Here is a 57,671-nt window from a genome sequence, read left to right on the forward strand (position 1 = left end):
ATTATTTGGCATCACTTCTCACCTCCTTTCCAGGAGGAATAATAAAATTCTAGTTTATATTATGTCATTCTTACAAAATCTGTGACTGCATTTTTACTCTTCGCTATCAACTTTTTTAAATTTACTTTTGCGCTTGATACCATATTTTAACTATTGATGCTTCTGAGGTATCTACATTTCTAACCGCCATTCGTGTGAACTTTGCAAAACAGTAAGGAACAATAGCAGTCATTCCGCCAGGCTCGATAATTACATTTCCATTATCATCTATAAAATCTGCCCTATTAGGACTAATTTGTAATTTTGCAGTAACAGGATGAGGGCCTGCATTCTTGATAAAATAAGTTATGGTTTTCATCAATGAAGTGTTCATTGTAGATGAATAAGCATACATATCACCTACCCTAATCTCTTCCACAGCTTCAACAAATTCAGTAGGTACTGCTTTACATTCACATCCACACTTGCATTTCATCACATATTTTACTTCTACCATAGGCATAAATGTTTTGCCGGAATCAATCAATACTTTTGCAAAAGTTGCATCCTTTATTTCATCATTTTTTAAAATCAAGCCATAATTTATTAGTTCATGATTATACCACTTCTTAACAATTTCGGTTATATCAAATGTATACTGACCTGCTTTGTTGATGTTTATACTTCCGCTGGATAATTCCGAACTAAATAAAGGTTGATTGCTCCATGTAACTGTATCCACCGCCCATGGTTCTGTTATAACATAGCATGTTACTTCATTAGGTTGTCCTGCCCCTACCGCAGTTACATACATCTTGAAACTTGCTTCTATTATTATGGCATCTTCCGGTATAGCAGTAATAGGAAATTTTATTAATATTCTATATATATGACTTAAATCGTACCTTCCCAAACATGCAGCCGAAACATTATGGTAATTTTTTGAAGGATTATTCCGATTAATATATACAATCTGTATCTGAGGTCTAATAATAATTGATTCCATATGCAACCCCCTTTCATCCCATACTAGGAATAGCTCTCCAGCCTTATAAAAATTAAATGACCTTTGCTCAAATTGAAAATCGCCTTTACTTATACTATGTAATATTCATATAAAAAGTGAAAAGCGAAGCAATCATCTGCTTCGCTTTTTTATTCACTTATCTTCCTATAAACATCTGCACATAAATTTTTCCATATTTCGGACTATCAGCAATTCCAATTCCTATATAGTTATAATTCGGATTAAGTATGTTTTTCCTATGTCCTTCAGAGTTCATCCAGGCATTATGCGCTCTTTCCGCTGAAGTATTTCCTGCCAGGTTCTCTCCGGCATACTTATAGCTTACACCAAACTGCTTGAGCATATCAAAAGGAGAACCATAAGTAGGTGAGGTATGTGAGAAGTAGTTCTTTTCAACCATATCTTTTGCTTTAAGATTTGCTACTTCCATTACCTTCATATCTACCTTGAGCGGCTGTGCCCCTACTTTCGCCCTTTCGGCATTGGCAAGGTCAAGTATTTTTTGTGCTTCTGCACTTATCTGTCCATCCGGTTGTTCTGGAGCAGGTGCAGGCGTTGGTGCCGGATTTTGTGGAGCTGGCTTTGGTGCCGGCTGACTGTTCGGTGGATAATAAGGCTTTACATATTTTCCCGAAACAACACCAACAGTGTCATTGTTCATGTGTATAATATACCAATCTCCTAGTTTACCAATACAGTCTACAATTTGGCCCTTATAAACAACACCTACTTTAGTGAAGTATGTTGCCGGACCTGACCTTACATTAAGACCTGCTGCAGTAGTAACTTGCAATTGAGCTGGTATATTCGTACGGCTAAAGGGTGTTTTTGCAGCCGCCGCAACAATAGAAGACGAACTGCTAACAAATACTGTGCACAGTACTGTTAAAATAATTAAAAATGATAATGTTTTCTTCATTCCATAACACTCCTTAACATATATTGTTAACTCATAGTTAGTTTAAGCAGAATTTAACTTTTTATTATTGTTAAATTATAGCAACCTGTGGTTGAGATTAAACAATTTTCAAGTTTGCCACGGCAACTATAATATAAAATGCACAAAAAAAGAAGCCCTCTTCTGGCTTCATTATCAATGATTATTATAAAAATTTAATATTCTTTCGTTAATTAATACGCTTTGCCCCAGTATACCATGTGTTTTGCTGGTTTGCCGCAACATACGCAGTTGTCAGAAATTTGCTCTTGTTCAAATGGAATACAACGGGCTGTTGCCCCTGTTTCCTCCTTAATCTTATCTTCACATGCTCTATCTTCACACCACATCGCTTTAATAAAACCGGATTTTTGTGCTAAAACATTCTTGAATTCCTCTAAATTCTTTACGGTATAAGTCTTTTCATCTCTCATTTTTCTTGCCTTTTCCAATAAATCTATTTGCATTTGTTCTAACAATTGTGCAACTTTTTCTTCAATTTCATCTAGAGAAACAAAAATCTTTTCTCTTGTATCTCTTCGGACCAATACAGCTTGATTGTTTTCAATATCCTTTGGTCCAATTTCCAAACGAACCGGTATCCCTTTCATTTCATATTCACTAAATTTCCATCCCGGCATCTTATCACTATCATCAATTTTAACCCTTGCTACTTTTGCCAACTTTTCTTTCAGTTGGGAAGCTTTTTCTTTAACACCTTCTTTGTGTAGTGCAATAGGAATAATAACCAATTGTACAGGTGCAACAACTGGAGGCAGTACAAGACCATTATCGTCTCCATGTACCATAATCATCGCCCCTATCAAACGTGTAGTCATACCCCAGGATGTTTGATGAACGTATTGTAATTGATTGTTTTGGTCTGTATATTGAATTCCAAAAGCTTTTGCAAATCCATCTCCAAAATTATGCGATGTTCCAGTCTGCAGCGCCTTTCCGTCATGCATTAAACTTTCAATAGTATAGGTAGCTTTCGCTCCAGCGAATTTTTCCTTTTCCGTTTTTTGACCTTTTATCACGGGAATAGCTAGTGCTTTTTCACAAAAATCTGCATATACATTAAGCATTTTAATGGTTTCTTCCTGGGCTTCCTGTGCAGTAGCATGGGCAGTATGGCCTTCTTGCCATAAAAATTCTAATGTACGCAAGAAAGGACGTGTAGTCTTCTCCCAACGAACAACAGAACACCATTGGTTGTATAGCTTAGGAAGGTCCCTATAGGAGTGAATAATGTTCGCATAATGCTCACAAAATAGTGTTTCCGAAGTAGGACGTACACAGAGCTTTTCGGTTAGTTCTTCTGCTCCTCCGTGAGTTACCCATGCAACCTCAGGAGCAAATCCCTCTACATGGTCTTTTTCTTTTTGCAGCAAACTTTCTGGAATAAACATAGGCATGTACACGTTCTCATGTCCTGTTTCTTTAAACCGCGCATCTAGGATTTTCTGAATATTTTCCCAAATTGCATATCCATACGGACGAATAATCATACAGCCTCTGACACTGGAATAGTCAACTAAATCTGCTTTTTTTACAATGTCAGTATACCATTGTGCAAAATCTTCATCCATGGATGTAATTGCTTCAACAAATTTTTTATCTTTTACCATATTTTCATCCCTTTTACTCCCTTGTCTTACACATCAATAATAAAACATAATTATCGGACTGTCAAGGACCAAACTCCCCACTCTTCACTATTACACATACTGCATGTGCAGCTATGCCTTCACCGGTCCCGATAAAACCCAATCCTTCTGTAGTGGTTGCTTTCACATTTACTTGTTCTATATTAATTCCCAGAATATTGGCAATATTTTGTCTCATTGTTTGTATATATGGTGCCAGTTTAGGCCGTTGGGCAATGACAGTGGCATCTATATTATTTACATAATATTCTTTTTCCTCCAGAATTCTCTTTGCTTCTTTTAATAAAAGCATGCTGGATATTCCTTTATATTTATTATCTGTATCCGGAAAATGCTTGCCGATATCTCCCAGAGCTGCAGCACCTAATAATGCATCCAGTATAGCATGAATTAAAACATCTGCGTCCGAATGTCCTAACAGCCCTTTTTCATAGGGGATATCTACACCGCCCAGTATTAATTTTCGACCTTCTACCAATCTATGTACATCATATCCATGTCCGATCCTCATTTCATCAAACCACCTTATTCTATAGAACGCACTAAATACTTTATATGCTATTTATATATTTATTTGACTGCCTTTAACCGTGCCAAATCAGTCCAATTGCTTGCGGTGATAACTTCAACATTAGATACATCTTTCCTGAGATTTTTTACTTCTTTGCTAATCTCCGCCATTTCCATCATCATTTGTTCATGTTCGGCCTTGTTTACCTGTGTCGAATGTTCCAATGCTCTTAAGATTCTTGTATTCTCTTCTTGTTGCACTTTTATAGCGCTAATTTCCGATTTCATAGAACTAATTTCTGTTTTCATAGAACTAATTTCTGTTTTCATAGAACTAATTTCTGTTTTCACAGAACCAATTTCCGTTTTCACAGAATCAATTTCCGTCTTCACAGAATCAATTTCCGTCTTCATAGTTCTAATTTCTGTCTCGATGCCTCCAAGCCTCTCATTCATTTTATTGAGCATTGCTAATATTTTTTCTTCCATAAATATCACCCCTATCAAGTTTTTTATATATAAATATTACTAAGTAAGTTACAGACCATTAATTACTATATAGAACTATATAAATAGCACTAAGTATGTTACATTATTGTTATTTTGTTCACGGTTCACGGTTCTCAGTTCTCAGTTCACAGAAATTAGCCAAGAAAATACCGTGAACCGTGAACTGTGAACTAAAATAGACAATGTAAAGTACTTAGTAATACTTATATAGCTATATTTTATTATACCTTTACTTATTACTTAGTTCAATCGAATTTTTATGATTTTTCCATCTTATTATTCATATTCATCTTCTTCTAACTCTCTGCCACTTATAATCGCTTCCGCCAAGAAAATATCTTCCGGAGTAGTAATTTTTATATTTTCATAACTTCCTTCCACCATTTTCACTTGATAGCCCATCTGCTCCACAAGCATGCAGTCGTCTGTTGCACTAATTCCCTCTTCAATGGCTTTTTGATGAGCTCTTTTCAATATTTCCACCTTGAAAACCTGAGGTGTCTGTACTGCCCAGAGCTTACTTCTATCTAAAGTATTTACAATATTGTTATTATCATCTACCAGCTTAATAGTATCTTTAACTCTTACGCCAACCGCTGCTGCATTATATTGTACAGCAGCTTCAATAGCTTCCTCAATATGCTTAGGCAAAATTAAAGGTCTTGCGCCATCATGGATAGCTACGATAGTTGCTTCATTACTTATTTCTTTCAATCCATTGTAGACGGAATCCTGTCTTTCCTTCCCGCCAACAACAATCTTCTTTACCTTTACCAACTCAGACATATCAATTATTTCTTTACAGGCCATGATATCTTCCTGCCGGGTGACAACAACTATTTCATCTATCAGCTCACAGTCTTCAAAAGCCTGCAAAGTATAGGCAAGGACCGGTCTATCGATAATGTTTATAAATTGTTTGTTTTTAGAAGCATTCATTCGCGACCCTTTTCCTGCAGCCACAATGATAGCAGAACAATATTCTTTATTCTTATTCATTTTGTGCTCTTTAAAAAAATTTTTAAATATGTCCAGCAAATAATATTCCCCCCACTTAAGAATTGACAATTGACAAAAGCCAACCCGGGGTTGGCTCAGTTGAAATAAAAACGATAATATTACATATTTAATAATTGCACTATTAGTTACAAAGACTAGAAATAATTAATTCTTCAATTCTTAATTAAATTTACACTGCTCTTTCAATCTCATATTTAGGTTTCGCAAATATCATTCTGCCTGCTGGAGTCTGCAATATACTTGTCACAAGCACACCAACCGACTCTCCTATATGCCTTTTGCCGCCATCTACCACGATCATGGTTCCATCATCCAGATACGCTACTCCCTGACCATTTTCCTTTCCATCCTTCACAACAAGTACGGTCATTTCCTCACCAGGTAAAACAACAGGTTTTACGGCATTTGCAAGTTCATTTATATTTAATACCGGTACTCCCTGGAAACTGGCTACTTTATTAAGATTATAATCATTGGTGATCACTTTTCCATTCATTAATTCAGCTAATTTGAGCAATTTACTGTCTACTTCATGAATAGTGTCAAAATCCTTATCTAAGATTTCAACCGGAATATCCAATTCTTTTTGAATGATATTAAGAATATCTAATCCTCTTCTACCTCTATTGCGCTTAAGGGCATCTGAAGAATCAGCTATATGTTGTAACTCCCTTAGCACAAACGCCGGAATAACTAAAGGTCCCTCGACGAACCCTGTCCTGCAAATATCTGCTATCCTTCCATCAATGATAACACTCGTATCCAGAATTTTAGGCTGAATAGAGGGATTGGAACGCTTTATAATGCCTTTCTTTAGGAAGAATACACTATCACTTAACTCATCCTTCTTTTTTAATGCGATGCTTATCCCCAGATATCCTAACATGACATTGGCAGTTATGGCTAGAACAGTTCCTATAATAGGTATAGACAAAATAGGCAATGATATTAAATTTGCAATAATTAAACCAATTATGAGTCCTAGTGCACCAGATAATATTTCATGAGAAGTCCTATTTTGAAGTGTCCTTTCAATATGTAATAAAATATCCCGCAAGAAAGACATAAATTTTGCTCCACTTATGTAGAATAGTGTAGCTCCCATTAAACCTCCACCAACATACAGCACTATGGTCGAAACAACATAGGAATTAGGGCTAATCTGTGATTTCTGAAAAAACAGAAAAATCAGGCTTATACCAATAGCACCTCCAACCATTGATAATACCCCTTTGACCACCCTATTTACCATTAAATATCCACCTCCTCATTGGCATATATACCATTATATCAAATAATTGTAAAAAATAAACATATTTTTTTACAATTATATCTCATTAAACATGCCTTCTATCATACTTTCAATTTCACTTTGTTTCATCCCTTTGGCCAGTACCAACTCACTGATGAGAATTTGCTTTGCACTGTTCAACATTTTTCTTTCACCGGTGGAAAGGCCTTTCTCCTTATCCCTGTACATCAAATTCTTAACAACGTCTGCAACTTCATATATATTTCCACTCTTAATTTTAACCATATTTTCCCTATATCGCTTATTCCAGTTGCTGCACATGTCAGTTTTACCGCTTTTAAAAATTTGAATAACCCCTTCTGCTTCTTGCTGGTTAATAATTTCCCTTATCCCTATCTCTTTAATATTTGTCATAGGAATCATGACCTTCATATCTCCGATAGGCATCTTCATAACATAGTATTTTTGTCTCTTCCCCAGGATCTCTTTTTCTTCAATAGATTCAATCACACCGGCACCATGCATTGGATAAACGATTTTATCACCGATGTTATACATTTGGATGTTCCCTCCTTGCAAAAAACTATGCAATTTATTCCACATTTTTATTTTTGACATATACATATATAAGTATACTATAAATAAAGAATACTGTCAAAAAATTATTATTTTAACATCTAACTTATCTTTATGTCAACACTTTTCATGAAATTTTATAATCGTAGCATCATAGAATTAACATTTTAAAACTTATCAAGCGCTGCTTTTTTCTACTCTGCTCACTTCTTTAAAAATAAATTTTATTTATTTAAAACAGAGTATATTTTTTTGGAAAATTAGTGTAATTATTACCAATCCGTTGACAAATCACTTTATCTAAAAGTATAATTATAATGAGTATTATGAACAGTAACATGAACCGGTGCAAGGAGGGAAAATGATGGTAAAAGATATACTAAGTGATGAATTTCAATACACAGTACTAGAGTTGTTGGTGAGAAATAAAAGCATTCTTGATTCTTTAACCAAATATCAGGATTCGAACGCAAGAGTAAATCGGGCAATTGTTAAGGCCGTAACCCAATGTGGTTGTATAAAGATCAATGCCGATAAACAAATTTTCCCTGAAGATGGCAACTTTGATGAGATTCGTGATAGCATGTCCACCCATTTAGAAGGTGCTTTATGCGATAATTGTAGAGATACTATAGAAAAAGAAATGGGCCGTAACTTGTTCTATCTCGCTTCATTATGTAATATATTGGATTTGAATATGTATGATATATTAATTAAAGAATTGGATAGGATAAAAATGCTCGGGAAATATAATTTGAGATAAAGATTGAGATTAACCACATATGAGCAAAGCTTACAAATAATGATAAAATAGTTCTTAGTTCATGGTTCATAGTTCGTAGAATGAATGTTTTTACCATGAACTAAGAACTACGAACCATGAACTATTTTTATATTCTTCGGTTATCCATTAACAACTGATCCTGTATTCTTCTTAATGATTCTTTGATTGTTCTGGCCCTTATTTCTCCTATACCCTCCACATCGTCCAGTTCTCCTATAGAAGCTCTTAAAATGCCTTGAAAATTCTCAAACCTGGAAACCAAATTTGAAACAACTGACATGGGTACTCTAGGCACTTTGCTAAGCATTCTATACCCTCTTGGAAATACACTGGCATCTAATATACTCATGCCCCCATAATAACCCAATGAACGGCATAAAAATGTGAGGTCCAGCAGGTCCTCTTGAGAAGAAAGCCGAACCTGTTTTAACACATCATCAGCAGTCTTTCCTTCCAGGGGTACAAAATAATCTTGAATCACCAGTACCTCATCCTCTTCAGTATGGTTTACCAATTCCTCAAGCTGCATGCTCACTAACCGCCCCTCATTACCTAATTCACAGATATATTTGTCTATTTCAAACGCAATCCGCATTACCATTTCTGCTCTCTGAATAGCTATTATAACATCATAGAGAGTTACCATATCTTCAAATTCGAGCACGCTTAAATTAGTCATCGCGCTGTCCAATACCACCTTGTATTTTTCTAAAGCTTGTAAAGCTTGGTTTGCCCTTGTTAAAATTCTGCCTGTATCATTTAGTATATACCTATTTTGCCCTTTATAGAGTGTAATAATATTTCGACGTTGGGATATTGATATTACCAATTCTCCAGTTTGTCTGGCTACTCTGTCAGCCGTCCTGTGGCGGGTACCAGTCTCCATAGTAGAGATAGAAGGATCTGGAATAAGCTGGGTATTTGCAAATAAAATCTTTTTGGCATCACGGCTCAAAATAATGGCGCCGTCCATTTTTGCCAATTCATATAAATAGGTCGGTGCATAATCCTTATTTATAGTGAAGCCCCCATCAACCAAGTTCATAACCTGTGCTGAATCACCTACAACAATCAGTGCACCCGTTTTTGCTCTTAAAATGCTTTCCAATCCCTCCCTTAAGGGCGTTCCGGGAGCAACCACCTTAAGTACATCTATTAACTCATTCCCTTTGACTCGTTCCTCGCGCATGTGTTACCTCCATTTATCAGCTATTGCTTGCTGCTATTTCCAGTGCTTCACTCACACTCTTTACTCCAATGATCTTCAAATCGCCTGTTTGCTTTAGATTTTTTGCATTTTCCAATGGTACTATACACTGATTAAATCCTAACTTATATGCCTCGTTTACCCGTTTGTCTATATAGCTTATTGCCCTAATCTCACCTGTAAGTCCAACTTCTCCCATTAACAAGGTTTGAGGTGAAACTTGAAAATTCTTAAAACTGGAGGCAATTGCGGTAATGACTCCTAAGTCAGCTGCCGGTTCATCAATTCTTATGCCCCCAACTACATTTACATAGGCATCATGATTCTGTAAATGCAATCCAACCCGTTTCTCCAGTACAGCCATTAGCAATGTTATCCTGTTATTGTCAATCCCCGTAGACATTCTTCGCGGAATTCCAAAGCTGGTGGGAGAAATAAGTGCCTGTACCTCTGCCAGTACAGGGCGTGTACCTTCCAGAGTACAGATAACGCATGAACCGGAAACATTAACAGGCCTGCCGGATAATAACATGAGCGAAGGATTATCAACTTCTACCAACCCTCTGTCTTGCATCTCAAATACCCCTATTTCATTGGTTGAACCAAATCTATTTTTAACTGCCCTTAAGATTCTGTAAGATTGATGCCTTTCCCCTTCAAAATATAGGACACAATCCACCATATGCTCTAAAACCCTGGGCCCGGCAAGTGTTCCTTCTTTTGTTACATGCCCTACAAGAAATATCGCAATATTATTCTCTTTTGCAATTCTCATCAAGCTGATAGTAACTTCACGTACCTGACTGATACTTCCGGGTGCCGATGTCAACTCGGGTTTAAATATGGTCTGTATGGAATCAACTATTATTATATCAGGCTTTAAATCCTGCATACTCTGCTGGATAGCTTCCAGGTTAGTTTCAGACATAAGTAAAAGGTTTGGGGTTGATATACCTAAACGGTCTGCCCTTATTTTTATCTGCTTGACCGATTCTTCGCCTGATGCATACAATATTTTTGCTTTCTGTCCTACCATTTCGCAAACTTGCAGCAGCAAGGTTGATTTACCTATTCCCGGGTCCCCTCCCACTAATACGAGCGATCCTCTTACAATTCCTCCACCTAGAACTCTGTCTAATTCTTTTATCCCTGTAGAAATCCGCTCTTCTTGCGTAATTTCTACCTCATTCAAATGTACTGGACTCGTTTTCAATCCACTAATAGTAATTGTTTTATTGGGAGCGGATTGAATTTCTTCCACCAATGTATTCCATTCACCACAAGCCGGGCACTTGCCCAACCACTTTGGAGATTCATATCCGCATTCCTGACAAATGAATATCGTCTTTGTTTTAGCCATTTTCCTCACACCTTTTTCTATATAAATGGTACTTAATACATCTATCATAGTTTTCCTTTTTCGGCAAGTTCTAAATATACCAACACATACATTGCATGGGACCAGGTAAGCGGAATTACCCAGGCAGGTTCTCCCGTGTCTTTATTGACCTGTTCCGGGAGTAATCCCAGGTATGTTTTATGCTTTACAGCCCATTTTAGATATTCCTTTGCTTTATGGTAATTTTCCACCTTAATATGGTAAAGGGCCAGCCATAAAGTAGTCAATATCCATGGATTTCCCCCCATATATCCATCTGTCTCATAACGCCGTATTCCACCCGCCCCATGGGAAGTGAGGTGTTCTTCAACAGCTCTGGCTGTGCTGCTAACCCTTTCATCTTGGTATTCAAACACCTCAAAGGGTACAGCAACTCCTAAAAGGCTAACATCTACCATAATATCCAATGCAGACACCCATTTTTTATATCCCTTCGGATTTAGAACAATTTCTGTTTTACCGCCATGCCCTTCAAAGCCCCAGCCCTCAACACTGGAGTTCACACCTCTATAAAACCTGTTCTGTTCCTTATTCCATAGTATTTCTTCCATAGATTTTTTTATATTCAGTGCAGCTTCTTTCCACCTTGCACTGTTGAAATCCTGTTTGTTCAAAATTTTATCTATCTCCACTGCTGCCATCAAACCTGCATATACAGCCGCTGAAGAATAGGTATGCTGCCCTATCCTTTCTTCCCATAAATCATAGGTTGCCTTAGGGAGATTATTCTCTTTGTTAATAAAACCGGCTAAAAAATCTGCACCTTTTTTTACAGAATACCATACCCACTGGAGAAATGTTTTATCTTTAACAATATAATAATGCTGTAACATTCCCCATAAAATTGTTCCTGTTTCATCTATTTGCAGTCCCCATGAAGGAGCAAGATTTCCATCTAAAAAGTATCTTTGATACCATGAACCATTTTCTCCCTGGGCATTTACTGCCCATTGATAAAATTTCTCCACAAGGTTGGTATATCCCGCACGGTCTAAGGCTGAAGTGATAAAGGCCGCATCTCTCGCCCAACAATAAGCATATCTTCCACAGCGGGTAAAATGTTCATCTACTTCCGGTGCAGCTAACAACCCTCCACTCATTTCATCACTCATTAATTTGAACACCAGTAAGGAACGGCGGTATAATTCATCTAAGTCACTTGAACCGGTACTTACTTTTTTACCACCATCAAGATAATTTAACCAGTATCGTTTTGTATCTTCAATAAGCGAGTAAACATTCTGACTTTTTACTTTTAAAACTTTTCGGGTGCATTCTTTTAGTGTATGTGCACAACAAATATATAAACTGACTGCCTTTTTATCTGACGGTTGAAACCGTCCCAACTCCCAGGCTTGAACAGCCGAACCGCTCATTCCTATATCATCTATTCCATAAAATTCCGAACGTACTGCTGCATTATATGGATCATTTGTTATCTGATAATCTACAACTCTGCTGCTTCCAGCAATAGCAAAATAATAACTATGCCGGTAATGTATCAAACAATCCAGTTCAAAATCAAATAAGGTGCTTCTCAAATCAGTGGTGTTAGATATAAAACTGGAAAACGCCAATAGATTAATATTTTTCTCCTGTCCGCTTATATTCTCTATCTCAATATGACGGATTAAAACGTCTTCTTCAATAACAGCAAAATCAATACATGTTATCTTAAAACCTATTTCCCTGCTTAAATATAAAGTTTTTAACATATTAGTATCCTGGATATATTGCTGCTCACGTTCCCATCCATCACCCTGCAGCCATCTTGTACTATAACTGCTGCCTGGAATATATATTCCAAGTTGAAAACTTTCTATGTGCTGGGGGTAATCGATATGAGGCCAAAATAATCTAACCAGTTCACCCTTCCTGTCGATACAGCCTAGAACCCGCGAATTCCCAATTACGGCATCATTAAAATAAGTTTTCATCCCATTCCTCCTACACATTTCATTGTTGCTGACCTATAAATCCTGATATTTCTAAATGGGCGTATATTTTATATTTGAAGAATATTATGGAAAGAACGTTGTAAAAAGGCTTAGAGCCTGTTAATAATATTCTTCAAATATATTAAATGCACCCTTTCTAAACATTATTGCAATGCATTTATATTATTTTATCATACATTGTATAACTAAATTCTATAATCGCAACATATAAATTAATTTTTACATCCGTTATGTTGTTAATTTAAGAACATTTTAATATAAACAAGAAAATTAGCTTAATAAATTTGATATAGATATATATAATCAAATTATTATTTGCAAAATTTGATTTTTTTAGCCCTTGCTTTTTTTACTTAAATATTATATCATTTCATAGGATTCGCAGTAGCTTGACACAAAGAAAAATCACTCTTGCGATTATTGTATATTATTTTGTTTGTAAATGTAAGGTATTTTGGGAGGTTAAAAGATGTCTGTTTTAAACAATCATTCTTTATCATACTATTTTAGTTTTTTTGTTCAGATTTTTGTTTTTGTAATAGGCAGTTATTATTTCAGCACATCACTATTTGGCTGGATACAAAAAAAAGAAAGGACCACAGGAGATACCCAGCCTGCTAATGTGTTTGCACTTGTTATACCATCTCATAATGAAGAGAAAGTCATTGGGCATATGCTAGAAAGCCTAAAAAAATTAAATTATCCTGAAGAATTATATGATATTTTTGTAATTGCCGATAATTGTTCAGACAGTACGGCTGCTATAGCCCGCGAGAAGGGTGCCATTGTATATGAAAGGTTTAATGACGTAGAAAAAGGTAAAGGTTATGCTTTGGAATGGATGTTTAATAAAATTTTTGCAATGGAAAAAAAATATGACGCTATAGTGGTTTTTGATGCAGATAACATAGTATCCAATAACTTTTTGCTGGAAATGGATAAACAGTTTAAAAAAGGCCATAAAGCTGTTCAAGGATATATAGATAGCAAAAATCCTTTTGATTCATGGATTACTTGCTGCTATTCAATTGCGTTTTGGACAATAAACAGGCTGTTCCAGCTTGCACGGTACAATCTCAACCTGTGCTGTATGTTGTCAGGTACAGGATTTGCCATTAGTACGGATGTTCTAAAAAAACTGGGCTGGGGCGCTACATGTCTTACCGAAGATATGGAGTTTACAATGAAATTGGCATTAAACAATTATAAAGTATCCTGGGCACATAATGCAATTGTTTACGATGAAAAACCTTTAACGCTTTCCCAATCATGGTTGCAGCGTAAAAGATGGATGCAGGGACATGCAGACGTAGCCAGCCGCTACTTTAAACCTTTAGTCTTAAAAGCCATAAAAGAAGGGGACATTGTGGCATTAGACTGTGCTATTTATCTCTTGCAGCCGTTGAGAATTATTGCGGTAGGTATTATTATGTCCTTGGCATTGCTCCAGAACTTTTACCCTCATGGCAAACTGGGTGTCTTTTATATAAGATACTTATTTCCTAACGCCATAATATGGGATCTGTTTGTAATAGCTCAATTTATTTATGCACCGTTTGCAATGGCATTAGAGAAAAAATTAAACTTTAAAGTAATGTTGGGGTATTTGATTTATCCCTATTATGGTCTTACATGGATACCTATCACTATCCACGGAATACTGGACAAGAATAAGAAAGAGTGGTTCCATACCAAACATACCCGTCAAATTAGTATTAGTGAGTTAGAAAAGGCATAAAAATGGGGCAGACACACGGGTCTGCCCCTATATTATTATTTATGTCAAACTACTTCAAAACGCTGCAGAGACAAAAATTCCTGCCCTATCTTTTAACATTTCTCCCGGCAAGTCCGCAGGCGGTTTATAGTTCATAGTTCACTGCTCACAGATAGTTATCTTTTCTGTGAACCGTAAACTATGAACTAATATTCCATTAAATCAGTATCATCCCGAGCACTGCCGAACTAACAACAGCTATTATAGGATTCATTTTAAATTTCTTTGCCGCAATTAAAATAATAATAAAAATCAAAAACGCTCCAGGTTCTATTCTAATGCCTTCTAATAAGTTAACAAATTTTCCTGTCAGCATATATTTTATTCTTTCAAAAGGAAGTTTATCCTTGAAGATTGACATTTCCGCAAAAAATATGACTGCTGAGCTTATCAAACCAATGGTTACCGGCCGTATTCCCTTTAGTACCGCCTCCACCATGTAATTGTCTTTAAACTTTGCAAAAAATCTTGCGATTAATAGTACCAGAATAAATGATGGGAGTGAAACTCCCAGAGTTGCAAAAACTGAGCCCGGTATCCCTGCCGTCTTTGTCCCTATATATGTAGCTGCATTTACCGCAATAGGCCCCGGGGTCATCTGGGAAATCGCTACTATATTTGCAAATTCTCTAGCTTCTACCCAACCGTTTGCCTGTATTTCCTCTTGTATAAGAGGAATCATTGCATAACCTCCGCCAAAACTAAATAAACCTATTTTAAAAAAAATCCATAATAATTTTATATAAATCATTTGTTATCCCTCCACGCTCCGAATCTTGCCTCTTCTTCCTGCTAAATCAAGCTTTTTCAGTGGCTTCGCACGGTTCCTCCGCCGCATAAAAATCCTATACGGCAGACGAACCGTATGCTATAAATCCTACAATTCCACCAAAAACGATAATTAATATTGCATGAATATCAAAAATAACGATAGCAATAAAAGCTATTACTGCCAGTATAACTCCTAATTTATCTTTAATTGCTGCTTTTCCCAGCTTCAAGGCTGCAAGTCCGATTAATCCTACAACTCCAGCCCTTACCCCTGTGAAGGCCTTTTGAACATAAATATTATCCTGTATATTGAATAGAAGAAATGCAATAACTAATATAATAAGAAAAGACGGCAATATTACGCCTAAAGCTGCAACTATAGCACCAACCAGTCCGCCTACCTTATAACCGATAAATATTGATGTATTAATGGCAATTACGCCGGGAATAGATTGGGAAATAGCAAATACATCCACAATTTCTTTTTCTGTAACCCATTTTTGATTGTCTACTACTTCTCTCTCTATCAAAGGAAGCATTGCATAGCCTCCTCCAATGGTAAAAGCGCCAATGCGAAAGAAAATAATGAACATTTTCCAGAGTGTCTTTAAACTAGCTTTTTTCATAATAACATCAGTCCTTTGCTTTTTTAGTGAGGAGTGGGGAGTGAATAGTGAGAAGATAGCTCCGCCATAGCATCCGCCATATCCAAATTAAAATCACCTTAATATTCTAACACAAAATACAAAAAATAAAAGACCCTATCTCATGATAGAATCTTTATGCTCTTCCAATCTTGTATTTTCATCAAACGAACCGTTCTAGACCGCTGAAAAAGTGCGTCAATTCTTAATTCAAAAAACTTTTCACTATCCACTTCTCACTACAACGTATTAAAATACTTCATCAATGCAATATATATACTCCATGCAATCTTTTTCTGATATTTATCTGTTTGCAGAAGTCTCTCCTCTTCCGGGTTTGATAAAAAGCCGCATTCTACAACCACTGCCGGAATTGGAGGATCACGGAGCAAATAAATATCACTGGTTGCTGGTTTGGCTTTTCTCGTGTTTCCATTATCCAATACCTCGATGAGTTCTTTTTGGATAATTTCTCCCAGTACTTTACTCTGTTCATTGTTAGTAGCATAAAATACCTGGGCACCGTAATATTTTGACTGTTCAAATCTATTTAAGTGAATACTTATAAATACATCTGCCTGACTTTCATCTATAATTTTTTTACGGTTTTTTAGATCAGAGTTTTTCTTTGCCCTTATCGTTTCTTTATCAGAATCATGGATCGAATTATCATCTGCCCGCGTGAGTACTACCATTCCTCCGCTTTGCTCTATTAATACCTGAAGTTTCTGTGCTATTGCAAGATTAATGTCTTTTTCAAGGACCCCTGTTACTGTACCTGAAGCTCCTCCATCGGGATACCCATGGCCGGCATCAACAATGATTATCCTGTTGGATGTAGGAAGTGCTATTGTAGGAACTTCAGTTTCGGAGTAAAGATTAAAAATCATATAAGATAGAATACACATAAGGATTATGAGTAAAAGGTTTGTTCTTCGAACCATCAAGATCACAGGCATATCACCTCTATTATTAAGCTTTATATTATTACTATTCCTATTAAAGAGGGGATATGCCTATTTTGTTAACTCTTTTTATTATGATTTGTATTATTTTTATTTGCAGTCCTATTGAATAACATAGCTATTTTTTCTTGTATGCTAAAATTGTACATCCCTGCTAAATATCCTAAGAATGAAGCTAAAGGAAGCACCAATACCACTAAGGCAAATACCCATGGAAAAGTTTGACCGTAAGTTTCAAAGAAGCCTAAAAACATAGACATCCATACTCTATATATAGGATTTATAATATCGAAGTTCAAACTTCCAGATCGGGCAATAAAAAATAATACAGCAAGTATTATTGTTATAATTGAAGCTAATAATCCAAACAAAGCACCTTTCAACACATAGGGCTTTGTAGTACTATAGGGTTTACTATCTTTATGCGCTACTTGCCATACATCTGAATAGATAAGTAAGAAATAAAGCACAGAAATGATACAGCTAAAAATTAACAGCCCGTTTTCCTTTTGAATAAGCCAGCCAAACACAGGCATAAATACAAGCGTCAGTATCACAAATAATACATGGCTCCATAATAATTTGATAGATACTCTGATATACTGATTCATAAATACTCCCCTTATCCCCTTCTTTGGTCTTTTATCCATACACTTCCCTGTACACTTTTGGCTTTTTTCTTTACTTCAGCGGCAATTTCAGAAACTTGAAGCGAACTGAATAAAGTCCGGTGTTCATTGGTAACAATAGCAATAGAAATACTCATTACCGGAAATTTCATTTGATTACCTAATCGGTCCGTAGTAACGATATATCCCCGTTGTATATCCTCTTGTGTGTATAGGTCCAATATTTTTTTGTCAAAATCAGTTATAATCCCTTCTGCAATCTTTTCTGCATTTTCAGGTACAGTAACGACTACGAAATCATCTCCACCAATGTGACCTATAAAGTCTTTACCGTTAGAAAATAAATTGACATTATCCTGTAATATATCGGCAGTTAGCTTTATTGCCCTGTCTCCGCTGGCAAAACCATATACATCATTATAAGCCTTAAAGTTATCCAAATCAATATATAGTACGGCAAACAACTCCTTGCGCGCAATCCGGCTGTTGATTTCAGCCTGTATCTCAACATTGCCCCGTAGCCCTGTAAGAGGGTTTGCCCAACGGTTTCTGTCAATTCTCTTTAAAGTATTTCTTACCCTGCTAAGGAGTTCCCGTGGATTGAAAGGTTTAGTAATATAGTCATCTGCACCAAGCTCCAGGCCTTTCAATTTGTCCTCTTCATTATCTTGAGCCGTTAGGATAATAATGGGCATAAGGTTATTACTTTCATCATCTCTTAAAATTTTACAAACCTCAAAGCCGCTCATCCCGGGCATTACGACATCAAGTATTACCAAATCCGGCTTTTCTGCCCTTACTTTAAGTAATCCTTCAGCTCCTCCTGTCGCACTAGTAACATCATAACCAGCATTTTGCAGGATATCTGATATTAATTTAATCATAAATGGAGTATCATCAATAATTAGTATCTTTTTTTTAAACATAGCAACGCCTCACATTTTGGGTAGGCAATTTCTTGTAATCACTTTACTGTTATACCACTATTTCCCATTATATATTAATTATATATTAATTATATATCATATGCAATAAAAACTGAATAGAAAAATGTAAAAACATCAGGAAATTTTTAGAAAATAAAACAAAACCAAAAGTAATATATACTTCTGGTTTTATGTAAAACATTTGGAGGCGCCACCCGGATTTGAACCGGGGAATAAAGGTTTTGCAGACCTCTGCCTTACCGCTTGGCTATGGCGCCATAAACACGGCATCATTTAGTTTTGTCAATCATATATGCTACCATTCATTTTATAATTACGTCTACCGATACTTCAAAAAATAAAAGACCTCATGTGTCCTTTACTTTATTGGAGCGGGAGACGGGATTCGAACCCGCGACGTTCACCTTGGCAAGGTGACGCTCTACCTCTGAGCCACTCCCGCAAATATTTAATTAGGTAATGGTGCCTCCGGGCGGAATCGAACCACCGACACGGGGATTTTCAGTCCCCTGCTCTACCGACTGAGCTACAGAGGCATATATGGCGACCCAGAAGGGGCTCGAACCCTCGACCTCCAGCGTGACAGGCTGGCATTCTAACCAACTGAACTACTGGGCCATACTTTAATTTATGGTGGGCACAATAGGGCTCGAACCTATGACCCCCTGCTTGTAAGGCAGGTGCTCTCCCAGCTGAGCTATGCGCCCTTACCGCTTTTCACTTATCTGTCGTGTTCAGCGACAGATATTAGTATACAAAAGAATAGACTTAAAGTCAAAATAATATAAGCTCATTAAATCTAAATAATATAATTTATAATCTAAAATCTTTATTTTTCTCATTTTTACTAATCATATCATTATATATTAATATTCATTTATAGTTCACAGCTCACAGATTTACTACCTTATTGATTGCTGTAAACCATGAACTATATAAATTGCATTAAAGATTTTACATAACTGGTCAGGAATGCGACATGGGAACAGTTCCTCAGTCATCTAAGGTCCAGGGGACACACCTCGTGCCGAGGAATGTCCCCAATTAATGCATATGCGACAGACGAACCGTCCCCAAGCCGCATTCCTTCTTTGTGCTCCAATGTAAATTCTTTAATACAATACATATAAAATCCATATGTTATTTACCTCGTACTTTTCTCTAATAACGCTCCTAGTTCACTTTTATTAAAATGATAAATTTTATTGCAAAAATGACAGGTAAGTTCTGCTTCTCCCTGTTCTTCTATTATATCTTCCAGTTCTTTTTTCCCCAGACTGATGAGGGCACGTTCTATCCTTTCCCGTGAACATCCGCATTCATATCTGGTATCTATCTTTTCAGAAATATTCCATTCAAAATCTTTAAGTATTTTTCCCAATATATCTTCGGCATTCATACCTTCTGATACCATACTGGTAACAGGTGAAAGTTGTGAGATAACATTTTCCAGTTTTTCGGCAACTTTATCATCAGCCTCCGGCATTAATTGTATAATAAAACCCCCGGACGCTTTAACAGACAAATCAACATCCACCAGTACTCCTAATGCAACTGCTGAAGGAGTCTGTTCTGATCTTGCATAATACAGTGTTAAATCTTCAGCTATTTCCCCGGTTGCCAGAGGTACTTGTCCTACATAGGGTTCCTTTAGGCCTAAATCCCGTATAACACTTAGATATCCATTGCGGCCTATTGCTCCTCCAACATCTAATTTACCATTAGGTTTTAAAGGTAATTCCACATGAGGATGATGTACATAGCCTTTGACATTTGCCCTGGAATCTGCAACAGCTACAACTCCTCCCAGCGGACCGTCACCTTTGATTTGAATAGTAAGTATATCCTGTTCGCCTTTTAACATGGCACCCATCATGGCAGCGGCAGTAAGTGTTCTTCCTAATGCCGCAGTTGCAATAGGATAGGTATTGTGTATTTTTTGTGCTTCATTTACTAGATTGGTAGTAATTGCTGCAAAAGCTCTAATTGTACCATCCGTTGATAATGCTCTAACAATATGATCAGGCATGATTGTCCCTCCAGTCCCTATTCGTGCTGAGTGAGGAATGGTAAATATATCGCTAATTACTGCCCACTATCCACTCCTCACTATTTTAGTATTAAAAAATCCCCTGTACAATTATAAATTATACGGGGGATTTTTGGCTACTTTATTTTTTCATTATCGAACATATATATGATAAACTCTAACGTATTTCTAGAATAATTATACCCTAGTTACATTAGCAGCTTGAGGTCCTTTTGCTCCTTCGATAACTTCAAATTGTACATTCATTCCTTCTTCAAGGGTCTTGTAGCCCTCCATATTAATTGCTGAGAAATGTACAAATACGTCTGTTCCAGCTTCACTTTCAATAAATCCATAACCCTTCTCAGCATTAAACCATTTTACTTTACCTTTTTGCATTTAAAAAATACCTCCTAAAACTTTATGACTGTAGTTAAAAAATTCCTTTAACTACTTTCTACAGTCTACCATACAGTGATACCTTTGTCAATCACTTCGTTTGGCTATAAAGAAGACCCTTTCGCTGTTTTCCAACGGCTTATTAAAAGTAAATTGTTCATAGGCATCTAAAAATTCTAATCCAGCCTCTTTTAGACATTCCTTAATGGTAGAAATACTGTATGCTCTTTCCTGGTGAATTTCATCCACTCTGCTGTATTTTTCTCCCTCTTTTACAAAAAAAGTAAGATAAAATTCACATATTTCAGTTTTTTTGTTAAAATTATTTTCCCACACATAAAAAATTTCATTCTCATCTACAACAAATGTATTATTTCCTAAAATCTTCTTTAACTTATAATAAGAATTTGTATCAAAAATAAATAATCCCCCAGGGTTGAGATAATTTCTTACCAATTTAAACATTTTGATTAGCTCTTTTTCTTGCAAAATATAATTAACGCTATCCATCAAGCAAAGGATAACATCAACTGTACCGTACAATTCAAACTCTGTCATATCCTGATGAAGATATAAAATGTCTAAATCCATTTCTTTTGCTTTAGGCACAGCTACATTTAACATGTCCTCAGATATGTCTATGCCTATCATATCATAACCCCGCCGGGCCATTCTTGTGCAGATATTTCCTGTTCCACAGGCCAATTCCAGAACAAGATTAGGTTTCACATTATATTTTTTAAATATTGCTTCGATGTAATCCACCCACTGAGCATAGTCGACATCATACATCAGCCTGTCATATATATATGCAAATCCTGAATAACTTGTTGTCATTTGTTCTCCCCAGCATTCTCACCAGATATTCTTTCCAGCACCGTTTTATAGCCATCAGCCCCATAGTTTAGACAGCGGTTTACCCGGCTGATGGTAGCCGTACTGGCTCCGGTTTTATTTACGATATCGGTATATACATGGTGCTCTTTCAACATTTTTGCTACCTGCAGCCGCTGGGCCATTGCTTTTATTTCAGAAATAGTACATAAGTCCTCAAAAAAATTGTAACATTCTTCAATATCTTTTAAAGTAAGAATGGCTTTAAAGAGTTCATCGGTATGCTCATCTCTAATTTTTGAGTTCATTTACATCACCGCACCTTATTTCTTATAAATAATGTATTGCCTAGCTTGGCTCCGGCACACGCACCAACCAAGTCACATTTTGCCCTTAGTACAAAAAAAGTCTTATCTCCTGCCAGACTGCTTCCTTCGAGAGATTCAAAGTTCGCCTGTCCTTTCGAAATGACTATATCCGCTTCTTCAAATTGGTCTAAAAATTCTTTAGAACACCTATCGATATAAACACCCATAAAGTTGCTGCCATTGGTAATTACCTTTGCAAGTTCTATCATACCAACCTCAACCGCATCAATCATGGTAGAATCATTTAAAATAGGTCCTCCCTTTACAGCATATATAATTTCCTGGGCATACTTCTTTAACTGCAATACTAAAAGCTTATCAAATACAATCTCCCCACTATTATCACCAAGAATCAGTATTTTTTTACATGTAGCAAGCTTCTGTTTAAAATCGTCATAGTCGCACAAGTCAAATTCTTTATCGGTAATTTCCCTTAAAGCCGCATGAATATCAAAATCCGGCATAATGCCCATATCTATTACATTTCCGGCTACTGCCACCTTAAATGCTGTCAGCAGAGGATCTGTGGAATTATTAATAATGCCTTCCACCTTATCATACAAGCTGAATGCCAGCCTGTTGGATTCCTCTTTAGCCTGTCTGAACGGATCTTCCATATCCATTGCTTTATATGCTTCCAGCAATACAATAGATGAATTCTCAGCGGGTGAAGCATTGATGTCCAATGTAGGAATAATTTTAATCACCTGGTTTATCACTTCATTATATTTTTCTTTAGGATAATTTGCAGCTTTTAATGTAGATATGACCTGTTTTAAATAACAGGGTACACATTCTATTTCAACTTTCATACTTTGACCTCTTTCTATATAATCATTCACGGTCTACAGATTCCTACCCACTACGAGATATTTTATCACACTAAAGTATTAAAGTAAATATACTACTCTTTCGTCAAATTCGCAAATGCAGCCATCAAATTTTTAGTCCCGATGCTTTCAAATGCAATTTCTAATTTTACATCATTTCCTATAGGCTGCGCACCTATCACCATGCCTTTACCGAATTTCCTGTGGATTACAATGTCTCCAACATTAAAATCCAGTGATGCTTTTTCAGGTTTTGTCAGGGTATTGCCAAGGATACTGCTTTTAGGAATCGTCGGTGTTTTTGTAACCGTATTGCTTTGCTTAAATTCAGTCTCCGGTTTTCCTTCCAGCAACTCACCAGGAATTTCTTCCACAAACCTTGAAAGGCGGTTGTACATGGTGCTTCCAAATAAAGTCCTGCGAAACGCATGAGTTATATACAGCTGTTCCTGCGCCCGGGTAATGCCTACATAGCACAGTCTTCTCTCTTCCTCCAACTCACTTTCATCCATGCTTGAACGATAACCGGGGAATATGCCCTCTTCCATGCCGCACAGGAATACTACCGGAAATTCCAGTCCTTTTGCACTATGCAAGGTCATAAGTACTACTGCATCCTGCTCTTCATCATAATTGTCAATATCCGATACCAGGGACACTTCTTCCAAAAAAGCCTCCAATGTCTTTTGTTCGGAATTATTTTCAAATTCCATGGCAATGGAGATAAACTCTTTCAGGTTTTCTATCCTTGTCTGAGCCTCAATGGTTTCTTCCCGTTCCAGAGCCTCCAAATAACCTGTCTTCTCCAATACTTTATTGACTAACTGGGTAACAGTCAGCTCATCTTTTTCAGCTCTTAACGAGTTTATTAAATGTACAAAATCCATCAGCTTGGCTGATGCTCTTGTTAAAGCAGATATGCTGTCTGCATTGGAGATAGTAGCAAAAATACTTGTCTCTCTCTCATTTGCGATTTCTTCAGCATTTTCAATTGTAGTTTTACCTATTCCTCTTTTGGGTTCGTTAATAATTCGTTTAAGGCTTATATTATCCATCGGATTTTGTATAACCCTCAAATATGCAATCAAATCTTTAATTTCTTTTCTATCATAGAATCTTAAACCACCCAATACTCTATAAGGAATTGCTTCCCTTAGCAGCATATCTTCTATTACACGGGACTGGGCATTCATTCTATACAGGACTGCAAAATCAGAATATTTACGCCCCTTTTGTCCCCTCAATTTTTCAATTTCCTGTGCTATAAACAATCCTTCCTCATGCTCATTTTCTGCACCGAACAAACGAATCATATCACCGGTTTCATTTTGCGTCCAGAGGTTTTTCCCCTTACGCCCATAGTTATTTTTTATTACATGGTTGGCAGCATTTAATATATTCTTTGTAGAACGGTAATTCTGTTCCAATTTTATGGACGTGGCATCCTTGAATTCTTTTTCAAAATCCAGTATATTTCGTATGTTAGCCCCTCTAAACTTATATATGCTCTGGTCGTCATCCCCTACAACACACAAATTGCGGTGTTTTTGCGCCAGAAGACTGACCAGCATATATTGAGAGGTATTCGTATCCTGGTATTCATCCACCAGGATGTATTGAAATTTTCTCTGATAGTACTCCAGGACATCAGAATTTTCATTGAACAACATAACAGTATTCATAATGATATCGTCAAAATCCAGCGCATTGTTTTGACGGAGTTTCTTCTGGTATAAAGTATAGATAGCAGCTATCTTGCTCATCCTAAAGTCACCTTCATAAACTGCAGTAAAGGTCTTCGGGTCCATGAGCTCATCTTTTGCCTTGCTAATCTCTGCCAAAACACTTCTAGGAGGAAAGTTGTCGTCATTTAGCCTTAACTCTTTTAAACAATCCTTTACTACCGTTTGCTGGTCCGCATAATCAAAAATAACAAAACTTCTATCATAACCCAATCGTTCAATATCCCTTCTCAATATTCTTACACAGGCTGAATGAAAAGTGCTAACCCACATGTCATTTACCTGTTCCCCTACGAGGCGCTCCAGACGTTCCTTCATTTCCCTGGCCGCTTTGTTGGTAAAAGTAATGGCCAGTATACTCCAGGGAGCTACTTTTTTTTCCTGTATCAAATAGGCAATTCTATAGGTAAGTACTCTTGTTTTTCCGCTTCCTGCTCCCGCTAAAATAAGGAGAGGCCCTTCAGTACATAAAACCGCTTCTTTTTGTTTATTGTTTAAACCTTCCAGTAATTGCTGCATGTCTTCCACCCTTTCAAACTAAATGCATGTCCATTCTTTACTTTTTATATATTATCATAGATTATGGGTCAAAAAAACCTTTATCTAATGTTTTTTATGTGTCAATTTTAACAGTTAATGAATATATTATATTGAAAAACTTTATGTTTACACAAAAAATCTTTTTGTGTAGCTATCTAAATCAAAGGGAGGAATTTTTTATGTTAACCACAAAGCATACTCATTCACTCAGGTCTACTACCTCTGAATCTAATGGACACTATCATCTAATTACAGGAAGAACTTTACCTGAATACAAATTAGATAGTCACAAACACAGGATAGCAGGGGTGGTAGAAGGGGAAGAAAGATTCATTAAAGAAAAACAATAATAGCATAGAGTATATTCTCTATGCCATTATTGTTTGAATTACTTATTTATTGAATTTTTATATTCTATCTCTATCCTCAGCCTGTCAGCTTTGACCAACGTAATCTCTCAAGTTGGGCAATTGGTCCAGAGTAATTACGTACGGGTGATGAAACACCTTTTTTATATGTTCCTCATTATTCCATTCCTCATCGGTAATAAATTCACCCCACCAGGTACAGAACCAAAGCCATCCGGCCTTCTCACCCACAAGCCGATCAGGATCGGGGATTCCACCGTTCTCCGGCATGGTGATAAGTTTCCTTTCTCCTGCAAACGATACCAGCTCTTTAAACCCTTCAATATTGGGATTGTAGTCTCCTTTTTCATAGTATTTGTCAATACCGACAATATCTACGTAATCGTCTCCCGGATACCAGTCTTTTGCCAGGCCATTGCCGGTAAAAGTCCAAACCCAGATCAGATTGTTTAATTTATATTGGTTTATAAAAAGGTCATACATCAGCCAGTACAGTTCCTTGCAGGGTTCAGCTCCTTGAGCTCCCCACCAAAACCAGCCGCCGTCCGCTTCATGCAGGGGTCTCCAAAGAACAGGGACATGAGCGTCTCTGAGCCTTGCCAGTTCTCCTGCTATAATATCAAGATCATTCATCAGCGCTTGATTTTCCTTTGTTCCGAATTTTAAAGCTTTTGTCAGATCAAAGGAAGTCTCCTTCGTATAAAAACTTTTACTGCCGGGATTGCCACCTATCGGTGAATACCAATGCCAGCAAAGCGTAACAATCCCATTTTTGTTATTATACCAGTCCATGGCCCGTTCTGTAACATCATCCTTAAAGCCTTTCCATCCTTCAATATCCATTGATGAAGAATAATTAAGAAAATCCATACTCCGGATGGCCGGAAGCTTGCCGGTAAGTGCTTGAATACGGTCCAACTCGGACCTATACGGAAATTCCGCTTCATGCTGTCCCGAAAGAATGCGTTTACCGTAAATATCAATAAAATAGCTGATTAGCGCCATTGCTTCTTTTGAAGCATCGGGATTGGCAAGCTTTGTAAGATGCTTTTTTGATATAATCTTTTCCAATTGAAAAACCTCCATAAAGGTTACTTTTGAACTGCACAGTTCGAGAAAACTATTTGTTCCACAGCTGGATCCTTTCTTTTAATAATTTATTGAATTCCTGTTCTAATTTTTGAGCACCCGCAGCTTTTAATTCAGCTAAAAACGCATCATATGCTTTGTCAAAATCAGCTGGTTTTGCCAAAATGGCCTGAGGTAATCTTTTTTTCATGATATCTTCACACTTTGTAAAAATAACCTGCGCTTCCGAATCTCCCGGCAAGTTAATCTGCCATGCGGCTCCCCATGGCTTTACAGGAAATTCATTCCTGGATGGGTATAAATCCATCCACATTTCAACACCATAAGCGGTCAATACTTCTTTCTCTATGTCTGTGTATCCTTCTTTAATGGTTTCTTTGGTAGTCGGAGTATATAATTGTCCTGTCTCATCCGTTGCACCCACTCCTCTTTCAGGAAACGGATAACCATAAACTCCAACACCGGTTTCTTTTGAGAAGTTCTTTTCTCGTCTTGCTCTCTTCTGTTCCTCTGTTAACACACGTTTTCCATTAACAATATTATAGTGTACTCCTTCAATTCCCCAGTGTGTCAAAATCTGCCCTTCATCACTAGCTAGAAAATCAAAAAATTTGATTGCTCTTACAGGATCTTTAACAGTATTGGTAATGCCGATACCCCATCCTGCAGAATAACCTGGACTTTGGAATTCTTTGATTTTTATTCCTTCATTTAAAACAAGCGGATACATTCCATACATTCTCTCTTCTTTTCCGTCCTGCTTTAACGTCATTTCTGCATTCCAGTGATAATTCCAATACGCATCAGCCAATGCAAGAACTCTACCGGATGCAATTTTTGCAATATACTGGTCATATTTTTGAACAAAACTTTCCGGATCCAATAATCCAACGTTGTTCATATGATTGAGCCATCTGAAGTATTCCCGTTCTTCCGGTCTAAAGAAATGAAGAGTTGCTTCTTGAGTTTCCGGATCAACATACCAGTGTCCATCATCAGGCCCGCCGGTTGCAAATACTGCCGGATTTTCTACTCCAATAAAAAGCCGCCAATCGTCTGCAATTAATGATAAAGGTATTGTAGGTTGTCCATCAATGGTGGGATGCTTTACCATATAAGCTTTAATTGCTTCTTCAAAATCTTTTAATGTTTTCAGTTTAGGGAAACCTAATTCTTTCACAACTGCATGCTGGAGCTGAAATCCTTTTTCCGGTTCCCATTTTTCTTCATATACGCCATAGGTACCAAGGACATAAATTGATGGGTCTTCTAAACTATATCGAAGTCTTTTTAAATAATCGCCATATAGTTTTTTAATATTCGGGCCATGTTTTTCAATTAAATCATCTAACTTCAGAAATATTCCAGAGGAAATAAATTTTGTTTGACTTGTTTTCGCAAATATAAAATCCGGATATTCGCCACTGGCCAACATAACTCCTATTTTTTGTTCCGGGTCTCCAACCGGATATTCAATCTTTAATGTAACTCCGGTTTTTTCCTTGATTTTTTGTGCTACCGGACTTTCAAAATTTTCGTAGTTCTCATTTCTGTCGTAACAGAACATTGTAAATTCAATGGGCTCTAATTTTTCTTGTGTATCAGTCTTCTCTTCAGTTTGATTTTCTGCTTGCTTTGTATCATTTTGGGAGACTGCATCTTTTTTTTGACCACAGCCGGCCAACAATGAAAAACAAAGTACATAAACGAGAATAATACTTATTGTTTTTTTTACCTGCATAATATGTACCTCCTAGCTTATTTTTTTGTATATGTTTGTATAACAAGGCGGTGCCTTGCTGATACCATCATTAACTTTTAACAGCTCCTAAAGTAAGCCCCTTTACAAAATATTTTTGCAGAAACGGATAAACAAGCAGTATCGGCACTGTGGCTATAATCGTAATTGCCATTCGAATGGATTCCGGTGAAACCATATTAACCGGCTGGCTGCTATTCAACTGCCGTATTGGCTGGGATTGCCCCGCAGTTGTATTGGCAAGAATTTTCATTAGTTCATACTGCAAGGTAGATAACTCTTCTCTTGAACTGGCATATAGATAAGTATCAAACCATGAATTCCATTGACCAACAGCGACAAAAAGAGAGATGGTCGCAACTACCGGCATACATAAAGGAAAAACAATTTTTAAAAATATCTGGAAGTCGTTAGCTCCATCCAGCTTTGCTGACTCTTGCAGGCTGAAGGGGATTCCATCCATGAAGGAACGAATCACAATAATATTCCATACCGATATCAGCCCAGGCAGTATATAGACCCAAAAGTTATTAATAAGCCCTAATTTCCTTATAAGCATGAAGTCCGGTATCAATCCGCCGCCAAAATACAAGGTTAATACAAATAATAAGGTAAATAGTTGCCTGGCAATAAAATCCCGCCGGCTTAAAGCATAAGCTAACATCATTGAACACAGTACACCTAATAGAGTCCCAATGACTGTTCTTAGCACCGATACTTTAAAGGCATTAGTCAAATTAGAGTACTTAAATATTTCCTCATAGTTTCTTAAAGTAAACACCCTCGGCCACAAATAAATTCCACCTTTAACTGTATCTATGGAGTCATTTAAGGATATTGCCAGAATGTTGAGAAATGGATACAGCGTTATGACAAATACAAAGATCATAACAAGATAAATAAATACATCAAACAATCTACTGCTAATATTTCTATCTCTCATAAACCTCGTCTCCTGCCTTTACAGAATTCTTCCTTCACCGATTTTTTTGGCAAATTGGTTGGCAAACAGCAATAGTGCAATACTTACAACGGATTTAAAAATTCCAATGGCTGTACCATATGAATATCTACCCAACCTGACACCGTAATTAAGGACATAAAGGTCAAGAACTTCCGCATAATCATTTACTAACGGGTTTCCCAGTATGAATTGTTTTTCAAAACCTATATTAATCAACCAGCCAATGCTCATAATCAAAATAACTATAATGGTTGATCTTATCCCCGGTAATGTTATATGCCATATTTGCCTGAACCGTCCTGCCCCATCCACTTTGGCAGCTTCATATAATTCTGTATCTATTCCGGTAATAGCAGCCAAATAAATAATTGAATTCCAGCCCATTTCCTTCCATATTTCCGCAAAAGTCGCTATAAACCAGAATGCCTTTGGCATTGCCATAAACTGAACCGGTTGAGTAATGATTCCAAGAGCTAGCAGGATATCATTCAAAACGCCATCAACAGACAACATCTTGAGAATTAAACTACCTGCAATAACCCACGAAACAAAATGGGGCAAATAAGATACCGTTTGTATTGTTCTTTTGAATGGAATATTTCGAATTTCATTTAACAATATAGCAAATAGGATAGGTGCAGTGAACCCAAAAACCAAACCTAAAAAACTCATACTTAATGTATTTCTCATTACCAAGTAAAACTGCGGCTCCCGGAATAAATCGATAAAATGTTTAAATCCCACCCATTCCTGTTCAAAAAAAGATCTTGCCGGTTTATAATTTTGAAATGCCATTGACCATCCCCATAAAGGAACGTATTTGAATATAATGAGCCATATCAAAAATGGCACTGACATTAGAAATAAATATCTTTGTTCATATATAATTTTAAGATCCCACTTTTTTCTGTACTTGTCTGCATTTTTCCTCTGTAAAACATCCATCTGTATGTTAGGTTGCATTTTCCATCCTCCCACAATAATTTATCTACTTATACAAAACAAACAAATATGTTTAAATTTATTTATGCTTTATTGTGACTTTATTATAACAATTTCCCGGTATGGAAAAAACCCCAAAAAATATATCTTATTTCATATAAATATTGTACTTTAAAGGTATTTCACATTCTTTAAGATATTCTTTCATTATAGAATTCTCTTTTACATATTTCTTTTTATATACTCATTTTTTCAATTTCTTTTTATAAACAGAGGGAGATGTTCCTGCATATTTCCTGAATTTACTGTAAAAATAATCTGTATTTCGATACCCGACTCTTTCACTGACCTCGTATACTTTTAAATCTCCTTTAAGTAGTTCTTTGGCTTTATCAATTCTTATTCGATCCAAATAATTATTGAAGTACTCTCCAGTAAAATTTTTAAACATTCTTCCCAAATAGGCACTATTATAGCTGAACACATCTGCAAGAACCTTTAATTTTAAATCTTCATTGTAATTCCGTTCAATGTAATCTAATATTTTTTTCATAGTACTATCTGCCCTTGATTGGTCCAATTGTTCTGAAATCCTTTCAAATTCCTCAAGGATATAACGGTGCAAATCCTGAATATTCTTTTTGCTGTATATTTCAGCTGCCACTTGTTCGTAGGGTATTAAAAAATCCTTGCCCCTTTCATGTTTTATTTTTAGCTTATTGGTTATGAGCGAATATACATTCATATAATTAATTTTAATCTTTTCTTCTACTTCATGATAGCTTATAAAGTTTCCCTTCAAGTTGTCCAGTATATCTTGTATACTTTTTTTATTATTCACGTCAATTGCAATATATAGCTTTTCAATAAGTTCAACTATATGCAGTTTATTTATATTGTCCGTTTCATGCGCTTTATATCTGTTTCTTATTTCCTCATCCATGAGAATTTTTTCAGGACCATATAAAAATTTTTTATCCAATAATTCTTTAGCAGTTTCATAGGAAACTGGGATATCAATAATGTTTTTAACCTTCTTCCCAACAGCTATAGTGACATCAATATCAATCGTACTATTAAGCTTTTTCAGTAATTTAGTAAATGGGGTACTGTTTCGCTTATGATGATTATATTTAGATAAAATCCCAAAATTATTGCCTGTTTCAAATACATATCCTAAACCATATTCATCAACTATTTCAGTAATATCACTTCTTATGTTGTTTCTTACCTTATTGCCTGCAGGATGAGTACTTTGAAGATTAATTAATATGACTTCATAACTGTCCCATATTAAATCCAAATGGTAAGTTTCCATACATATAGAAATCAATTCCATGTTCAGTTCCCCTAAGACTAGGTTTTCAATAATCTTGTCCTTTGATAAGGAAACACTCTGCGTAAACATCTTCTTCGTTTTTTTGTCAGTGTTAATTTCCTCATAAACCTCTTTTACCTTTTTGGCTAATTCATCCTCATCAATGGGCTTTAATAAATAAGCATTAACTCCAAATTCAATGGCTTGTTTTGCATACTCAAATTCAGAGTATCCGGATAAGATAATAAATTTACACATGCAACTGAGGTTTTTCGACTCTTGAATCATTTTTATACCGTCCATACCGGGCATTTTTATATCAACAATAACCAAATCCGGATGTAATTCGAGAATTTTCTTCAAGCCGTCTTCACCATCCACTGCTTCCCCACAAATGTAAAATTCATATTTCCCCCAATCGATGATGGTTTTAAGCCCCTCTCTTATGGCTGGCTCATCGTCAACTAATAATACTTTTAACATACAATCCCCCGCCTTCTGACTTCTGTGGTAATATGATTTCTACTTTTGTACCTTCATTTAATGCACTTTCAATTCGAATTCCATATTGTTCTCCGTAATATAATTTAATCCTCTGGTGGACATTCGCTAGTCCAATATGCTTAGTATTCATCTCATTCCTGTTATTCATGGACCCTAATATGGATATCAATCGACTTTGCGTCATTCCTAGACCGTTATCTAAAACAGTTATGACTAAACAATTGTCTAACTCCTTAACATCAATAATAATTTCGCCATTACCTTTTTTATTTTCAAGGCCATGAACAAAAGCATTTTCTACGACTGGCTGAAGAAGTAATGGAAGTATAGTATAATTCTCAATATTGATATGAATATTAATTTGATAGGTCATTCGATCATTAAATCTAAACTTTTGGATTTCCAAGTAACTCCTAACAAGATTAATCTCATCTTCTAGGGGAACTGCTTTATTTGTAACTTCCAGATTCTTACGCATAATTATCCCAAACATTTTTACAATACGCGCAATTTCATTTTCTCCCCTGCTGTGGGCTTTCATTCTTATTGTCTCTAAAGCATTATATAAAAAATGAGGGTTAATTTGACTGGCCAGCATTTTAAATTCAATCTCTTTTTGCTTAATATCCAATTGTTTTTTTTGCAGATTTGCTTCATATACCTCATATATCAATTTTTTGATACTCCTTATCATGTGATTCAAATCTGCAGATAACTGTCCGATTTCATCTTTTCCTTCAACAGTAGAATAAGTATTAAAATCTCCCGAAACTACTTTATGCATTTCCTGACTTAATATGCGAATCCTTTTACTAATCCCGTTGGAAAAAATAATAATCAAAACCAGGGCCAGTACCAAGTTTATTGTTATAATCTGAGCACCCAGTAAAAGAATTTCATTTGCATCTTTTACAATATTTTCAACCGGAATAACGGAAACAATTTGAAAGCTGCTAATACTATTTTCCGGACAAAATGTCTTTATAATTAATTTATGTGGATGAAGGTTATAATCAATATCTAAGATCTTAGCATCCCATTCTTTCTGATCTGTTTTAATACCTAGCATATAGCCATATTTTCCTGTAAGTTCACCACTCTTTGCAGCTACAATCCTTCCATCTGTACTGATAAAGGTTTCAAAAGGCTCCTGATAAAATACAGACTGTAAATAATCCTTGTTCAATTCAATTATTAGAACCCCTAAAGATTTCCCGTCAAAATTCTTAATGACTTTTATCAAGGAGAGAAAATATTCATCTTTTATTTCATCATATGCATAATCCCAAATAAACTTGCCCTCGTCATCATAGGCTTTTTGATACCATTTCAGACTTTCTGTTTTTGACGTTACTTTCATAAACTCCCAATTTTCAAGCAATGTAATATTTTTCGAATAAATTCGTATGCTTTTGATTTGGGGATAAAAATAAAGATATTTCCGTATATCATCATAATTCCAATAAGTCTTTACAACTTCCCAGGTTGATTGATACTGGGTAGACAAAATTTCATGTACATCCTCATCTAAAGAAATCTCTGAAGCAATATTAACTGCTATTCTAAAAATTTCTTCCAATCTTATCTGTATTCTTTCAATATTGGCAGTTGTTTCCTTGATGGTTGAATTTAATGCCATTTTTCTCATTCCATAAGTCAAAATAATGCCTACAATTAAAACAGGTACAATCACAGCAATAATATAAGTTATAATCAGTTTTTTTTTGATTTTTATATTATTCAGTTTATTTATAAAAGTATTAAAAACTCTCATTTTAACAATTCCTTTCAATTTTTACAGAATACCTTTGTATTTTATTATACTATAAACAAGAATACTAAAACAAGTACGTGATAAGTGACAGGAGACGGCTTGAAATCCCTGAAAAACAAAGCACGAGGATGGCTCTAATGCTTCATAAATAAAGCTTTAGAACCATTCTCGTGTTTTTGGTGCTTTTTTGCTATTTTATCAGATCAATTGCTTCTTGAGGCACATAAGTTTTAATCCCGTTATATACGGTTACCCCGTTCATCTTAATGATTGTACCATTCAGCTCTGCAATATTTTTGTATACCGGTAATCTTAGTACGTCAGAATCCTTTGTAACGACTACCACAGGGTTGCTTACATCTGTAGTATCCCATGTTACTGTTGCACCTTTTGCCCTGAAAGCGTCTCCTGCAGACACGAAAAGTTTATTGGTAGCTTCATCTAAATTGACACCCATCATTCTTGCCATGTACTTGGCAATATCAGTGTTATCCACTACACCGGTAAGACGGTCGCCATTCGGAGAATAAATATACAATACCACATCTTCACCAGTATGGCCTCCCGTGGTCCATCCAATGTGCGCTCTCCTGCTGATCATCGGCCCGACGGTATAATTCATGCTTCCTGCCTTTGTTTCTTTGATTTTCTTAATTTCATCTTCTGTTAAATCGGTGATGCCAAAATATTCAGCCATCACTTCTTTGATATTGCTTCTATCTGCATTAAGCTTCTTTTCGATACCTTCACCGGTTAATTTTGCTTTCTTTAACGGATCTATAAACATTGACAGCGGCGCATCATCATATCCTTTTGTTGTTCCTGCATCCCCGATAGAAATTCCACCGTTTCCATGATCGGTTACAGAGATTACTACAGTATTTTTATTACTCTTTGCAAAATCCAAAGCAACCTTGACTGCCGCATCGAAAGCCAGGACATCACTGACTACCCCTACAGGATCATTGGCATGGGCTGCCCAGTCAACTTTGCTTCCTTCTACCATCAGGAAGAAACCGTTTGGATTTTTGGACAGAACTTCAATTGCTTTTTCGGTCATTTCTGCCAGGCTTGGTTCTTTTGACGGGTCACGGTCAAAGTCATAAGCCAGGGATGTAGGACTGAACATTCCCCACAACTTGTTGGCAGTAGAAGCTTTCATCGCTTCCGGCGTTGTCACGTAATCGTATCCAAGGTCTTTGATTACCTGGACCAAGTCTTCTTTATCTTTCCTGTTTGCCGCTTCAATATATTTTGAACCGGCACCTAAAACTACATCTATTCCGTTATAAACCTGCTGCTCGCTAAGTGCATCATAATTGCTCCTGGATGGATAATGGGCTGAAAAATCTGCCGGAGTAGCGTGCATAAATTCTGATGTAGCTACCAGTCCGGTGGCCCTTCCGGATAATTTTGCAGCTTCCAGGATGGTTGCAATCGGTCTTGCGCCTTCACTCTTAGGAAGTACACCAACATATTTGTTATCTGTTTTATAACCAACTGCCAAGGCAGTTCCTCCGGGAGCCGAGTCGGTAATAGCGCCGTTTGCCCAGTAGGTTCTTACCAAACCGCATGCCATTTCATCCAATGCAAGCGGTTGGCCGCCTTTATACCATCTTGCCAGTGTTGTCCCGGCAATACTCATTCCATCCGGAATTAAAATAATAACATTCTTTACGGTCGCCTGTTCTGCGATAGCTGCATTAGAAAATGAAGCTATTACACTTAATACAAGTGCCAGGCAGAGAATAGCACTTAAAATCTTTTTGAAATTCTTAGTCATCTACAAAACCCTCCTCTAAAACTTTTTCCTTTTTTATAATACAAGCCTTTTGTTAGAGGAATATTATAGATTGTTAAGAAAATATTAGTATTTTGTTAAATTTTATGAAATTAAGAAGAATTACTGCAATACTCCGACCTCCCGGTTGCCGAAATCGCAGAAAGAGTAGGCATTAACAATGTAAGCCATTTCATCAATCTGTTTAAAAACCGGGTCGATATTACACCACTGGCCTTCCGTAACAAGTGGCAGCGTCCGAAATAAACATTTAAAAAATTTTCCAAATTAAAATTTAATAACTCATGATCTTTTCCACAACATCCTAAGTTTAAAAAACTTAATAATAGAAAAACTATATTTAGAACTAAATGTTTTATTTCAACAATAATTTAAAGGAGATTACATCATGGCAGAACACTATTTGAATTATAATTTAGACCAATTTACAAATAACGAAGTAAAGCGACTGCAGGATGTCATTGCCGATGTAAAAGAAGGAGAATCTATAGTCATTACTGTAGACAATAATGACTTTCAACAAACTGATAAGCTGTATGATGCACTTGTACTGAATGGTTTTGAAGTTTCAACAAAAACAGCAAGGTATGATAGAGGCCTAAATATTATTGGAGTAAAGAAAAAAAGAGAGTAATAGTTGCAGGCTCAAGCCTGCAATTACCACTCTTTTAAATCAATAATTTTTACATTCTTATTTCCCCGGTACTCATGCAGCATAAGATAATTCCTATCTGCCGATATTGATATAACTGTCGGATACTGGGTAAAACGGGCAATTTCCCGGATATTCAGATTTCTGTCAACTTTCTTTATAATGTATGTATTTTTTGCATACCTGCTTCGCATAGGTTCACTTTCAACAAACAGCAAACTTTCATCCTTTAACCACCAATAGTCAGTTACCATTCCATTGCTGATAATATTTTCTTTTCCGGAATTCAAATTCCTTATAATTAATTGTGCAAGCGTGTTTTCATACCGGGTTAGGTTATTTGGCCGTTTGGAATATAAAATACGCTTACCGTCAGGAGAAATACTTTTTACGCTTTGTTCTACAGAATATATATCATTACTTTCTCCCGTTAAATTTATGCTCTTTTCCTGCGCATCAAGCACCCTGCTATACTGGCCGGTATCCAGGTTAAGTTCCCATATCTCACTTGTAACTCGTGAAATATCTAAATCCGGGTTCTCTGCCAGATCTTTTAATAAATTTTTCCCATCCGCAGCAACTTCTATGTATAGCCTGTCGCTTTGCGGCGACCACACAATTCCATTATTATATTTTGAGAGAATGATTCCTCCCGGATGGGAATAATATTTTACTTCACCGGTACCTACATTATAAATACCTATCTCTTTAGCCGGCAAATTAAATTCAGAATCTACCCTATTATTTAGAGCATCTTTTAATTCATCATCATCTACCTTCACCCTGTAGAAAGCAATCTTATTTCCATCAGCAGACCAGGTAGGGTAAAAAGAGTAATATCCATAATCATTAATCACTTTCACCATCCTGCCGCTACGGCAGTCAAAAACTGCAAATCTGGTCTTTTCCTCGATACCAATATCGTCCTCCGGCTTATATAAAGTAGAGATAATATACCGGCTGTCGGGTGACCACTTAACCGCACGTCCATATCTCTCGTCCGCCCAGCGGAAATATTCATCAATAACGAAGGAGTTTTCGGTCAAAAAGTCATAGACTCTTACGGTCCGCTCCTCTTCATCCTGTATTAACGCCATCCGGTTATCTTTAGATATCCAGAAGTTAACATAGGGAATATAAATACTTTTTATTTCTCCTTTTATATTTACATACCGGCGGTTTTTGTTCCAGATAATCTTGTTGGCAGAAAGATAGCCCCTCTCTTCCCTGAATGCGTTTTCGTTAAAAAGGCTTTCCGAGAGATTGTCACTGTCATATTCGAATGCCTTTACTGACCTGTTTTCATTTATAAAAATCTTTGCTGCCTCACGGACATTAGAATCTTTGGTGCTGTATACCAGCAGTGCCCCTTTATCATTTGTCCAGAAGGCTTCTTCAACCGCCTCAGGCCCGCTTACCTTTATATATCCATCTATTTTTAACAGTTCTATGTTGCCATTCCATCGGGTTTCAGGCAACCCAAACTTACTACATACCCTGTCAATGATGGCAAGGGCTTCACCATTTTTAAGGTAATCTTTAGGCCGGAAGCTTGAATCACTATAGCCGGATATCAACCCCTGGTTAAATGCCAGCCCTATTAAAGAAGCTTTATCTTTTCTTACCTGGGAATTATCGTAAAATTTATCCCGTACTTCCAAAATATTTAATTCCGATGACTGGAGGTTAAACCTTTCAACCAGTAGTTCCATAATGCTTACCACTGCATTTTCCCGGTTAATCTTTCCGTGGTCAGAATATTCTTCAGAAGTTTGCTTTCCAAAGATAATGCGAAGTATTTTTTGCCAGTTGGAAAAGGAGATAGGTCCATTAAAGTTTTCCATTTGAAGTACTTCTTTAGAAAGATCATCTATATCCTCAGCAAGGATAGCAGAGTCCTGGGTTAATGATTTTTTCACCGGAATTAACCTCTGGGAAAAATTATTTGCGTAAGGAACAGCCCAATGCTTACCCGTATTCTGTTGATATGCCTGCGCAGCAGCTATACTATTAGATATAAACAAAAATACTACAGCCAATGCTAATATCCATCGCTTGAATTTTTTCAACCTCATCCCCCCATTATTAGTTCGGAGCTCGGTGCTCGGAGAAACTCCCCCCATCCCCAAGTCGCATCCCTTCTTCCTGCTAAACCGGACTTTTTTAGTGGTTTCGGTTTTACTCCCCACTCCCCACTATCCACTCCCCACTATTTTTATACTAATAGACTCTAAAAACAAGAATTTGGTTCCAGTAATTTTAGTATATTATATTACAAGCTGACTCCTGTCATTAAAAAAAGTTTTATACCCCAGTTGTACAAAGAGAATAACGGTTAATGAGACACTTCCCAGAATTCCCAGCATAATTGCAATCTGGTATTCTGTAGCTATAATTGGTGAATTTCCACCCAGGATTTGCCCCGTCATCATTCCCGGCAGGGATATAATGCCCATTCCAACCATAGAGTTGACAGTAGGCATTATTGCAGCATCAAAGGCATGATTAATAACTTCCTTGCATGCTGCTTTTGGTGTTGCACCGAGCATTAATGCCATTTCTATCTTATCGCTCCTGGTTGTCATTCCATCAATCAGCCTCTGTGCACCCAGAGATATGCCAGTCATGGAATTTCCTAAAATCATACCGGCCAAAGGAACAAAATATCTTGGGTCATACCACGGCTGTAATCCTATTACAACAAAGAGAAAATAACACAGGCTTGCCAGGGTGCCGGTAACCATTGATACAGCGATAATTTTCTTTAACTCTTTACTCATTTTAATTTTTACCCTTTTGTATACATTTTGAATCGCAAAAATTTCCATAATGCTAATAACGATGAGTGTGTACCAATAATTTGGCTGGTTAAATATATATTCGAGGATATAACCTACAAGAACTAATTGTATTGTCATTCTTGCTGAAGCAATAATGATCTCTTTCTCTCTTCCAATATTTCTTACACGGACTATATAAAACAGCACCACGACAAAGATATAAGCAGATAAAAGCTGTAAAGGGTTTAAGTCAATGATTGTGTTCATCCTGCTGTACCTCCTCAATATTTTGTACCTTTCCTTTATTAATGGTAATAATTATATCTGCATAATCCCTGGCAACTTTTTTGGAATGAGTAACCATAATCAAAGTTTTTTTATTTTTTCTCACATATTTTACTACCTGCTCTATTACTATTTTTTCAGTCTCCTCATCCAATGCAGAAGACGGCTCATCCAATAGCAATACCTCGGGTTCAAGAAGTAAAATCCGTGCCAGTGCCAACCTCTGTTTTTCTCCTCCGGATAGTTTATCAGCCTCGTTATTTAATTCCTTATTTAAATATACAGTTTTTAATACTTCTATTAGTTTTTCATCAGGGACAGTTGGCTTCTCTGAAAACTCCAACCCGATGAGCAGATTTCGTTTAATATCCCCTGGAAAGGTTACCGGTGTCTGGGGTAACATTACCACATTTCGCCTTAGCTGAATGGGGGCAATTTTATGGATATACTCACCTTTAAATTTAATCGTCCCATTGTCTGGGCTAATCATATGGTTTAAGAGCCTCAAAAGGGTTGTTTTTCCGCTGCCGCTTTCACCTACAAGACAGGTGATCTTATGTTCCTTTATTTCCAAATTGCCGATATCTAAAACGTTTTTATATGTTATGTTTTGAAATGTATACATAGTTTCCCTCCCAAATCATCTTGTCGTCCCCCTCGAAATTCTTACTTGTCCCTGATTTCTTTTATTAATTCCAGCGCTTTTTCTTTTGCCTGATTTAGGACATCATTTCCCTTTTCAGTCAAGCTGTAATATTTTCTTACTTTCCCTTCGATAACCCTTTTTTCTACATATAAAAGCCCTTCCTGTTCCATAGAATGGAGAATAGGATATAATGTCCCCGGACTCATATCATATCCGTGGGATTTTAACTCTTCTATCATGTATAATCCGAAAAAAGGCTCCTGTTTTGCGTGATACAGAACATGAATTTGAATAAAACCTAAAAATAGCCTTCTGATAATTTTATCTTTCAAAGGTTATCTCCCTGCCTTTATAGAAATTCGTTATTGAAATCCGATAATAATATTATATACTATATCCTGCAAGTATGCAATAAATTTAGGATGTATATTTTGTTTTTGGAGTATTATATATATTAACGTATGCTCTATTATTGAACTCTACTATCATTCTTCATTACTCTCATTGCGTTCAATACTGCTATCAAAGCTACTCCAACATCTGCAAAAACCGCCTCCCACATAGTAGCTATTCCGCCTGCTCCAAGAAGCAGCACAACTCCCTTAACACCCAGTGAGAATATTATATTTTGCCATACTATCTTTCTTGTCCTCTTTGCTATATTGATAGCAGTTGCCAACCTAGACGGTTCATCAGTCATTAGTACTACATCCGCAGCTTCTATTGCCGCATCAGAGCCCAAGCCTCCCATAGCTACACCGATATCCGCTCTTGCAAGTACCGGTGCATCATTAATTCCATCTCCTACAAATACAAGCTTACCTTTACGTGATTTCTGCTTATCCAGTATTTCCAGTTTTTCAACCTTTTGATGGGGGAGCAGCTCCGCATGTACATCATCCAATCCTAGCTGCTCTGCTACTCTAAACCCTACTGCCCTGCTGTCTCCTGTGAGCATTACAAGTTTTTTAATCCCTACATCTCTAAGCGCCTTTACAGCTGCCGCTGAATCTTTCTTTATTTCATCGGAAATTACTATATAACCGGCATAATGTTTATCTATGACGACGTGTACTGTTGTTCCGTCTGCATCTGCCTTATCATAATCTATATTTTCTCTTTCCATTAACTTGGCGTTTCCAATAAGTATTTCCTTCCCTTTTACAATTACTTTAACTCCATACCCGGATATTTCATCGTAGCCCTCAATCTCATCCTTGATTATTTCTTTCCCATAAGCCTTTACAATGGATGCGGCTATAGGATGATTTGAGTAGCTTTCTGCATAGGCTGCATATTCCAGCAGCTCTTCTTTTGCAATATCATTCTTTACAATTATTTCTGTAACTTCAAAAATACCTTTTGTTAATGTTCCGGTTTTATCAAACACAACCATTTCAACGTTATTCAAGGCTTCTAAATAGTTTCCGCCCTTTACCAATATGCCATTTCTAGATGCTCCTCCTATTCCACCGAAGAAACTAAGAGGAATTGATACTACTAACGCGCAGGGGCAGGATATTACCAGGAATATCAATGCTCTATACACCCATTCTGAAAAAGCAGCACCTTTAATAAACAGCGGAGGGATAATTGCCAGTGCGAGTGCTACAAATACAACTACCGGTGTATAATATCTGGCAAACTTTGTGATAAAATTCTCTGTAGGCGCTTTCTTACTGCTTGCATTTTGAACCATGTCGAGTATTTTAGACACTGTTGATTCACTGAAATCCCTGGTTACCTCAACAGTTAATAATCCGTTCTTGTTGATAAATCCGGCTAAAACATCCATTCCCGTCTCTACTTCCCTTGGTACAGATTCGCCGGTTAAAGCAGAAGTATCCACCATTGACTTTCCATCTACCACTCTACCATCAAGAGGAACTTTTTCTCCCGGCTTCACTATGATAATATCTCCAACACCAACTTCTTCCGGTGATACTTTTCTAATATCATTATTAGTTTTTAGATTCGCATAGTCGGGTCTAATATTCATCAATGCTCTAATAGATTTTCTTGAACGATTTACTGCTAGTTCCTGGAATAGTTCTCCAATCTGGTAGAATAGCATAACTGCTACCCCTTCTGGAAACTCTTTTACAGCAAAAGCACCGATAGTTGCTATGCCCATAAGAAAGTTCTCATCAAATACCTGGCCTTTTATGATATTCTTTGCAGCTTTTAACAGTACTTCACCACCTACCAGTATATAGCTTATAAAGTACAGGGCAAGCTCAGCCCAAAAAGAGAAATTGGACATCACAGCTACTCCGAAAAACACTGCACCTAGAATCAACCTGACTACTTCTTTCTTACTACCTTCCTGCCTGGTATTATCATACGTATGTTGTTTACTTTCATCTTTCTCTACTACATCTACATGGGGCTCCAATTGTTTAACGATGGCTTTGGTTTCCATGATGATTTTATCCACAATATCCATACCTGTCATTTCAATTGTCAACAATTTAGTAACAAAGTCCAGAGAAGCAGCACGTACTCCGTTGATCTTACTAACTCTCTCTTGTATCTTGGCCGCACAATTTGCACAATCAAGACCTTCTAATATAAGTTCTTTTTTAATTTTTCCGCTCATTTTGACCCCTTCTTCATCTATATTATATAAACATATGAATAATTGTTCATATATTTAATAACATTATATTCCTTTTACTGGTTTAAGTCAATAGATGTAGCCCAACTTACTCCTGCTTCTTTTTTAGTATTTTTTGAAGTACAGTATTTTGATACACATCCCAGTTTTTATCACTGGTATTGATTTCAATACATTGTATACCTAACCTGTCACATATTGTTTTGAGTTTTTTATATCCTTCAAACACTCTTAAATGAAATTCCTCAGCCTCATTCTCAATCCGGTCCTTTTCGCCGCGGCTGTTCACCCTTTCCATTCCCTCTCGGGTATTTACATGATAAAGTACAACCAGGTCAGGTAGTTTATCTACAAATAATTGCGTAACATGCAGGATTAAATCTATATCGATACCTCGTCCAAATCCCTGGTAAACTACCGAGGATAGAAAATTCCTCTCACATATTACGTTTATACCTTTATCCGTATAAGCTTTGATTTCTTCAATGAGCTGGGCACGGTTTGCGGTAAACAGCGCCAGTTCACACATGGCATTTATCCTGTTATCCTTATCCTGGAGAAGCGTACGGATTTTCTCTCCTATCGTGTTTTGCTTTCCTATTTCCCCGCCCGGTTCCCGGAAATGAACCGTTTGCATCCCCATTTGGTTCAGACGTTCTACTATCTTCTGTGCCTGCATGGATTTACCTGAACCATCGGGACCTTCAAATACAATATATAATCCTTGTTTGCTCATCTTATAAACTCCCAAAAAATTCTCTTTTTTCATTCATTCTACCGCAGCTCATTTTCCCTTCCGGACAGGGACCTGCCAGGCATTTTGGCCCGGCATTCTTGAAAAGTGTGGGTGCTGCTTTCCGAACCAGCTTCAACATTTGGACAGCCAATTCCCGTATTTCCCACTGCGCCCTTTCACAGCAGCGGTGATGGAAAAAATTAAGCAGGCTGCGGGCATTCATGGTTAAGACAATTTTAGTTTCACACGCATTAGGAAGTACATAACGTGCATCTTCTATCGCCTTTTTCTCAGCCATTAATCTTGCTTGTTTTTCCGGCTTGCCTTCATTAATAAAAGTTTGATAGTGCTTTTTCATAAGAATATCTGTCAATTCATTATAGTACTGCTGATCCTGCTCCATCGCCTGTATAAATTTTTCCTTTGCTTCGGGAATTGCCTCTATTTCTGAAGGTATTACATATTCAAACTGTCCTTCTCTCACGTATCTCTGGGATTTGACGCTATAGCTGGCAATCCTGTGCCGCGTCAACTGAGCCAATAGACTTCTACTGACTCCTTCAATCCCGAATGTAAAACTTACATGCTCAATCGGACTTTCATGCCCTATATCCACCAACATATTTAAAAAGCTGTTAACTTTTTCTCCAGTTAACCCTTCCATGATGTCTTCAATATTGGAACTTGAATAGCAAAGCTTTGCCGCAGAAGCAACCAGTTTCTCCGGCTCCGGCGTATATTGCAATAGTTTTACCCTTAATTTTGTTTCCATGACATAATAACCCCCCCACCCCTCATCTACATCTTTTACCTTTTAACATTACCGTAACCGCAAACTTGGGCAGCGCCATCATTCTTTTATATCTCCACGGTTCTTTTATCAATCTGTAAAACCATTCCAGACCAAGTTTTTGGAAAACCTCCGGCGCTCTTTGAGCCTTGCCGGCAAAAACATCCAGGCTGCCTCCTATCCCCATGCATACCCTGGCATTGAGTTTGTTACGGTTGTTGTAGATCCATCTTTCCTGTTTTGACATTCCCAGACATACAAAAATAATATCTGGTTTTAACTTATTAATTTCTTCAATCATTCGCTGTTCTTCTTTTTCATCAAAGTATCCATCATGGGTGCCAATGATTTGAATTCCCGGATATTCCTGCTGTAATTTTTCTTTTGCTGTTTCAGCTATTCCTGGAATCCCTCCCAGCAAATAGAGAGTATATTTTTTTTGAGGTAATTTTGCAAGAATCCTTTTTGCAAGGTCAAAGCCTGCTACTCTTTCTTTAAGAGGTTTTCCCAGTATTTTTGAGGCATAAACCACTCCTATCCCGTCGGCAGTGTTCAAATCTCCCGCATTCAGTACTTTTTTCAAATCGTCATCCTTAAGTGCCGCCATAATCATTTCTGAATTTGGTGTGAAAACCATATGTAGTTTATCTTCCTTTAAAAAATTCCACACTTTTTGTTCAGCTTCTGCCAGTGTAACAAAATCTATCCGTGTCCCTAAAATATCTATGCTATCTCTCATATTTTCACCCATTTCTCTTAGTAGCTTCTTCACCATTAATAATATTACCATAAATTTATATTTAACGCACTAAATATTTTAACCTGAACACTTCTGTAAAATTTTTAATACTATTTATATAGATATTTTTTATCTTTCCTTCAAAAATAAAATGACTTCATTAAAGCAAATAAGCCATGCAAACGGCATATTCTCTTCAAAGAAGCCATTCTACCTATTTATTCAAACCTCAACGCCTCTATCGGGTTGAGCTTGGAGGCTTTATTGGCCGGATATAGCCCAAAAAACGTTCCTATTATCACAGAAAAGGAAAACGAAATGCCTATGGTACTCAACGAAGGCTGGGCAGAAAGCTGCATCAGTTTTCCTATGATCCGGGAACCGGCTATACCTATCAGAACGCCGGCCACTCCTCCCATTCCGCTTACAACAATGGATTCAATTAAAAACTGCACAAGGATGTTTATCCGTTTTGCACCAATAGACTTCCTTATGCCGATTTCCCTGGTCCTCTCGGTTACAGAGACGAGCATGATATTCATAATCCCTATGCCGCCTACCACAAGAGAAATCGCCGCAATTCCTCCAAGCATCAATGACAGGGTTTTTGTGGTATCGCTAATGGTGGTCAGCATTTCGGCCTGGTTGAATATCCTGTAGGAATCTGTACTTTTAAAGGTTTGAAACAGTAATTCCTCCAGTTTTTCCATGGCCTGGCTGACTGTTTCTGCTGTTTTCCCCTGGACATAAAAAGTTCTCATGTTTGCATTTCTCAACAGCCTTTTGGCCGTAGTATATGGAATAATCACCTTGTCATCAGAGGATTGCTGTGAAGAATTCTGCTTTTCTTCCAGTAATCCTACAACAGCAAACAACTCACCGTTTATTTTGATTTTCTGTCCCACCGCATTTGTACCTGCAAACAGCTCATTTGCCACATAGGTTCCAATGAGTGCAACTTTTTGCCTTCTTTCAACATCCAAGGCATTAAAAAACCTTCCCTGTTGTACATCCGTATTTCTGATGGTCCGGTATGCCTCATTGGTACCCTCCAAAGTAGTTGATACATTTTTGTTTCCCGCCTTTACGGTAACCGAACCACTGATCATAGGCGCTACAGCTTCAATAACATCTTCATTCTTATTGGCAAAGGCAAACAGTTCATCCTCGCTGATGGTCCTATTGCTTCCTCTTCCTATGATATTTACGGTAATCATATTGGTACCCAGACTTTGGATTCTCTCGGTAATGGATTTGCTGGAGGCTTCGCCCAACGATACAAGTATAATGACGGCACTGACACCAATGATAACCCCCAGCATGGTAAGCAGGGCCCGGACTTTATTCCCCATCAAACTTTTCAATGCCATGCGAAAAGCCTGTATAAAGTTCACTCAATTCACCTCCCTGTCTTCCACAATGCTGCCGTCCTGAATTCGTATGATTCTTTTGGCCTGCAAGGCTATATCGTTGTCGTGTGTAATTAAAACAATTGTATTTCCCATCTCGTGCAGTTCATGCATCATCTTCATAATTTCAACCCCGGACTTGGAGTCCAGATTGCCTGTAGGCTCGTCTGCCAGGATTAAAGGGGGCTTGCTGGAAAGCGCCCGGGCAATGGCCACCCTTTGCTGCTGCCCTCCTGACAGCTCCGAAGGTTTATGATGCAGCCGATGTCCCAGTCCAACCCGTTCCAGCGCTTCTACTGCCATTTTATGCCTTTCTTTTTTGCCTACTCCTCTATAAATGAGCGGAAGTTCAACATTTTCAATAGCAGTTAATTTAGGTAACAAATTAAACCCCTGAAATATAAATCCTATTTTTTTATTCCTGATTTCAGCCAGTTCGTCATCTTTCAACCTGCTGACTTCCCTGCCGTCAATATAATATTTCCCTGACGTTGGCGTATCAAGGCATCCTATCATATTCATCAGGGTGGATTTCCCTGAACCCGACGGACCCACGATGGAAACAAATTCTTTTGGTTTTATGTGGATTGAAACTCCGTTTAAAGCTTTTACCTCAACGTCTCCCATTTTATAAATCTTATACATTTCCTCAATCCTGATCATTCTTTCACCTCAATTCCTACTGCCGGCGCGGGATTGCTCCACCGCCCCCCATCATGTTAAACCCGCCTGGTCCAGGCATTGCTCTATTGCTGCTCTGTGATGGGGTATATGGCAACAACACTTTTTCACCTTCTTCCAGCCCGCTCACGATTTCTATGTATTCATCATTATTAATGCCCACAACAACCTTCTTCCTTATTCCATTGAGATTAGCCAAAGTACCGGTTCCCTTTGCAGCAGCCTGAGGCTGTCTTGCTGTCTGGGCATTTTGACCGGCTGCAGCCTGTTTCTGCTTTTGGCTATCGGACCTTTCATTATTACCTGTAGTGTTTGTGGAATTATTTCCTTTTACAAAAACATAGGTTTCGCCTTTTATTGTTTGAATTGCAGACATGGGCAGATATAGTACGTTCTCCTTTTTATCTACAAAAATATCAGCATTTACATTCATTCCCGGTTTTAATTCACCAGGATTGTCAATGGTTACTTCAACATTGTAGGTGGTAACACCGTTTTGGGCTGTACCTTCCGCAGCAATATTGGTTACCCTGCCATCAAAGCTTTTCCCGGGCAGGGCGTCAGCCTGTACTTTCGCCTGCTGTCCAAGCTTCACTTTTGAAATATCCAACTCGTCAACTGCCATAGTAAACACCATCTTGCTCATATCAGCGACTGTCATGAGAACCGTGTTGTCTTGTTTATTAATTGTATCTCCGGCTTTGGCATTCTTTGTGATGACCACTCCATCAATGGGGGATACTATATTATAGTTTTCCAATTGCTTAAGCTGCGATTCCAATGTAAGCTGGAGGTCTTTTAAATCCAAAGCACTTTTATCTTGGTCTAAAAGCAGCGTATCATTCTCCAGTTCAAGTATTTTTTGTCCTGCTTTTACCCATTCATTATTGTTTACATATATTTTTTTTACTGTTCCTGAAATATCTTCAATTTTCAAGGCTTGTGACTCTGCATATTCGATGATCCCTGCACCTGTAGAAACTATATTGCCCTGGGATGTTTCAATAACTCCAACCACTTTTGTTCCCTGCAGCGTTACATTAGGGTCATCCACCTCTATTTCAGCAATCCCTGAATTTTTGGATATGACTTTGCCATTTAAAATATCCTTCGTACTGCTTTCTGCTGCAACTAACTGCACACTCTGATGATTTGAAATCTTTTCCAAATCCGATTCTTTAAACGGCAACTTCACCACTAATCTTTCATTATTGACAATATCGGCAATTTTATTCGAACTCCCGACAGAATCTCCAACTTTTACAGTGAAATTAACTATTCTGCCATCTACCGGTGCAAATACTTCAAGATTTTTAATATTCTCCAGGGTTGTTTTATTGTTCAGATGAAATTTTGCAATACTGTTTTTCGTTTTTTCAATATTGATGGATACATCGCTGTCATCAATTTTATAAAGCAAATCACCAGCTTTTACTTCCATCCCTTCCTCAAAAGGTGCGCTTACGATATTGCCTGTTACCATTGGCAAAATATCATACCTTGATATAGGCTGGACAGTCCCGGTCCCGGATATGTTCACAGTCAGATCTCCACGGACAACTTCGACAGTAACTTCCCGCGAAACAGTATTCGTTGCTTTCGCCGATGATACCTTGTTGTAGCCATAGTATCCTCCATATCCTACACCCGCCACGACAAGTACAGTGATCACGATTTTTATAATTGTATTTATCAGTTGTTTTTTCAATATAATCGCCTCCTTATAAACATTTTGTAATAATAATATGGTAAATTTGTGTTCAAACCATGAAAGAATTGTAAATAAATTATGAATAAAAGCATATACACAGCTGTCATTTCTAAACTGTGCCGGAAGTGTCGGCCAAATCCAGTTCAAACCAGAATTCAACTCCTCCTTCCATATTTTTAACACCATAGCCGTTTCCATGTGCCTCCTGGACAGCCCGTACGATAGATAATCCCAAACCCGTTCCGCCATATGCTCTTGTCCGTGCTTTGTCTACTTTGTAAAAACTTGTCCAGATTTTTTCCATGCTTTCTTCGGGAATATGTTGTCCGGAATTATAAATTGAAACCCTTGCCTTTTTACCGTCCTGTTTTATACGGATCTTGATTATTTTCTTACAGTCAACGTGATTAACGGCATTACTGACATAGTTCATCAGAACCTGTTCAATCCTGTGAAAATCGGCATTTACCATAATATCCTCATTATTTTGAATAATGACATCAATATTTCTCTCTTTAAATATCAGTGCGTTTTTTTTCACTACCTGCATCACCAGCTGCTTGATATTAAAGTTGATTTTTTCCAGCGGAAGTTCTCCATACTCTAACTGTGCCAGTTCCAAAAGCTGTTTTACAAGCCTGTTCATCTTCAAAGCTTCATCCACAATCACATCACAATAAAAGTTCTTATTTTCTTCATCTTCATTGACATTCACTTTTAAACCTTCTGCATAACCTTGAATCAACGCAATGGGAGTTTTAAGCTCATGAGATATGCTGGATATGAATTCCTTCCTCATTTCATCAATCTTTCGTTCTCTTTTAATATCCTCCTTGAGCTTCTGATTGGCTTCTCTAAGTTCTGTAATAGATTTTTGCAATTGTTCTGAAAGTGAATTGATACTTTCTCCAAGCTGTCCGATTTCATCATGATTTTTGACCAGATACCTCTCGCTGAAGTCCAGAGTTGACATTTTCCGGGCTATCTTATTCAATTCAAGTATTGGCCTTGTAAATCTTCCTGTTATTAAGAAAACAAGAAAGCTGCCCGTTATTATGGTTATAATACCTGTAAAAAGAAAAAAATTGTTGGAAATCTCCACACTCTCCTGAATGGCTGCAACAGGGGTGCTTAAAAATATATAATCACCATTGTTCAACATTGCATAAAGACTGATGAAGTTAGTATTTAGCATATCGTCTCTTTTATTTTCAATAAATGACTTCCCTTGCAGAAGCTCCTGTTTTTTTGATTTAATACGGAGTTCAAATAAATTCTGATTGCCAGAAGGCGGACGCATTACAGGGTTCTGCCTCATTTCTTTCCGTTTGGGCATAAAACCATATTTAACTTCATAATTTTTATCCAGGATAATGATACGCAACCCCTTGGTATGTTCAAGCTTTTCAAGTTCAAGAGACACTTCTTCCGTATCACCTTTATACAGGCTGTCTATCCGTCTGTAACTTTCCATAAGTATATTTTTCTTGTTATAAAAATAATACCTTTCAAGCAATAAACTGTTTAACAGCCAGGATAAAATTACATAGAAAAGTATAAGGCCGCTAACCGTTGCAAAGAGCCTGAATTTTATTGAATGTTTCATTTTTTCACCTCAAATTTATACCCAAGTCCCCTGACGGTTTGAATATAATCTCCTTTATCGCCAAGTTTCAGTCTTAACTTCTTAACATGGGTATCTACCGTCCTGGCATCACCAAAATAATCATAATCCCATACCGAGTTTAAAATTTGTTCTCTTGATAAAGCAATACCTTCATTGTCTGTAAAATAAACCAGCAGTTCAAATTCTTTTGGACTTAAATCAACTATTTTTTCATCAACATATACAACATGTCCCGTCTCATCTATTTTAAGGCCGTCATATAATTTAACATCCCTTTTTCCGTTGCTTAACCTCCTCAATAATGCCTTTACCCTGGCTACAAGTATCATTGGGCTGAAAGGTTTTGTAATGTACTCATCGGCTCCAAGGTTAAATCCAAGCAGTTCGTCAGCCTCCTCGCTTCTTGCTGTAAGCATGATGATAGGAATCCGGGAATTTTCCCTGATTCTTCTGCACACCGACCATCCATCCAACTCGGGCATCATAATATCTAAAATTACCAGGTCAAAATTTTGTTCACTATAGAATAGTTCTAGAGCTCGCTTTCCATCTTCAGCTTCCATTACACTGTAGCCTTCCCTTTTTAAAAAATCCGACACCAGTTTTCTCATTCGTGCTTCATCATCAGCAATCAATATTTTAACACCGGACATAGAAACTCATCTCCCCTTTATGATTCAGTGAAATATATGAATGGTATAAGTATCATTTGTGTAATCCCTTATACCGCCTATTCATAATAAATTGATTTTTATTCATCATATTTATTGTCACATTTTGATTTTATCATATATCCCTTTAAGTAGGGTAGCCCCAGCACAAAAAGAATGAAAATATGCTTGATTGTTCACTCCCCACTATTTTCATATTAGTCTTTAAATGCAAAAAAGACTCTCTAAAAAATTGCGAGAGTCTGTCAAAATATATAAATATCTCTTTATTATTGTCCAACCTTAACCGGTCTTCCTTCTTCCAGGGATTTTTTAGCTGCAAGGCCTATCAGTACAGGTTTTAAGCCGTCTATACCTGTTACCGGTGTTTCTTTATTGTTAACAATGGCGTCAAAGAAATCCTTCATTTCCTGTACAAAGGAATCCATGTATCTTTCCAGGAAGAAATATTTTGGTTTTTCACTCATCACACCTTCAACCGTACTTAAGACTGCGGATGATGGTGTATCGTTTGATACTGTAACACATCCCTTTGAGCCAAATACTTCTACCCTCTGGTCATACCCGTAAACTGCTTTTCTGCTGTTATCAATAATACCGATAGCACCATTTTTAAATTTCAGGGTAATTACGGCAGTATCAACATCCCCTGCTTCTCCGATTGCAGGATCTACTAAAACTGCACCCTGGGCATATACTTCTTCTACTTCACTTCCTGATAAATACCTTGCCATGTCAAAATCATGTATGGTCATATCTAGGAAAATTCCCCCGGAAACTTTTACGTATTCTACTGGAGGCGGCTCAGGGTCTCTTGAAGTAATTTTAATAATATGCGGCTCTCCAATTTTTCCAGCTTTGATTAGTTCGCGAACCTGCTTAAAGTTGTGGTCGAATCTTCTATTAAAGCCTACCTGGAATTTAACTCCTGCCTCTTCTACCGCCTTAAGTGCTGCATGTATTCTATCCAAATCATAATCAATCGGCTTTTCACAGAATATATGCTTTCCTGCTTTTGCTGCTTCAATTGTAATTTGAGAGTGTGTATCGGTTGAGGAACAGATTAACACTGCATCGATTTCAGGATCGTTTAAAATATCATGGTAATCATTGGTTACATTTTCAATGCCCAGACTATGTGCCCAGTCTTTAATTTTGTCTGCATAAACATCAGCGATTGTTTTAACCTCAGCCTCAGGAATATGATATGTTACGCTCTGTGCATGGATTTTACCAATACGACCTGCACCTATGACACCTACTTTTATTTTCTTACTCATAAATAACTTCTCCTTTTTTTATTATATATAGTTGCTGATAATAATTTTACATGGCAGATAAAGTAAATAAGTTTACAGTTCACGGTTTACAGTAAAAGCTATTAAATCGTTTACTACTGTGAACCGAGATCTGTTAACTGTGAACTATATAGTTTGATTATAGTCCTGTTTTTTCTCTGATATATTTTCTCGCTCTCATTGCATATTCAAGAGGATTTGCCTTTGCAGGGTCCTGTTCTGCTTCTACAACAAACCAGCCTTCATAATTGTTTTCAGCCAGGATTTTAAACAGCGGTTCAAAATTAATCATGCCGTCTCCCGGTACTGTAAATACTCCCTCTTTCACAGCCTTTAAGAAACTCATCTTTTCAGGTTTCACTCTTGCCAGTATATCTTTTCTGACATCTTTTAGATGTACGTGTTTTACCCTTTTTACATATTTTCTTAATATTGCTTCCGCGTCCTCTCCTGAGAAGGCAAGATGCCCTGTATCAAATAAAAGATGTACCAGCGTCGAATCTGTCATTTCCATCAGCCTGTCAATTTCTTCAGTGGTTTGTACTCCTGTCCCCATGTGATGATGATAGGATACAAGCATTCCTTTTTCTGCTGCAAGCCTTCCCAACTCTTCCAGGCCTCTTGCAAGTTTTTCCCATTCTTCATCGGTAAATACCGGTTTTTTATCGAATACAGGTACATCCATCATTCCCTGGATGCTGTGCCCTTGTTCTGCTACCCCAATCATCTTTGCACCCATTGCATGTAAAAAGTCTCTGTGCTTGATAAAGGCTGCTACAGTTTCTTCAAGGGGCTTGGTAGTTAGGAAAGCACTAAACCAGGCATTACAGATTTGAATATTTCTCAAATCCAATGCCTTTTTTAAAACTGCTGGATCTTTCGGATATTTGTTTCCTACTTCAGATCCGGTAAATCCCGCCAGGGCCATTTCACTTACACACTGTTCAAAAGTATTTTCTCCTCCAAGCTCCGGCATGTCATCGTTTGTCCAGGCAATTGGTGCTATTCCTAATTTTACTTTTTCTGCATTAAACATTGTTTTCTTCCCCTTTCTTATTTTACAGTAATCATAACATCCCGGATCATGCGTACCAGCTCGTCATATCCTGCAAGGAACTGCAGCAGTGTCCTGCTTAGAGCACCATAGGTGTCAAATTCTTCAACGGTCATTCCATCCGGTTGGTATGCCTTATTAAAATCCGGGAAGTGCTTGGTGAGCTGTTCTATAATTTTGGGGTCTACCGGTTTATCGATACGGTTTTCTACGGTAATATCCGAATGGTTGAAACGTTTGATCCATTTGTGCGGTATTGTTAAGGACATGTCTGCACCGATAAATTCAGACCACTGGTGGTGGTTTCGATATGCCGCTGCTAATAATTGGGTTCTATATCCTCTTTCTTTATAAATCCTGTATGCATTTTTCATTGCTGCAACGCCGGCCCATTCCAGGCATTCGGGGTCTACTATAATGCCATCCCGATCTGCTACTACCTTGAGCCAGTCATCCAGCCTGCCTACCATGATGGTACACACAGGATGCATCCAGGAAGTATCTTTACCTTCCTGTTCCCGTCTTTTTAATCCTCTTTCCACTGCTTCTGCTACTGCCAATGCCTGCGGAACAGTAAAACAAACAGTTGCATTGATGCTGACTCCGTGATAGGTAGCTTCTTCAAAGGCCTGAATTCCTGCTTTGGTTGTGGGCATCTTTACCTGTATGTTGGGTGCCAGATTACCGAAGTGTACTGCCTGTTTGGTCATAAGTTCAGCATTTCGATAATATTTTGTATTGGTCTGAATGGATATTCTTCCTTTTTGTCCTTTTGTCTGTTCATAAATTGGATATAGCAGCTTTGCACCTGCCACTGCCATTTCCTCGTTTAATTTCCATGCAATATCATCTTCTGTTGCGGTTGGCATCTCCTGGATGAGTTCTTTGATTCTGTCTTTATATAGGTGCATTTCCTTTTTGAGCACTTCCCCTACGATTACAGGATTGGTGGTAGCACCTACTGCACCGTATTCCAGGGCATATTGCAGTTCGGAGATGGAACAGGAATCGTTCCAGAAGTCTGTCGGTGTGGTACTGGCCATCTCATGCAATGGACTTTTGTATTGTTTTTCACTCATTTTTATTCCTCCCTATTTGACATTTTTATATACCTTTAGGATTTTAAAATTTAATTTATAATTCTACACAAAGCGTTTAGAAAGGGCATATTTTCCCTGCCATTCTGAACGAAGCGAAGAATCTTCTGCTACTATCCTGAGATCCTTCACTACGCTCAGGATGACAAATGATGGAATTACGGCATAGCAATATTAATATCTTCTTGCTCTATCCCGTTCTTTCATTACTTCTTCGGAAGCTTTTAGAATACTTTCCTTTTGTGCTGTTTCTGCAATTCCTACATTCCACCAGGACTCATAACCATGAGTCATTGTTTTGGGCAGTACTTTTACGTCTATTAGTGTTGATACCGTTTGTTTCTTGGCATCTTCAACTGCTGCTCTTAGTTCTTCCTCTGTTTTTACCGTGTAAGTCTTACATCCATAGGCTTCTGCGTTTTTAGCAAAATCAATGGGAACCAGTCCACCATCTAACATTCCTGTTTCCGGATTCCTATACCGGAATTCAGTTCCAAAACTTCCCATTCCATGTCCCATTTGGAGGTTGTTAATGCATCCAAAGGACATATTGTCAAATAAGATGATATTAATTTTCTGTCTCTCCTGGATGGACGTAGGTAATTCTGAATGAAGCATCATATAGGATCCATCCCCTACCATCGCGTATACTTCCTGCTCCGGTCTTGCCATTTTTACTCCCAATGCTGCATTAACTTCATACCCCATACAGGAATATCCGTATTCCATATGGTAAGTGTTGGATTCTTTTGCCCTCCACACTCTTTGCATATCTCCCGGCAAGCTTCCTGAGGACCCTACTACAATTGCATCTTTATCCAGAATTTCATCCAGAATGCCCAATACTCTTGTCTGGGTTAGATAGGAACCGGTTTGTTTTCCAAACTCTTCCAATACGTGATCTATGTGTCCTGCCACTTCAGGTACAAATCCCTCTCCGGTGTATTTTGCATTAAATAACCTGTCTAATTCTGCTGCCCACTTTTCTCTTGCTTCTTTGATTTCTGTTGTGTAAGCCGATTTATATCCGATTTTTTCTAATTCTTCCGTTAATACTTCCAGTGCTGCTTTTGCATCTGCCACTACTTTTACTGCATCCAATTTATATGCATCAAATTCTGCTACATTAATATTGATAAAATCCACATCAGGATTTTGGAATAGCCATTTTGATGCTGTTGTAAAGTCTGTATATCTGGTTCCTACACCGATAATTAAGTCTGCTTGCTGGGCGATAATGTTTGCTGCCAGGTTTCCCGTTGTTCCCATTCCCCCCAGATTTAATTCATGGTCCCAAACAATTGCGCTCTTACCTGCCTGTGTTTCTCCAAAAGGAATGTTGAATTTTTCAGCAAATATTCTAAAGGCTTCTGCTGCTTCAGAATATCTTACTCCGCCGCCACATACCAGCATAGGCTTTTTCTTGTTTTTAATCAATTCTACCGCATCTTTGATCATTTCTTTTGTAGCCGGTCTTCTCTCAATTCTGTGCACCCTTTTCTTAAAGAAATCTACCGGGTAATCATAAGCTTCTCCCTGTACGTCTTGAGGCAGTGCTATGGTTACAGCCCCCGTATCTGCCGGGTCAGTTAATACCCGCATTGCGTTAATCATGGCTGTCATCAGTTGCTCCGGCCTGTTAACCCTGTCCCAGTATTTGCTTACTGCTTTGAATGCATCATTTGTAGTAATGGAAAAGTTATGAAAATGTTCCACCTGCTGTAATACCGGGTCAGGCTGCCTGGTTGCAAAGGTGTCTCCGGGCAAAAACAGCACAGGAATTCTGTTGGCAGTAGCCGTTGCAGCCGCTGTTACCATATTTGCCGCTCCCGGTCCAACGGATGATGTGCAGGCATAGATCTGCCTTCTGTGATTCTGTTTTGCATATCCCATTGCTGCATGGGCCATTCCCTGTTCGTTTCTTCCCTGGTGCACCACCAGATCGCCGGCATCCTGTTCTAAAGCCTGACCTAATCCCAGTACGTTTCCGTGACCGAATACCGTAAAAATACCTTTTACAAACTTTTGCTGCTTACCATCAAATTCCACATACTGGTTGTCGAGAAATTTTACCAGTGCCTGTGCCATCGTTAGTCTAATGGTTTTCATTTTGATACTTTCCTCCTTCTTCTATTTTATTTATCCGGCCATATCTTTGCATTCTTATCCGTAACCCATAAGTGTTCTTCTACAAAAGTAGGCGTAATGTACGGGTTGCCTTTCAGGTGTCTGATCACCCAAAGGTAATACATTGCATAGCCCGGAGCTGTAGCTTGAGGATGCGTAAGCCCTGCAGCTATTGTTACAGTATCATTATTTCTTACCTTAACTACTTCCTCTCCAAGCTCCGCATAGCCGAACCCGTTTTCAGGGTAAAATTTATAGAAATATATTTCCGGTTGGGGATGATGATGAGGTGGATAACTGGACCATCGTCCAGGGAAGTCTATCACTTCTCCCAAAACCAGGTTGGCATTTTCAGTGTTCGTTTTATCAAAGATAGTCCTTACGATTCTTGTGGACGTTTCGTTCATGGTCCCCTTACCCCGTTCTTCACTCATGCATTCACCAGGAGTATAAAGTTTGGACGGAAATGTTTTTTCATTATCTGTCTTCTGCACTGCAATTTCAGTACTATCTGCAAGGGAAATAATCTTAACTTCAACTTCTGATGGTACATGGAGACACCATGGATTTTCGTCAAAGCATGAAACCCGCTTTGCAGTTACTTTGTTATTTTCCCATTCGAAAACAACTTCCCCCTGTATGAGCAGGTAAGCCCTTTCTTTATTTTCGGTATTGATTTCCTTTTGATCTTTATTTAACATTAGAATACCGAAATCCATAAGCATGTCACTGTGTTTTCCATCCATTTCAGTAATAGCATTATAACCATTCTTAAATGGTCCATCCTGTCGTATTCTCACGATATCACCTCTTTATTATCTATCTCTTAAAATTAGAACTTATCTTTCTTTACTCCCAATTTTAATCCTTCATAATGTCGCCAAATAATTCTTCGTCAGTTGGAATAACCGGCTCTATAGGAGAAGCA

At 37.4% G+C, this 57,671-nt stretch carries 54 protein-coding genes and 5 tRNA genes (2 of these 59 running past the window's edge); 5 read left to right on the forward strand and 54 right to left on the reverse strand.

What is annotated here, in order from left to right; all coding sequences use genetic code 11:
• From CIB29_RS07465 to CIB29_RS07505, 9 genes are all read right to left on the reverse strand, one after another.
• A protein-coding gene (locus CIB29_RS07465; RefSeq protein WP_094548339.1) for a DUF6385 domain-containing protein crosses the window boundary here: on the reverse strand, window positions 1–12 show its 5' end (the start). 738 nt of this gene lie to the left of the window's left edge; only the first 12 of its 750 coding nucleotides appear in the window; it begins with the start codon at window positions 10–12; its stop codon lies beyond the left edge, outside the window.
• A 109-nt stretch (window positions 13–121) separates the two neighbouring features.
• Window positions 122–985: a DUF6385 domain-containing protein gene (locus CIB29_RS07470; RefSeq protein WP_094548343.1), complete on the reverse strand. Its 864-nt coding sequence runs from the start codon at window positions 983–985 to the stop codon at window positions 122–124.
• Between the two features lie 157 nt (window positions 986–1,142).
• On the reverse strand, window positions 1,143–1,925 hold the full coding sequence (locus CIB29_RS07475) for a CAP domain-containing protein (RefSeq protein ID WP_094548345.1): 783 nt from the start codon (window positions 1,923–1,925) through the stop codon (window positions 1,143–1,145).
• Between the two features lie 212 nt (window positions 1,926–2,137).
• A complete protein-coding gene (proS, locus tag CIB29_RS07480) occupies window positions 2,138–3,574 on the reverse strand; it encodes a proline--tRNA ligase (protein WP_094548347.1) in 1,437 nt (478 codons plus the stop codon).
• 61 nt (window positions 3,575–3,635) lie between these two features.
• Window positions 3,636–4,124 (reverse strand): 2-C-methyl-D-erythritol 2,4-cyclodiphosphate synthase, encoded by a 489-nt coding sequence (gene ispF / locus CIB29_RS07485; RefSeq protein ID WP_094548349.1) that lies wholly within the window; start codon window positions 4,122–4,124, stop codon window positions 3,636–3,638.
• Window positions 4,125–4,183: 59 nt separating this feature from the next.
• On the reverse strand, window positions 4,184–4,612 hold the full coding sequence (locus CIB29_RS07490) for a coiled-coil domain-containing protein (protein ID WP_242965098.1): 429 nt from the start codon (window positions 4,610–4,612) through the stop codon (window positions 4,184–4,186).
• A 297-nt stretch (window positions 4,613–4,909) separates the two neighbouring features.
• Complete coding sequence (ispD, locus tag CIB29_RS07495) at window positions 4,910–5,632, reverse strand: 2-C-methyl-D-erythritol 4-phosphate cytidylyltransferase (RefSeq protein ID WP_094548451.1); 723 nt, start codon at window positions 5,630–5,632, stop codon at window positions 4,910–4,912.
• Between the two features lie 190 nt (window positions 5,633–5,822).
• Window positions 5,823–6,905, reverse strand: a complete 1,083-nt coding sequence (locus CIB29_RS07500; protein WP_094548351.1) for a PIN/TRAM domain-containing protein — start codon at window positions 6,903–6,905, stop codon at window positions 5,823–5,825.
• Between the two features lie 75 nt (window positions 6,906–6,980).
• Entirely contained in the window at window positions 6,981–7,463 is a 483-nt protein-coding gene (locus CIB29_RS07505; protein ID WP_094548353.1) for a CarD family transcriptional regulator, read from the reverse strand.
• A 382-nt stretch (window positions 7,464–7,845) separates the two neighbouring features.
• Between CIB29_RS07505 and CIB29_RS07510 the strand changes: the two genes are divergently transcribed.
• Window positions 7,846–8,244 carry a nucleoside triphosphate pyrophosphohydrolase family protein gene (locus CIB29_RS07510; RefSeq protein ID WP_094548355.1) on the forward strand — a complete coding sequence of 133 codons (399 nt, stop codon included), beginning with the start codon at window positions 7,846–7,848 and terminating at the stop codon, window positions 8,242–8,244.
• Window positions 8,245–8,371: 127 nt separating this feature from the next.
• Here the strand turns inward: CIB29_RS07510 and disA are convergent, their stop codons facing one another.
• Genes disA through CIB29_RS07525 form a run of 3 tightly spaced genes read right to left on the reverse strand, consistent with a single transcriptional unit; the run spans window position 8,372 to window position 12,808 of the window.
• Window positions 8,372–9,454, reverse strand: a complete 1,083-nt coding sequence (gene disA / locus CIB29_RS07515; protein WP_094548357.1) for a DNA integrity scanning diadenylate cyclase DisA — start codon at window positions 9,452–9,454, stop codon at window positions 8,372–8,374.
• A gap of 16 nt (window positions 9,455–9,470) precedes the next feature.
• Complete coding sequence (gene radA, locus CIB29_RS07520) at window positions 9,471–10,832, reverse strand: DNA repair protein RadA (RefSeq protein ID WP_094548453.1); 1,362 nt, start codon at window positions 10,830–10,832, stop codon at window positions 9,471–9,473.
• Window positions 10,833–10,876: 44 nt separating this feature from the next.
• Window positions 10,877–12,808, reverse strand: coding sequence for a glycoside hydrolase family 15 protein (locus tag CIB29_RS07525; protein WP_094548359.1), 1,932 nt, complete (start codon window positions 12,806–12,808; stop codon window positions 10,877–10,879).
• Between the two features lie 490 nt (window positions 12,809–13,298).
• On the opposite strand from CIB29_RS07525, the gene CIB29_RS07530 reads away from it, so the two are divergent.
• Entirely contained in the window at window positions 13,299–14,567 is a 1,269-nt protein-coding gene (locus CIB29_RS07530) for a glycosyltransferase family 2 protein (protein WP_094548361.1), read from the forward strand.
• Between the two features lie 196 nt (window positions 14,568–14,763).
• Here the strand turns inward: CIB29_RS07530 and CIB29_RS07535 are convergent, their stop codons facing one another.
• From CIB29_RS07535 to pcrA, 16 genes are all read right to left on the reverse strand, one after another.
• Entirely contained in the window at window positions 14,764–15,357 is a 594-nt protein-coding gene (locus tag CIB29_RS07535; RefSeq protein WP_094548363.1) for a chromate transporter, read from the reverse strand.
• A 94-nt stretch (window positions 15,358–15,451) separates the two neighbouring features.
• Window positions 15,452–16,003 (reverse strand): chromate transporter, encoded by a 552-nt coding sequence (locus tag CIB29_RS07540; RefSeq protein ID WP_198543796.1) that lies wholly within the window; start codon window positions 16,001–16,003, stop codon window positions 15,452–15,454.
• A 257-nt stretch (window positions 16,004–16,260) separates the two neighbouring features.
• The gene (gene cwlD / locus CIB29_RS07545; RefSeq protein WP_242965100.1) at window positions 16,261–16,929 is read right to left on the reverse strand and encodes an N-acetylmuramoyl-L-alanine amidase CwlD; all 669 of its coding nucleotides are present in this window, start codon (window positions 16,927–16,929) and stop codon (window positions 16,261–16,263) included.
• Between the two features lie 116 nt (window positions 16,930–17,045).
• Window positions 17,046–17,597 (reverse strand): hypothetical protein, encoded by a 552-nt coding sequence (locus CIB29_RS07550; protein WP_094548365.1) that lies wholly within the window; start codon window positions 17,595–17,597, stop codon window positions 17,046–17,048.
• Between the two features lie 11 nt (window positions 17,598–17,608).
• Window positions 17,609–18,541 (reverse strand): GGDEF domain-containing response regulator, encoded by a 933-nt coding sequence (locus CIB29_RS07555; RefSeq protein ID WP_094548367.1) that lies wholly within the window; start codon window positions 18,539–18,541, stop codon window positions 17,609–17,611.
• Window positions 18,542–18,744: 203 nt separating this feature from the next.
• Window positions 18,745–18,819, reverse strand: a tRNA-Cys gene (locus CIB29_RS07560).
• A gap of 110 nt (window positions 18,820–18,929) precedes the next feature.
• Window positions 18,930–19,004, reverse strand: a tRNA-Gly gene (locus tag CIB29_RS07565).
• 18 nt (window positions 19,005–19,022) lie between these two features.
• A tRNA-Phe gene (locus tag CIB29_RS07570) sits at window positions 19,023–19,098 on the reverse strand.
• 5 nt (window positions 19,099–19,103) lie between these two features.
• Window positions 19,104–19,180 (reverse strand) — tRNA-Asp (locus CIB29_RS07575).
• Between the two features lie 13 nt (window positions 19,181–19,193).
• Window positions 19,194–19,269, reverse strand: a tRNA-Val gene (locus CIB29_RS07580).
• A gap of 437 nt (window positions 19,270–19,706) precedes the next feature.
• The gene (gene hslO / locus CIB29_RS07585) at window positions 19,707–20,591 is read right to left on the reverse strand and encodes an Hsp33 family molecular chaperone HslO (protein WP_094548369.1); all 885 of its coding nucleotides are present in this window, start codon (window positions 20,589–20,591) and stop codon (window positions 19,707–19,709) included.
• 198 nt (window positions 20,592–20,789) lie between these two features.
• Window positions 20,790–20,990: a cold-shock protein gene (locus CIB29_RS07590; RefSeq protein ID WP_094548371.1), complete on the reverse strand. Its 201-nt coding sequence runs from the start codon at window positions 20,988–20,990 to the stop codon at window positions 20,790–20,792.
• A gap of 87 nt (window positions 20,991–21,077) precedes the next feature.
• Window positions 21,078–21,827 carry a class I SAM-dependent DNA methyltransferase gene (locus tag CIB29_RS07595; RefSeq protein WP_242965102.1) on the reverse strand — a complete coding sequence of 250 codons (750 nt, stop codon included), beginning with the start codon at window positions 21,825–21,827 and terminating at the stop codon, window positions 21,078–21,080.
• Window positions 21,824–22,132, reverse strand: coding sequence for a YerC/YecD family TrpR-related protein (locus CIB29_RS07600; RefSeq protein WP_094548372.1), 309 nt, complete (start codon window positions 22,130–22,132; stop codon window positions 21,824–21,826). The genes CIB29_RS07595 and CIB29_RS07600 overlap by 4 nt, the downstream gene beginning before the upstream one ends.
• 5 nt (window positions 22,133–22,137) lie before the next feature.
• Window positions 22,138–23,004 (reverse strand): damage-control phosphatase ARMT1 family protein, encoded by an 867-nt coding sequence (locus CIB29_RS07605; protein ID WP_094548374.1) that lies wholly within the window; start codon window positions 23,002–23,004, stop codon window positions 22,138–22,140.
• A 92-nt stretch (window positions 23,005–23,096) separates the two neighbouring features.
• The gene (pcrA, locus tag CIB29_RS07610; RefSeq protein WP_094548376.1) at window positions 23,097–25,283 is read right to left on the reverse strand and encodes a DNA helicase PcrA; all 2,187 of its coding nucleotides are present in this window, start codon (window positions 25,281–25,283) and stop codon (window positions 23,097–23,099) included.
• A gap of 200 nt (window positions 25,284–25,483) precedes the next feature.
• Between pcrA and CIB29_RS18520 the strand changes: the two genes are divergently transcribed.
• Window positions 25,484–25,654, forward strand: a complete 171-nt coding sequence (locus CIB29_RS18520; RefSeq protein ID WP_157910243.1) for a hypothetical protein — start codon at window positions 25,484–25,486, stop codon at window positions 25,652–25,654.
• A gap of 84 nt (window positions 25,655–25,738) precedes the next feature.
• On the opposite strand, the gene CIB29_RS07615 is transcribed toward CIB29_RS18520, so the two are convergent.
• The 7 genes from CIB29_RS07615 to CIB29_RS07645 all read right to left on the reverse strand — a co-directional run bounded on the left by CIB29_RS07615 (window position 25,739) and on the right by CIB29_RS07645 (window position 35,805).
• Entirely contained in the window at window positions 25,739–26,743 is a 1,005-nt protein-coding gene (locus tag CIB29_RS07615) for a glycosyl hydrolase (protein ID WP_157910244.1), read from the reverse strand.
• A gap of 49 nt (window positions 26,744–26,792) precedes the next feature.
• Window positions 26,793–28,502 carry an ABC transporter substrate-binding protein gene (locus tag CIB29_RS07620; RefSeq protein ID WP_094548380.1) on the reverse strand — a complete coding sequence of 570 codons (1,710 nt, stop codon included), beginning with the start codon at window positions 28,500–28,502 and terminating at the stop codon, window positions 26,793–26,795.
• 70 nt (window positions 28,503–28,572) lie between these two features.
• Complete coding sequence (locus tag CIB29_RS07625) at window positions 28,573–29,463, reverse strand: carbohydrate ABC transporter permease (RefSeq protein WP_094548382.1); 891 nt, start codon at window positions 29,461–29,463, stop codon at window positions 28,573–28,575.
• Window positions 29,464–29,481: 18 nt separating this feature from the next.
• A complete protein-coding gene (locus tag CIB29_RS07630; protein ID WP_198543797.1) occupies window positions 29,482–30,447 on the reverse strand; it encodes an ABC transporter permease in 966 nt (321 codons plus the stop codon).
• Window positions 30,448–30,670: 223 nt separating this feature from the next.
• Window positions 30,671–32,227, reverse strand: coding sequence for a response regulator transcription factor (locus CIB29_RS07635; RefSeq protein WP_094548384.1), 1,557 nt, complete (start codon window positions 32,225–32,227; stop codon window positions 30,671–30,673).
• Complete coding sequence (locus CIB29_RS07640; protein ID WP_094548386.1) at window positions 32,205–34,022, reverse strand: cache domain-containing sensor histidine kinase; 1,818 nt, start codon at window positions 34,020–34,022, stop codon at window positions 32,205–32,207. Before CIB29_RS07640 ends, CIB29_RS07635 begins: the two co-directional genes overlap by 23 nt.
• A 190-nt stretch (window positions 34,023–34,212) precedes the next feature.
• Window positions 34,213–35,805 carry an alkaline phosphatase gene (locus tag CIB29_RS07645; protein ID WP_094548388.1) on the reverse strand — a complete coding sequence of 531 codons (1,593 nt, stop codon included), beginning with the start codon at window positions 35,803–35,805 and terminating at the stop codon, window positions 34,213–34,215.
• A gap of 123 nt (window positions 35,806–35,928) precedes the next feature.
• On the opposite strand from CIB29_RS07645, the gene CIB29_RS07650 reads away from it, so the two are divergent.
• Together CIB29_RS07650 and CIB29_RS07655 are read left to right on the forward strand one after the other, a co-directional pair.
• Entirely contained in the window at window positions 35,929–36,069 is a 141-nt protein-coding gene (locus CIB29_RS07650) for an AraC family transcriptional regulator (protein ID WP_094548463.1), read from the forward strand.
• A gap of 142 nt (window positions 36,070–36,211) precedes the next feature.
• A complete protein-coding gene (locus CIB29_RS07655) occupies window positions 36,212–36,457 on the forward strand; it encodes a hypothetical protein (protein ID WP_094548390.1) in 246 nt (81 codons plus the stop codon).
• Between the two features lie 23 nt (window positions 36,458–36,480).
• On the opposite strand, the gene CIB29_RS07660 is transcribed toward CIB29_RS07655, so the two are convergent.
• From CIB29_RS07660 to sauS, 19 genes are all read right to left on the reverse strand, one after another.
• The gene (locus tag CIB29_RS07660; protein ID WP_157910245.1) at window positions 36,481–38,544 is read right to left on the reverse strand and encodes a TolB-like translocation protein; all 2,064 of its coding nucleotides are present in this window, start codon (window positions 38,542–38,544) and stop codon (window positions 36,481–36,483) included.
• A 198-nt stretch (window positions 38,545–38,742) separates the two neighbouring features.
• On the reverse strand, window positions 38,743–39,522 hold the full coding sequence (locus CIB29_RS07665; protein WP_094548393.1) for an ABC transporter permease: 780 nt from the start codon (window positions 39,520–39,522) through the stop codon (window positions 38,743–38,745).
• Window positions 39,506–40,165, reverse strand: coding sequence for an ATP-binding cassette domain-containing protein (locus tag CIB29_RS07670; RefSeq protein ID WP_094548395.1), 660 nt, complete (start codon window positions 40,163–40,165; stop codon window positions 39,506–39,508). The genes CIB29_RS07665 and CIB29_RS07670 overlap by 17 nt, the downstream gene beginning before the upstream one ends.
• A 41-nt stretch (window positions 40,166–40,206) precedes the next feature.
• A complete protein-coding gene (locus tag CIB29_RS07675; RefSeq protein WP_094548397.1) occupies window positions 40,207–40,518 on the reverse strand; it encodes a PadR family transcriptional regulator in 312 nt (103 codons plus the stop codon).
• Window positions 40,519–40,655: 137 nt separating this feature from the next.
• On the reverse strand, window positions 40,656–42,821 hold the full coding sequence (locus CIB29_RS07680; protein WP_423241294.1) for a heavy metal translocating P-type ATPase: 2,166 nt from the start codon (window positions 42,819–42,821) through the stop codon (window positions 40,656–40,658).
• Window positions 42,822–42,891: 70 nt separating this feature from the next.
• Complete coding sequence (gene tmk, locus CIB29_RS07685; RefSeq protein WP_157910246.1) at window positions 42,892–43,539, reverse strand: dTMP kinase; 648 nt, start codon at window positions 43,537–43,539, stop codon at window positions 42,892–42,894.
• A gap of 1 nt (window position 43,540) precedes the next feature.
• Complete coding sequence (gene thyX / locus CIB29_RS07690) at window positions 43,541–44,311, reverse strand: FAD-dependent thymidylate synthase (RefSeq protein ID WP_094548403.1); 771 nt, start codon at window positions 44,309–44,311, stop codon at window positions 43,541–43,543.
• Between the two features lie 22 nt (window positions 44,312–44,333).
• Entirely contained in the window at window positions 44,334–45,119 is a 786-nt protein-coding gene (locus tag CIB29_RS07695) for a WecB/TagA/CpsF family glycosyltransferase (RefSeq protein ID WP_242965104.1), read from the reverse strand.
• A gap of 167 nt (window positions 45,120–45,286) precedes the next feature.
• Window positions 45,287–46,462, reverse strand: a complete 1,176-nt coding sequence (locus CIB29_RS07700; protein WP_094548405.1) for an ABC transporter permease — start codon at window positions 46,460–46,462, stop codon at window positions 45,287–45,289.
• Window positions 46,463–47,140 carry an ABC transporter ATP-binding protein gene (locus CIB29_RS07705; protein WP_094548406.1) on the reverse strand — a complete coding sequence of 226 codons (678 nt, stop codon included), beginning with the start codon at window positions 47,138–47,140 and terminating at the stop codon, window positions 46,463–46,465.
• Window positions 47,141–47,156: 16 nt separating this feature from the next.
• On the reverse strand, window positions 47,157–48,866 hold the full coding sequence (locus tag CIB29_RS07710; RefSeq protein ID WP_198543798.1) for a beta-barrel domain-containing protein: 1,710 nt from the start codon (window positions 48,864–48,866) through the stop codon (window positions 47,157–47,159).
• 112 nt (window positions 48,867–48,978) lie between these two features.
• Window positions 48,979–50,475 (reverse strand): sensor histidine kinase, encoded by a 1,497-nt coding sequence (locus CIB29_RS07715; RefSeq protein WP_094548410.1) that lies wholly within the window; start codon window positions 50,473–50,475, stop codon window positions 48,979–48,981.
• Window positions 50,472–51,149: a response regulator transcription factor gene (locus CIB29_RS07720; RefSeq protein ID WP_094548412.1), complete on the reverse strand. Its 678-nt coding sequence runs from the start codon at window positions 51,147–51,149 to the stop codon at window positions 50,472–50,474. The genes CIB29_RS07715 and CIB29_RS07720 overlap by 4 nt, the downstream gene beginning before the upstream one ends.
• Before the next feature lie 287 nt (window positions 51,150–51,436).
• Window positions 51,437–52,447, reverse strand: coding sequence for an inositol 2-dehydrogenase (gene iolG / locus CIB29_RS07725; protein ID WP_094548414.1), 1,011 nt, complete (start codon window positions 52,445–52,447; stop codon window positions 51,437–51,439).
• A gap of 157 nt (window positions 52,448–52,604) precedes the next feature.
• Window positions 52,605–53,501, reverse strand: a complete 897-nt coding sequence (gene iolE, locus CIB29_RS07730; protein WP_094548416.1) for a myo-inosose-2 dehydratase — start codon at window positions 53,499–53,501, stop codon at window positions 52,605–52,607.
• A 17-nt stretch (window positions 53,502–53,518) separates the two neighbouring features.
• Window positions 53,519–54,598, reverse strand: coding sequence for a transaldolase family protein (locus CIB29_RS07735; RefSeq protein ID WP_094548418.1), 1,080 nt, complete (start codon window positions 54,596–54,598; stop codon window positions 53,519–53,521).
• Window positions 54,599–54,790: 192 nt separating this feature from the next.
• Window positions 54,791–56,725, reverse strand: coding sequence for a 3D-(3,5/4)-trihydroxycyclohexane-1,2-dione acylhydrolase (decyclizing) (gene iolD, locus CIB29_RS07740; RefSeq protein WP_094548420.1), 1,935 nt, complete (start codon window positions 56,723–56,725; stop codon window positions 54,791–54,793).
• Window positions 56,726–56,751: 26 nt separating this feature from the next.
• A complete protein-coding gene (locus tag CIB29_RS07745; RefSeq protein ID WP_198543799.1) occupies window positions 56,752–57,543 on the reverse strand; it encodes a 5-deoxy-glucuronate isomerase in 792 nt (263 codons plus the stop codon).
• A 61-nt stretch (window positions 57,544–57,604) separates the two neighbouring features.
• Window positions 57,605–57,671 carry the 3' end of an acylating sulfoacetaldehyde dehydrogenase gene (sauS, locus tag CIB29_RS07750; protein ID WP_094548423.1) on the reverse strand. Its footprint extends 1,325 nt past the window's final position, so 67 of the gene's 1,392 nt are visible here — the last part of the coding sequence; the start codon falls outside the window, past its right edge — the gene reads right to left on this strand; its stop codon occupies window positions 57,605–57,607.

Origin of the sequence: Petroclostridium xylanilyticum (assembly GCF_002252565.1) — a bacterium.
GTDB lineage: Bacteria > Bacillota > Clostridia > SK-Y3 > SK-Y3 > Petroclostridium > Petroclostridium xylanilyticum.

Bases quoted from the DNA above. Each gene is read 5' to 3' on its own strand.
- CIB29_RS07500 (WP_094548351.1), bottom strand. From the start codon at position 6,905: ATGGTAAATAGGGTGGTCAAAGGGGTATTATCAATGGTTGGAGGTGCT.
- CIB29_RS07595 (WP_242965102.1), bottom strand. From the start codon at position 21,827: ATGACAACAAGTTATTCAGGATTTGCATATATATATGACAGGCTGATG.
- CIB29_RS07705 (WP_094548406.1), bottom strand. From the start codon at position 47,140: ATGATCAGGATTGAGGAAATGTATAAGATTTATAAAATGGGAGACGTT.
- CIB29_RS07620 (WP_094548380.1), bottom strand. From the start codon at position 28,502: ATGCAGGTAAAAAAAACAATAAGTATTATTCTCGTTTATGTACTTTGT.
- proS (WP_094548347.1), bottom strand. From the start codon at position 3,574: ATGGTAAAAGATAAAAAATTTGTTGAAGCAATTACATCCATGGATGAA.
- cwlD (WP_242965100.1), bottom strand. From the start codon at position 16,929: ATGTGTATTCTATCTTATATGATTTTTAATCTTTACTCCGAAACTGAA.
- ispD (WP_094548451.1), bottom strand. From the start codon at position 5,632: ATGAATAAGAATAAAGAATATTGTTCTGCTATCATTGTGGCTGCAGGA.
- CIB29_RS07535 (WP_094548363.1), bottom strand. From the start codon at position 15,357: ATGATTTATATAAAATTATTATGGATTTTTTTTAAAATAGGTTTATTT.
- ispF (WP_094548349.1), bottom strand. From the start codon at position 4,124: ATGAGGATCGGACATGGATATGATGTACATAGATTGGTAGAAGGTCGA.
- iolD (WP_094548420.1), bottom strand. From the start codon at position 56,725: ATGAAAACCATTAGACTAACGATGGCACAGGCACTGGTAAAATTTCTC.
- CIB29_RS07670 (WP_094548395.1), bottom strand. From the start codon at position 40,165: ATGTATACATTTCAAAACATAACATATAAAAACGTTTTAGATATCGGC.
- CIB29_RS07510 (WP_094548355.1), top strand. From the start codon at position 7,846: ATGGTAAAAGATATACTAAGTGATGAATTTCAATACACAGTACTAGAG.
- CIB29_RS07590 (WP_094548371.1), bottom strand. From the start codon at position 20,990: ATGCAAAAAGGTAAAGTAAAATGGTTTAATGCTGAGAAGGGTTATGGA.
- CIB29_RS07635 (WP_094548384.1), bottom strand. From the start codon at position 32,227: ATGTTAAAAGTATTATTAGTTGACGATGAGCCAGCCATAAGAGAGGGG.
- tmk (WP_157910246.1), bottom strand. From the start codon at position 43,539: ATGAGCAAACAAGGATTATATATTGTATTTGAAGGTCCCGATGGTTCA.
- CIB29_RS07505 (WP_094548353.1), bottom strand. From the start codon at position 7,463: ATGTATAACATCGGTGATAAAATCGTTTATCCAATGCATGGTGCCGGT.
- CIB29_RS07540 (WP_198543796.1), bottom strand. From the start codon at position 16,003: ATGAAAAAAGCTAGTTTAAAGACACTCTGGAAAATGTTCATTATTTTC.
- CIB29_RS07665 (WP_094548393.1), bottom strand. From the start codon at position 39,522: ATGAACACAATCATTGACTTAAACCCTTTACAGCTTTTATCTGCTTAT.
- disA (WP_094548357.1), bottom strand. From the start codon at position 9,454: ATGCGCGAGGAACGAGTCAAAGGGAATGAGTTAATAGATGTACTTAAG.
- CIB29_RS07550 (WP_094548365.1), bottom strand. From the start codon at position 17,597: ATGAATCAGTATATCAGAGTATCTATCAAATTATTATGGAGCCATGTA.
- CIB29_RS07630 (WP_198543797.1), bottom strand. From the start codon at position 30,447: ATGCAACCTAACATACAGATGGATGTTTTACAGAGGAAAAATGCAGAC.
- CIB29_RS07640 (WP_094548386.1), bottom strand. From the start codon at position 34,022: ATGAGAGTTTTTAATACTTTTATAAATAAACTGAATAATATAAAAATC.
- CIB29_RS07525 (WP_094548359.1), bottom strand. From the start codon at position 12,808: ATGAAAACTTATTTTAATGATGCCGTAATTGGGAATTCGCGGGTTCTA.
- iolE (WP_094548416.1), bottom strand. From the start codon at position 53,501: ATGTTTAATGCAGAAAAAGTAAAATTAGGAATAGCACCAATTGCCTGG.
- CIB29_RS07530 (WP_094548361.1), top strand. From the start codon at position 13,299: ATGTCTGTTTTAAACAATCATTCTTTATCATACTATTTTAGTTTTTTT.
- CIB29_RS07470 (WP_094548343.1), bottom strand. From the start codon at position 985: ATGGAATCAATTATTATTAGACCTCAGATACAGATTGTATATATTAAT.
- CIB29_RS07555 (WP_094548367.1), bottom strand. From the start codon at position 18,541: ATGTTTAAAAAAAAGATACTAATTATTGATGATACTCCATTTATGATT.
- CIB29_RS07735 (WP_094548418.1), bottom strand. From the start codon at position 54,598: ATGAGTGAAAAACAATACAAAAGTCCATTGCATGAGATGGCCAGTACC.
- radA (WP_094548453.1), bottom strand. From the start codon at position 10,832: ATGGCTAAAACAAAGACGATATTCATTTGTCAGGAATGCGGATATGAA.
- CIB29_RS07625 (WP_094548382.1), bottom strand. From the start codon at position 29,463: ATGAGAGATAGAAATATTAGCAGTAGATTGTTTGATGTATTTATTTAT.
- hslO (WP_094548369.1), bottom strand. From the start codon at position 20,591: ATGCCTGATCATATTGTTAGAGCATTATCAACGGATGGTACAATTAGA.
- CIB29_RS07600 (WP_094548372.1), bottom strand. From the start codon at position 22,132: ATGAACTCAAAAATTAGAGATGAGCATACCGATGAACTCTTTAAAGCC.
- CIB29_RS07490 (WP_242965098.1), bottom strand. From the start codon at position 4,612: ATGGAAGAAAAAATATTAGCAATGCTCAATAAAATGAATGAGAGGCTT.
- CIB29_RS07645 (WP_094548388.1), bottom strand. From the start codon at position 35,805: ATGACTAAGAATTTCAAAAAGATTTTAAGTGCTATTCTCTGCCTGGCA.
- CIB29_RS07695 (WP_242965104.1), bottom strand. From the start codon at position 45,119: ATGGTAATATTATTAATGGTGAAGAAGCTACTAAGAGAAATGGGTGAA.
- CIB29_RS07655 (WP_094548390.1), top strand. From the start codon at position 36,212: ATGGCAGAACACTATTTGAATTATAATTTAGACCAATTTACAAATAAC.
- CIB29_RS07605 (WP_094548374.1), bottom strand. From the start codon at position 23,004: ATGAAAGTTGAAATAGAATGTGTACCCTGTTATTTAAAACAGGTCATA.
- CIB29_RS07475 (WP_094548345.1), bottom strand. From the start codon at position 1,925: ATGAAGAAAACATTATCATTTTTAATTATTTTAACAGTACTGTGCACA.
- thyX (WP_094548403.1), bottom strand. From the start codon at position 44,311: ATGGAAACAAAATTAAGGGTAAAACTATTGCAATATACGCCGGAGCCG.
- CIB29_RS07720 (WP_094548412.1), bottom strand. From the start codon at position 51,149: ATGTCCGGTGTTAAAATATTGATTGCTGATGATGAAGCACGAATGAGA.
- iolG (WP_094548414.1), bottom strand. From the start codon at position 52,447: ATGAGTAAGAAAATAAAAGTAGGTGTCATAGGTGCAGGTCGTATTGGT.
- pcrA (WP_094548376.1), bottom strand. From the start codon at position 25,283: ATGCAGCAATTACTGGAAGGTTTAAACAATAAACAAAAAGAAGCGGTT.
- CIB29_RS07715 (WP_094548410.1), bottom strand. From the start codon at position 50,475: ATGAAACATTCAATAAAATTCAGGCTCTTTGCAACGGTTAGCGGCCTT.
- CIB29_RS18520 (WP_157910243.1), top strand. From the start codon at position 25,484: ATGTTAACCACAAAGCATACTCATTCACTCAGGTCTACTACCTCTGAA.